A 57016-nucleotide genomic window follows, 5' to 3' on the forward strand; every position below is an offset into this window, starting at 1 on the left:
ATTCTGCCATAGCCCTTTTTTAGACCATCGATTAAAGCGGTTATAAGCGGTTTTCCATGAACCTAGTTCGGTAGGTATGTCTCGCCATGGAGCACCTGTTCTTAGTTTCCAAAGTATGGCTTCCATTACGGTGCGGTCATTCTTCCATTGATGGCAACCGTGAGCCTTCATTGTTGTTTGTAGTTGTTCCCATATGTTGTCAGTTATTACTGTTCTCGCCATGGCTTGAGTTTCCCTATATTTTGTTGATATATAGGATTAAAATAAGGCTTTACTGTATTTTTCAAATTAGGGACACGCCCTAAAAGTACTTGCTAGAAAAACTTACTAGCTTGTTTAAAAAAGAACTATGGCTTAGGAATACGAAGTACTTGACCTGGATAGATTTTATCTGGGCTAGTCAGCATTGGCTTGTTCGCTTCAAAAATCTTGTTGTACTCATTGGCTGAGCCATAAACTTCCTGAGCAATCTTAGATAAAGAATCGCCAGATTTTACAGTGTACATCGTTGACTCAGGGGCATCTTGTTTAATATCGATATTATCGATAACTTTCGCCACATGTTGGACATTACCAACAGCGATAATTGCTTTTTCACGGTCGGCTTGAGTTTCAGCATTACCACTAATTTCTGCTGTATCTGTGGTCGCATTATACTTAACTTTTAGATTAGAAATGTTAAGGTTCTGCTGTTGAATACGCTTTAATAAAAGGTTAGCTACTGACTGTGCCGATGGCTCGCCTGCTGCTGGTGCTTTATTAGCATCTGCCTGTGATTCTGTTTCTTTTTTTGCATCATCGCGATGAAAGATCTTGTCGCCGATATCCTTTGCAAAACTAAAAATTCCCATGAATTTCTCCTTTATATTATTGTTGATATATAAGTCACATAACATTTTAAGACCAACTATTATTATTAAAAGTAGCTCTTACCAAGTCTTATGGTTTACTTTGGTAATAGACTTAATAAGTAGCCCAAAGCGTGACTTATAATTGTGTCTTTCACCTTTTTAGTATACTGATTACCCAAGTTATTTGTTACTAGGCAAATGTAGATAATTGTTAAGTTTTATTGCTTTGGTAAATTAGTAAAAACTCTCACTAACCGCTAATGCTTTAAATAAAAAAAGACCATAAATTAATTTATGGTCTTCTTTAAAATAAGCAAATTTAACACAAATTAAATCTTAAGACTCAAGTTTTGACTTGATGTAATCTACCGCTTTTTGTACTGTCGTTAACTCATTTGAGTCATCATCAGGAATTGTAATATCAAAATCATTTTCGAAAGTCATTACTAGCTCTACAACGTCTAAAGAGTCAGCACCTAAGTCATTGATGAATGAAGAATCATTGTTAATATCATCAATATCAACGTCTAGTTGCTCAGCAACTGCCGATTTTACTTTTAATTCAATTTCTTCGCTCATAGGAATCTCCATCCTTATTTTTAGTTTAAAAACGGTTTATTTAGTTTAAAACAACTTTGTAGTATTAAAATCTAAAGTAGTATTAAAATCTAAAATTAAAGCCTAAAACATGGTTACATCAGTCTCAATATAATTTCTACACTGACACAAGCGTTGACCAGTTTTCTGTATTCATTGGATAGGCTCAACAATCTATCCATTACCTTAATTGAACTTAAGTTGTGTGTACATCTGTTTTCTGTATCTGCTGTGTATAATAGCAAAAGCCATGGCCTAATTCTATTAAATTAGCCTCTTACATGTACATACCACCATTCACAGGGATTACCGCACCAGTCACATAGCTGGCCTCATCACTGGCTAGGTATGAGACGGCAGCGGCCACATCTTCTGGCTGCCCTAAACGGCCCACAGGCACTGCATCAAGCATAGAGTTAAGCAAGCGCTCATCCAGCTCATCAGTCATGTCTGTCTCAATAAGACCAGGGGCCACGCAATTAACCGTCACTTGTCTTGAGCCAATTTCACGGGCCAAAGTACGGCTAAAGCCCTCTACCCCCGCTTTGGTAGCAGCATAGTTAGCCTGACCGGCATTACCCATTTCAGCCACTACAGAGGTAATATTAATGATGCGCCCTTTACGAGCCTTCATCATGCCTCTCATAGCGCGTTTACTCATGCGATAAATGGCGGTTAAGTTGGTATCTACCACCTTATCCCAATCTTCATCTTTCATGCGAATCAATAAGCCGTCTTGAGAGATGCCGGCATTATTTACCAGTACTTGAACGCTACCATAAACGCTTTCAATCTCTTCGAACAGCTTTTCAATATGCTCTTGGTTGGTCACATCCAAAACACGACCAATACCCCCTGCATCATGCAGATACTCATCGATTGACTGCGCGCCTTGAGCTGTGGTTGCGGTTCCAATGACGAAATGACCTTGTTTAGCAAAGCGTTTGGCAATGGCTTTACCAATACCACGACTGGCCCCTGTCACTAAAGTAATTGTACGACTCATGGCTATTCCTCATTCAACTTCTCAAAAAGTTTCGCGAGACGCTCCGGCTTATCAGTAGGATAGGTGATTATTGGGGTCTCTTGCCTTTTTGCCAAGTTACTCAATACCGTTCCTGCGCCACACTCAATAATCATATTGATATGCTTGTCAGCAAACTTCTGCATAGTATGAGTCCATAATACAGGATTACTTAGCTGTTCAGTCAATGCTTTTTTAATGGCAGCGATTGTTTTTTCTTCAGTAGCATGCCTATTTTGGATTACAGGAACTTCAGGCAATTGAAACTCACACTGTGCCAGCTTCTCAGCCAAAGCATCAGTAGCAGGTTGCATTAAGGCGCAATGTGAAGGCACGCTTACCTTCAAGGGCACCATTTTCTTGCCCATACATTGAATGTGTTGACTAAAAATGTCAACGCCTTCTGTGTTACCTGCTACCACTACTTGACCTGGGCTATTGAAATTGGCTGCACTAACAATCGCCCCATCATTGTTGCTTTCCACTTGCTCACAAACACTAATAACTTGGCTATTTTCTAGACCAAGTACTGCCGCCATTTTAGTATCCACCCCTATCACAGCTTGCTGCATATAGTGACCACGATCATGAACCAACTTAATAGCATCTGCAAACTTGATACAACCAGCAGCACAAAGAGCACTGTACTCACCTAATGAGTGGCCTGCAAAATATAAAGGCTCGAATTCTACATTTTCTTTCAGAATACGCCAGATAGCCATACTGGCAGCTAACAAGGCAGGCTGAGTATTTTCAGTTTTTGCCAGCTCCTCTTCATCCTGACATACTGCCCATAAATCAAATCCTAACGCTTCACTGGCTTCACTAAAAGTTTGCTTCACGATAGGATATTCTTCGCTCAGCTCATTTAGCATACCTACAGTTTGTGAACCTTGGCCAGGAAATACAACCGCGATACGAAGTGGCATATCTGGTTGACCTTGTTTTCTAACTGCTTGCGACGATTTAAATGACATTTTCAGCCTTCTTGTGCCTAAACATACTCATAAAAAAAGAGCCAAGCGCCACTAATGATATAGAGGTCATTAGTAAGGCTTAGCTCTTGTATTAAACCACAATCATTATAAATGATTGTAACTTAGTCTTCTTGGCTCGCTTTAAACAACTGACGGCCACGGTAGAAACCATCTTTAGTCATATGATGACGGCGATGTTTTTCACCAGTAGTAGCGTCAATGCTTAGCTCAGCAACTTCCATATGGTGGTGTGAACGACGCATATCACGGCGTGAGCGGCTTTTACGACTTTTTTGAACAGCCATGGGTCTTGCTCCTATTCTAAAATATGCTGTATTGGTGAGGGGCCTGTATTTTATATAAACTTGGTTATAAAATACAATATGCTCACTTAGCAAAATGAGTTCTCTATTGACCTCAATAAGAGCAACTCTTATTAAAAATCAAATAGGTTTAAAATCTGGGAATAATAAACGAGGGATTATACCCGCTTTAGACAATAAAATAAAGGGGTAATACTTTACCATGTTTAATTCGCCTAATAAATCGTTATAAAAGCCAGATTAAAGGCTCAGTTATAACTTTCCTTTTAAAGCTTCTAAAGCGGCGAATGGATTTTCAGGCTCTTGCTCGATAATCTCACCTACTTGTTCAACCGCCATTTCACAGTCATCATGTTTAGCAGAAAGCGGGATATCCAGTAAAAGCTCGTCTTCCACTAGCTTCTTTAAGGGTAGCAGTCTATCGCCTTTTTTGTTCTCTGGCTGATCGGCCAACAACTCTTCTAATAAAAGATAGTCATCCGACTCATCAACCAAACCTAGCTGATCCTCATATTGTAGCAATATCAGCTCAGCATCATGAGTGACATCGATACTCATAGGAGTCAAGCAACGTTGACAGGTTACCCAGATATCGCCAGTAAACTGCATTAATAAGGTCAATAGCTGACCTTGCTTTGTAAGTTCACATCTTAATTCGATAGGATTATCTTGATACTTCTCAGGAACGGTATCAAGCAATCTGCTCAGCATGCGCGGCGTGATAGTACCCGACCAAACATAACCGGCATCTTCCCACTTCTCTAAGTTAACATGGTTGGGTAACTGTTGGGCGCTTTTTTCTGTATTAATATTGGTTGTAGGGTTACTCAATTTAGAATCCGTCAGGTTAGTGGAGATATTATCCTGGTTGTATTTTGTCATACTTCTCTCTCATTTAAAACTGATATCAGTGTGGTAGATAAGCCATAAAGATATCAACGACTCCCAACCGCCATTTGCCATACCAAACCTGCTCTACTTGGCTTATTGTGGATTGGTTCTTTATTTATGACAATAACTGACGATAAATGTTATAAGGTTGTCAGTAGCAAATTAATTGATAGAATGGCATACCACTTAATCTATTATCTGAGGGCTTGAGGAGACGATTACCACCCCAATGCCCTTTTCTCTGATATTTACCTAGGAATATTTCATATTCTATGTCTGTTATTCATTTCTCTAAGCTGCCCATCCACAAGCTAGCTGATTATCTAACCCAGCAAGCTGTAGCGCCTTCATCGCTATCACTGTCCTCTACCGCTAGTACTACCGCCGGTAACACTGCCCATCTTGATAAAAAGGCGTTTAGACAGCAGTGGCAACGCTTGCAACAGCTGGCCACCAATGAATCAATATCTCCTTCTGCTGAATCAGTAGAGAAACTTCAAGTGGATTGGTTGATACAGTTATTTAATACAGTGTTTTCGGCCAAGAACGTTAAGTTAGTGCGCGGAGAAAGTGAGCCTGAATACTTTCCAGCCACTGAGACCGCTCCTGCTCGTATTGAATTTGCGCATGGCTTTTTTCAAAGTGCCTTGCATGAAATAAGCCATTGGAGCTTGGCAGGTAAACATCGCCGCACCTTGCCAGATTTCGGCTACTGGTACGCTCCTGATGGTCGAACAGAGGCTCAACAAAAAGCTTTTGAACAAGTCGAAATTAAGCCTCAGGCTATTGAATGCTTATTTAGTCTAATGTGTGGTAGAAGCTTTAGGGTCTCTCAAGATAATTTGCATGCTGACTTCGATACCAGTCAGAGCACTTTTGAAATAGACGTTTACAATCAAGCCAAACTCTATATCGATGTCCCACAAAACTTACCCACTGATGCACAAACACTGTTAACAGTTCTAGCTTTTGTATGTCATGATACTATAGACAGTTAAAGCTATAGCAGATGGCTAGGCAGATAGAAAGCTCAAACTATTACAATAGACAGTTAGCTAGGCAAAGGATCGGTTTGACCCAATAACTGATTGCTAACCACAAATAACTTTTGAACCTACGCAAAAGCAATTAATCACCGTTAATAGCCGCTAACAATAGAAACTATCTAATAATAAAACCATTTATAGAACACTGATAAAAATAGCAACAGGGAGGCATCTTATGCAAACTTTATATATTCACCCAGAGAACCCACAACCCAGACTAATTAACCAGGTTGTAGACGCTCTAAATAATGATCAGCTCATTGTTTATCCAACCGACACCAGTTATGCCTTCGGCTGTAAAATTGGCTCAAAGAATGCCATTGAGAAGCTAAGACTGATAAGACAACTCGATGACAAGCATCAGTTCACTCTTTTGTGCCGCGACTTAAGCGAGATTGCCACTTATGCCACAGTAGATAATCAGCAGTTTAAACTGTTAAAAGCGGTTACCCCAGCCCCTATCACCTTTATCCTAGATGCCACTAAGGATGTACCAAAAAAGCTATCGCATCCTAAGAAAAAAACCATAGGTATTAGAGTGCCCTCCAACCCCATCTCGCAAATGATACTTGAGGGCATGGGTGAGCCGATTCTAACCAGCTCTTTAATTCTACCAGATATGCAGTTGGCTTTAGATGACCCTTTTGATATCGAAGACAAGCTGAGCAATAATATTGACATCATGATTAATGCTGGGGTATTGACCACCAAATTAACCACCATTGTGGATATGACCGTATTCCCACCAGAGCTGATCCGTCAAGGCGCTGGCTATGTCAGTCAGCTAATTGACTAGTGAAATATCACTATCTAGTATCTAGCTATATAGCGCTAAAGGTATAAATATAGCCCAATATAAATGGCGGATTAATCACATTAATCCGCCATTTAAGCATTTATTGTAGCCATAAATTTTTATATTAGACATAACAAAACCTCAGCAACTGTATAAATCATGAAATACAAAATTTATACCGCTACTGAGGTTTGTTTTTACTGACTACTGATAGCAGCAGCAGTAAAAAATAACTAATGAAAATTAGTCACGGTCTACTAGTTCAACATAGGCCATTGGTGCATTATCACCATCACGATTGCCACATTTGATGATACGGATGTATCCACCTGGGCGCTCTTGATAACGTGGTGCTAGTGTACCAAATAACTTACCAACCATATCTTTGTTGCGCATACGGCTGAATGCTAAACGGCGGTTAGCAACTGAATCTTCTTTTGCTAAGGTAATTAAAGGCTCAGCTACACGGCGAAGCTCTTTAGCTTTAGGTAATGTTGTTTTGATCAGTTCATGCTCAAACAGAGAGTTTGTCATGTTCTGGAACATTGCCTTACGATGGCTGCCGGTGCGACCCAGCTTAACTCCACTCTTACGATGTCGCATGGTCAAATATCCTTAATAGTTTAACGGCTACGGTAAGAAAAACGGTCATCAACACGTAGATCCGCTGGCGGCCAGTTTTCTAGGCGCATATCCAGTTCAAGACCTTTAGACGCTAATACGTCTTTAATTTCGGTTAATGATTTCTTACCAAGGTTTGGTGTTTTAAGCAGTTCAGTTTCTGAACGCTGAACCAAATCGCCGATATAGTAAATGTTTTCAGCTTTTAAACAGTTGGCTGAGCGAACCGTTAGTTCAAGGTCATCTACTGGGCGTAATAGCACAGGATCAACCTCTTCTTTTTCTTTCACAGGCTCTGGCGCTTCTTCTGCTTCTAAATCTACAAAAATAGAGATTTGTTGCTGCAAAATAGTTGCTGCTTTGCGAATTGCTTCTTCAGGATCGATCGTACCATTGGTTTCTAATTCAATGATTAGACGGTCTAAATCCGTACGCTGTTCAACACGAGCGTTTTCAACTTGGTAAGCCACACGTGAAACAGGGCTAAAGCTAGCATCCAATTTCAAGCGACCAATGGCCTTCGTGTCACCATCTTCACGGCGAAGGTTAGCAGGCTCATAACCACGACCCATAACCACACGTAAGCGCATTTTTAGATGACCACGATCACCTAGCGTACCTAGAACCAAATCAGGGTTAACAATTTCAACGTTATGTGGCAGTTCGATATCTGCCGCAGTGATAATGCCAGGACCTTTTTTGTCTAGTGTCAAAAACACTTCATTTTGATCGTGCATAGTAATCGCAAGACCTTTTAGATTTAACAATAAATCTAGAACGTCTTCTTGCAGACCTTCAAGAGTTGAATATTCGTGATCCACCCCTTCAATTTCTGCTTCAATTACCGCTGCACCAGGTAACGAAGATAAAAGAATGCGACGAAGGGCATTACCTAGGGTATGCCCAAAGCCGCGTTCTAACGGCTCGAGCGTGACTTTTGCGTTGGTTTCATCAACCGCATCCACATTAATGGCATTAGGGGTCAGAAACTCAGTAGCATTTAGCATCATATTGTCACCTCGATTAGTTAATCAAATTATTGTTAGCGATTATTTAGAATACAATTCAACGATTAAGCTTTCGGTGATTTCTGCAGGTAGATCAATACGATCTGGAGCTTGCTTAAATGTACCTTGCATTTTGCTATGATCAACGTCTAACCACTCAGGGATACCGCGTTGGGTAGCAAGTTCAATAGCATTCTTAATACGTAACTGTTCTTTCGCTTTTTCATGAATAGCGATTACATCGCCATCTTGAACTTGGATAGATGGAATGTTCACACGAACAAACTCATCACGACCAGCTTTCTTAAGCATAACCGCACGGTGGCTTACTAACTGACGTGCTTCTGCACGAGTTGAGCCAAAGCCCATACGATATACTACGTTATCTAAACGACGCTCTAGCATTTGCAATAGGTGTTCACCAGTTGCGCCACGAGCACGGGCAGATTCTTTATAGTAGTTAGCGAACTGACGCTCTAAAACGCCATACATACGCTTAACTTTTTGCTTCTCACGCAACTGTAGCGAGTATTCAGAAGCTTTATTACGGGTGTTGCCATGTTGGCCAGGTACGCGACCTGCTTTTTTAGTTTTAACGTCATAAGGCTTCACACCTGATTTTAATTGTAAATCAGTACCTTCACGACGCGACAACTTTAATTTTGGACCTATATAACGGGCCATGCTTGTGTCTCCTTGAGTTACGTCTTAATAGTAACTTGTAACGGTAATTTCGTCTTAATACACACACCGTATAATTTGCTATAAATAAAGCAAAAAATACGGTAACAATAGTTTATACGCGACGCTTTTTAGGCGGACGGCAACCGTTGTGTGGGATTGGGGTTACATCAGATATGCTGTTAATTTTATAACCTAATGCACCTAAAGCTCTTACCGCAGACTCACGACCCGGTCCTGGACCTTTAACCAGAACATCGACATTTTTCACACCATAGCTTTCTTGAGCTGCTTTACCAGCAACTTCAGCTGCAACCTGAGCTGCAAATGGTGTAGATTTACGTGAACCACGGAAGCCTTGTCCACCTGAGGTGGCCCAAGCCAATGCATTACCTTGACGATCAGTAATCGTTACAATGGTGTTATTAAAAGACGCATGAATGTGGGCTACGCCCTCGGATACCGAACGACGTGCCGTTTTTTTACGACCACGGGTGTCTTTTGCCATCTTTTAGCTTCCTAAGTTAATTATCTTTTAATTGAACGAATCGGACCCTTACGAGTACGAGCGTTATTCTTCGTGTTTTGACCTCTTACAGGTAAGTTACGACGATGGCGGATGCCACGGTAACAACCTAAGTCGACCAAACGCTTGATATTCATTGAAACTTCACGACGTAGGTCACCCTCTGTCATGTAGTTACCAACTTCTGCACGGATAGCATCAAGCTGTGCGTCATCTAATTGACTTACTTTTGTAGTAGGTTCGATACCAACTGCTTCTAAGATCTTCTGAGCGGTAGTACGACCAATACCAAAGATATAAGTCAATGAAATCACTGCATGCTTGTTATCCGGGATGTTGACGCCGGCAATACGAGCCATTGATTTCTCTCCAGTTATGAAAAATGAGTCTTTATAATATAAAAATTATTTGCAGACTTATGTTTCAGATTTTGCCATTTACTTTATCTTGTGTTTGATAGTTTGGTTTAATACCAAAAATAACAAATAAAAGTAAGTAAACGACGGCAAGTGGCGGATGATAGCTCATCCGCCCTAAATTTTCAAGTTTAATTCGTTATCTGTATGATAAATTACTCTAAAATACAAAAAATAACAATTAACCTTGACGCTGTTTATGACGTGGTTCAGCTTTACAGATAACGTGTACTTTACCTTTACGGCGAACTACTTTACAGCTACCACAAATTTTCTTAACAGATGCTTGAACTTTCATAATTTTTCTCCTATTGAACAGACCTATTCAAACGCTTTAAATACAAGTTAAAACTATCTGATTAGGGTCTGATCATGATACTGATGTGTCATTAAGTGAGCCTGTAGCTGTGAAATGAAATCCATAACCACGACTACCATAATTAAAAGTGATGTACCACCTAGGTGGAATGGTATGCCAAATGAAGACTGTAGTAGCATCGGCATTAAACAGATCACAGTCATATATATCGCCCCAATAAAGGTTAGACGGTTTAACACATGATCTAGATAACGTTGAGTCTGTAAACCAGGTCTGATACCTGGGATATAAGCACCACTACGCTTCAAGTTCTCTGCCACTTCTCTTGGACTAAATACTAGCGCAGTATAGAAGTAACAGAAGAAAATAATCATTGCACCAAATAAAACCAAATATAATGGCTGACCCGGTGCCAGAACCAATGACAGGGTTTGTAAAAATTGCTGCCATGCACTAGGATCGGCAGAGTTGCCTACCCATTGTCCTAAACTTGCAGGGAACATCAACAAAGCACTGGCGAAAATAGCTGGGATAACCCCGGCCATGTTAATTTTCAGCGGTAAGTGAGATTGTTGATTTGCATAAATTTTACGACCTAGTTGTTGCTTTTGGGCATAGTTTACAGGGATACGGCGTTGTGCTCTTTCAATAAACACAATACCTGCTGTCACTGCAATACCTAATACCGCAAATACCAACAGTACAATCAAGCTTTGAGGATCGTTTTTTACCATCTCAAAGGACTGACCTAACATACTAGGTACACTGGCCACAATGCTTGCAAAAATAAGCATTGAAATACCATTGCCCACACCGCGTTCTGTAATTTGCTCACCAAGCCACATCAAGAACATGGCGCCTGCTACAAGGGAGCTTACAGCAGGTATATAAAATGTTAATCCTGAAGACAATGTCAGGTTTTGACTGATTAATCCAGTGCACATAAAGATGGCTTGAATTGATGCCAAAAAGAGAGTCCCCTGCCGCGTATATTTATTCAATTTACGACGACCGGACTCTCCTTCTTTCTTCAAAGCTTCTAATGACGGCAATACAGCCGACATCATTTGTACAATAATAGAAGCTGAGATATATGGCATGATTCCTAAAGCCATAATTGACATTCTCTCTAAAGCACCACCTGAGAACATGTTAAACATGCTTAAGATGGTGTTTTCGTTGCGAGAGAATAAATCTGCTAGGCTAACTGGATTAATACCAGGAACTGGAATATGTGAACCTAAACGGTAAACAACCAGCGCCCCCATCAAAAACAACAAGCGACTCCATAGCTCATCATACTTACGAATAAAGACAAGCGGATTCATCGGAATTGCAGAGGTAGGCACAGATTGCTTCGCCATTTAAATTACTCCTGAGTTTCCTCAACTGTGCCACCAGCAGCTTCAATAGCAGCTTTAGCACCTTTGGTCACTTTAACACCTTTAAATGTATAAGCTTTAGTAATCTCGCCAGATAAAATGATACGCGCACGTTTCATATCACGACGGATAATATTTGCTTCTTTTAAAGTTTCAACGCTTACTACATCGCCATCAATCTTATTAAGTTCAGAAAGACGTACTTCTGCAGTAGTTAGTCCCATTTGACTGGTAAAACCAAACTTAGGAACACGGCGGTATAAAGGCATTTGACCGCCTTCGAAACCAGCACTGATGCTTGAGCCTGAACGTGACTTTTGACCTTTAACACCACGGCCACCAGTTTTGCCTAGGCCAGAACCGATACCACGACCTTTACGGTGTGCAGTTTTTTTGGCGCCTACGGCTGGCGATAATTCGTTTAATTTAAGTCCCATTACGCTTCCTCCACTTTAACCATGTAATTGATGCGATTCACCATTCCACGGGTTGAAGGCGTGTCTTCAACTTCAACTGTATGTCCAATACGGCGTAAACCAAGGCCCATAAGACAAGCTTTATGGCTCTTGAGGCGATGGGCACCAGATTTAATTTGAGTAACTTTCATTTTTTTCATCGTAACTCACCTACTTTTATATCTAAATAATGGTTAGCCCAAGATTTCGTCTACAGATTTACCACGTTTTGCAGCCGCCTTTTCAGGAGACGACATATCACGTAAACCATTGAATGTTGCACGTACTACGTTTGTTGGGTTCGTTGAACCGTAACACTTAGTTAATACGTCTTCTACACCAGCAGATTCTAGTACGGCACGAACTGCACCACCGGCAATTACACCAGTACCTTCGTTAGCTGGCTGCATGTATACTTTACTTGCACCATGACGGGCAACAATAGGATGCTGTAAAGTAACGCCGTCTAGATCAACAGTGATCATATTGCGTTTAGCAGCTTCAAGTGCTTTTTGGATAGCAGCTGGAACTTCGCGAGCTTTACCACGTCCAAAACCTACACGGCCGTTACCATCACCAACAACAGTTAATGCTGTGAATGAGAAAATACGACCACCTTTTACAACTTTAGATACACGATCAACAGAAACTAATTTTTCTACTAAACCGTCATTTTGCTCTACTTTAGCCATGATTAAAACTCCAATCCATTTTCACGAGCGGCGTCAGCTAATGCTTTAACTCGACCGTGGTATTTGAAACCACTACGGTCGAAGGCAACTTTAGTGATACCAGCAGATTTTCCACGTTCAGCGATAAGTTTACCAACAGCTGTAGCTGCTTCAACGTTACCAGTAGCGCCAGAGCGTAAAGTGCTATCAAGCGTAGACGCTTGAGCCAATACTTCTCCGCCAGTTGGAGAAATGATCTGAGCATAAATATGGCGTGGGGTACGGTTAACAACTAAACGATGCACACCTAAATGACGGATGTGGGCACGTGTTTTCTTAGCTCGACGTAAGCGAGCAGCTCTTTTATCAAACATGTCATTTCACCTTATTTTTTCTTAGCTTCTTTACGAACCACATGCTCGTCACTATAACGGATACCTTTACCTTTATATGGCTCAGGCGGACGATAACCGCGGATTTTCGCAGCAGCTTGACCTAGTGCCTGCTTATCGTTTGATTTTAAAACGATTTCAGTTTGGCTTGGGGTTTCAGCAGTAACACCTTCTGGAAGGGTGTATTCGACTGGGTGAGAGTAACCTACGTGTAGAGTTACTTTGTTACCTGCTACTTGAGCACGGTAACCAACACCAATCAACTGAAGTTTTCTTTCAAAACCTTCAGAAACACCTAGCACCAAGTTGTTCACTAATGAACGCATAGTACCAGTGTACATCCAACCTTCTTTAGAGTCAGAAACAGGTGATAAGATCAGTTGATCATCTTCTTGTTTTAGCTCGACCAAATCATGCAGGTGTAAAGACATAGTACCTTTACTGCCTTTAACTTCAACCTGCTGACCGTTCAAAGTAACACTTACGCCCTTAGGCAGTGCTACTGGGGCTTTAGCCACACGAGACATAGGAATATTCCTTAATAACAGATAAATAACGAATGATTATGAAAAAATTAACAGGCACTAGGCCTGTTAATTTAAACAATCAGCTCTATATTACTTAAGCTTTCAACTATTATGAGTAACTAGGTGCTTAAATAAAGGCGCCCATTATACCCTATTAATAGAATTTAAAAAAGTTAAATAATATAAAATATGATTTAAGCAACGAATGCGATGATTTCACCACCGATGCCAGCGGCACGAGCAGCACGATCGCTCATAATACCTTGGCTGGTTGAAACAATCGCTACACCTAAACCTTGCTGAACCGATGGGATTGCGTCTTTACCACGGTACTGACGTAAACCTGGACGGCTATAGCGTTTAATTACTTCGATAACAGGCTTGCCTTCGAAGTATTTTAATTCAATGTTAAGTGTTGCTTTGCCATTGCCTTCGTCGGTTACTTCAGCAGATGCAATGTAACCTTCATCAACTAGTAGGTCAGCAATTGACTTACGTAGTTTTGAGCTTGGCATAGCAACAGAAACTTTACGTGCCATTTGTGCGTTACGGATACGGGTTAGCATATCAGCAACTGTATCTTGCATACTCATAGTATTACTCCCTTACCAACTAGCTTTACGAACGCCTGGAACATCACCTTGCATTACGCGCTCGCGTAAAATGTTACGTGATAAACCAAACTTACGGAAGTAACCATGAGGACGGCCAGTTACACCACAACGGTTACGTAGTCTAACTGGAGACGAGTTACGTGGAAGTGACTGAAGCTCAAGAATGGCGTCCATTCTTTCTTCATCACTTGCGTTTATGTCACTAATGATTGCTTTAAGCTTTGCACGCTTCTCAGCATACTTAGCAACCATTTTCTCGCGTTTTAATTCGCGATTAATCATGCTCTTTTTTGCCATAATGCTTTATTCCTATTTGAATGGGAAGCCGAATGCTTTAAGCAGTGCGCGACCCTGCTCGTCATCCTGAGCAGATGTCGTGATAGTGATATCAAGCCCACGAAGGCGATCAATTTTATCATAATCAACTTCTGGGAAAACGATTTGCTCTTTAATACCTAACGAGTAGTTACCACGACCATCGAAAGCTTTTGGTGAAAAGCCACGGAAGTCACGGATACGTGGGATAGCAATAGCAATGAGACGATCTAAAAACTCATACATTTGCTCGCCACGAAGTGTCACTTTACAGCCAATTGGCCATTCTTCACGAATTTTAAAGCCAGCGACAGATTTACGAGCTTTAGTGATTACCGGCTTTTGACCTGCAATTGCAGTCATGTCCGCTACGGCACCTTCTAAAAGCTTCTTGTCTTGTGAAGCACCGCCAACACCCATGTTAAGAGTAATTTTGGTGATCTTTGGTACTTGCATGACGTTTTCCAAGCCTAGTTCGTCTTTGAGCTGTTGCTTGTACTGGTCATTGTATAGTGATTTTAATCTAGCCATTGCTATTACACCCTTAGTGTTTTACGCAGTCGCCACTACTTCACCGTTTGAACGATAGACGCGTTGTTTTTTGCCGTCTTCGTCAAACTGATAAGTAATACGATCAGCTTTTTGGGTTTGCGCATTATAAATTGCGACGTTAGAAATATGTAAAAATGCTTCTTGCTTAACGATACCACCTTCAGCACCAGTTGCCGCATTTGGCTTTTGGTGTTTGGTGACTATGTTAATGCCTTCTACTTTAATGCGGTCATTTTTTACCGCTAGCACAGTGCCTTGTTTGCCTTTATCTTTCCCAGCAATAACAATAACACTGTCGCCTTTACGTAATTTAGCCATGGGTTACCTCTACAGTACTTCTGGTGCTAGTGATACAATCTTCATGAATTGATCACCACGTAGTTCACGAGTTACCGGCCCAAAGATACGAGTGGCAATCGGGGCTTTGTTCTGGTTAAGCAATACTGCAGCGTTGTCATCAAAACGTAGTACTGAACCATCTGGACGACGTACACCTTTTTTGGTACGTACAACCACAGCATTCATTACATCGCCTTTCTTAACACGACCACGTGGAATTGCTTCTTTAACAGATACTTTAATGATGTCGCCTACAGAGGCATAACGACGATGTGAACCGCCTAGTACCTTAATACACTGTACACGTCGTGCACCACTATTATCTGCAACTTCCAGAATTGTTTCAGTCTGAATCATCGCGTTACTCCAATAATATACAACAGGCAATAACAATACTGGTGAATGACTTCATGTCATTACAAGAATCACATGAAGCATTCACTAATCTGGTATGTCGCCATAAAGGGGACGTATTTTACCAGTAATTATTACCAATTGCAATTTGCTTATATTTTTTCCGCTGTTTCCACAACGTCAACTAGTTTCCAGGACTTAGTCTTAGAGATTGGACGTGTTTCAATAATACGAACCACATCACCTTCTTTACAGACATTATTTTCGTCGTGGGCTTTAATTTTTGTAGAACGACGGATCTGTTTGCCATATAGTGGGTGACGAACTTTACGCTCGATTAGCACTGTAATTGACTTATCCATCTTGTTACTGACAACCTTACCAGTAACAATACCTACACCTTCGGTTTGTTGAATATCGTTACTCATTAGGCGCCTCTTTGTTTCTCATTAATCAAAGTCTTAATTTGGGCAATCGCACGGCGATTTGCTTTGACTTCGTGTGTGCTACCTAGTTGACCGGTGGCTTTCGCCATACGAAGACGGAAAGCATCAAGTTGCTTCTCATCTAGTAATCCAGTCAGCTCTTCTACTGATTTGTCTCGTAATTCACTGATCTTCATTACATTATCGTCCGCTTAACAATGGTAGTTTTGAAGGGAAGCTTAGCCGCTGCTAGCGTGAACGCTTCGCGAGCTAATTCTTCTGAAACCCCTTCGATCTCATATAGCATTTTACCTGGTTTGATTTCGCATACCCAGTACTCTACAGGACCTTTACCTTTACCCATACGAACTTCTAATGGTTTGTTGGTAATTGGTTTGTCTGGGAATACACGAATCCAGATTTTACCACCACGCTTAACCTTACGAGTAATAGTACGACGTGCGGCTTCAATTTGACGAGCAGTCATACGACCACGGCCAACTGATTTTAAGCCAAACTGACCAAATGCAACAGTGCTACCACGATGTGCTAAACCCGTGTTACGCCCTTTATGCATTTTACGAAATTTGGTACGTTTTGGTTGTAACATAGCTTAACCTCTATCTGTGTTTGCTCTGTCTGAATTGCGACGGTTTCCACGGCCGCGGCGTTTTGGCGCACGAGTCTTATCTTCTTTAGGAGGATTATAAACGCTATCCATACCATCTAGAATTTCACCACGGAAAATCCATACTTTAACACCGATGGTTCCGTAAGTAGTCTCTGCACGAACTGATGCATAATCGATATCTGCACGTAGAGTGTGTAAAGGTACACGACCTTCACGATACCACTCAGTACGAGCGATCTCAGCACCGCCTAAACGACCAGACAGTTCAACTTTAATACCTTGAGCGCCAGAACGCATGCTGTTTTGTACTGCGCGCTTCATAGCACGACGGAACATAACACGGCGTTCTAGTTGGCTAGCGATACCTTCAGCAACTAGACGAGCATCTAAATCTGGAGAAGTAATTTCTTCGATATTAACCTGAGCTGGTACGCCCATCATTTTGGTTAATTCTTTTTGTAACTTCTCAATATCTTCGCCTTTCTTACCAATAACGATACCTGGACGAGCCGTTGAAATTGTGATTTTAGCAGCGCCAGTAGGACGCTCAATCATAATATGGCTAACCATAGCATTGTCTAACTTCTTACGAAGATAGTCACGTACTTGTAAATCGTTAAGTAGGTATTCAGAATATTGTTTTGGGTCTGCATACCAGTTAGCGTTGTGTTTTTTTACAACACCAAGACGAATTCCGATTGGATGTACTTTTTGTCCCATGAATTATTCTCCTACCTTAACAGTAATGTGACAGGTACGTTTACTGATACGATCAGCACGACCCTTTGCACGTGGTAGGATACGCTTTAGCGTGATGCCTTCATCCACATAGATAGTTGATACTTTAAGCGTATCGATATCTAAACCGTGGTTGTGTTCAGCATTAGCGATAGCAGACTCAAGACATTTCTTAACGAATACTGCGCCTTTTTTATTGCTGAACGCAAGGATATCCAAAGCACGCTCAATAGACTTACCACGAACTTCATCTGCGACAAGTCGAACTTTCTGTGCCGAAATGGCGGCACCGCGTAATTTTGCAGTTACTTCCATAGTGAGCACCTTATTTTTTTGCTTTCTTGTCAAAGCCATGACCGCGATATGTGCGAGTCGGGGCAAATTCACCTAGTTTATGGCCAACCATTTGCTCACTAATGATAACCGGTACGTGTGTACGACCATTATGAACAGAAATTGTTAGACCAACCATTTGTGGCAGAATCATCGAGCGACGTGACCAAGTTTTGATTGGCTTGCGTGAGTTAGACTCAACAGCTTTTTCTACTTTGGCAAACAGATGCGCATCAATGAATGGACCTTTTTTCAATGAACGAGGCATGAAATTTTCCTTTATTTCTTCTTGGCGCGACGGCGACGGATGATCATACTGTCAGTACGCTTATTGTGACGCGTTTTAAGACCTTTGGTCTTCTGACCCCATGGCGTAGTTGGATGTTTACCCATTGTGCGACCTTCACCACCACCGTGTGGGTGATCAATCGGGTTCATCGCAGTACCACGTGTCTGTGGACGAACGCCACGCCAACGTGCTGCACCTGCTTTACCAAGTGATTTTAGGTTATTTTCAGAGTTAGAGTTTTCACCAATAACTGCACGGCAATTTACGTGTACGCGGCGAGTTTCACCAGAACGTAAACGGATAATTGCATAAATACCATCTTTACCTAGTAGCTGAACTGAAGCACCAGCTGAGCGGGCTAGTTGCGCGCCTTTACCGATTTTTAGTTCAATACTACTAATAGTAGTACCTACAGGAATATTTTTTAGTGGTAAGCAGTTACCTGGACGAATTGGTGATGACTCACCTGACATTACGGTATCGCCAACTTTAAGTTTCTTAGGAGCGATGATATAACGACGCTCACCGTCTGCATACTTAAGTAAAGCAATATGAGCAGTACGGTTTGGATCGTATTCGATACGCTCTACCGTTGCTGGGATATTGTCTTTCGTACGCTTGAAGTCGATGATACGATAGTGTTGCTTATGTCCACCACCAATATGACGTGACGTAATACGACCATTGTTATTACGACCACCTGATCTACCTTGTGCTTCAACCAGTGGGGCATACGGACGACCTTTGTAAAGGTGTGGATGCACCACTTTTTCAACAAAACGGCGACCTGGTGATGTTGGCTTTGCTTTTACGATAGGCATGATTTGTATCCTTATTCGTTGTTCGCTGTTTCGCTAGTAGAAGCTGCATTGTCTGCAATCTCTTCACCAGCATCAGCCATTTGTACATCTTGACCAGCTTTTAAAGTCACATAGGCTTTTTTATAGTCATTACGACGACCTACAGTGCGACCAAAGCGCTTTGTCTTACCTTTAACATTTAAGGTGTTTACCTTAGTAACTTCCACACCTTCAAACATTAACTCGACTGCTTTTTTGATTTCACGCTTAGTGGCATTGTTATCAACTTTGAAAACCTGCACGCCTAGCGAGTCACCTAACAGCTGAGATTTCTCTGAGAACACAGGCCCTTTTAAGACCTGATAAAGTCTTGCGTTATTCATGCTAGTGCTTCCTCAAATTGTTTCGCTGCGTCAACAGACATGATGACTTTATCAAACGCAATCAAGCTAACAGGATCCACTTCGTTAGTACCAAGTACATTCACATGTGGAATGTTGCGGGCAGCTAAGTATAGATTCTCATCAACTTCATTGGTCACGATTAATGCACGTGGTGCATTAAGTTCTTCCAATTTGCTAATTAGTTCTTTTGTCTTTGGAGCTGAAACAGTGATGTCTTCAACTAAAATTAGACGATCTTGGCGAACTAGTTCGGCTAAGATACACTGCATCGCACCGCGATACATTTTACGGTTCACTTTCTGTGACCAGTCTTGTGGCTTAGCAGCGAATGCTCGACCACCACTGCGCCAGATAGGGCTACGAATTGAGCCTGCACGAGCACGTCCAGTACCTTTTTGACGCCATGGCTTTTTACCACCGCCAGAAACTTCAGCACGAGTCTTTTGTGCGCGGGTACCTTGACGTGCGCCTGCTAAATAAGCAGTGACGACTTGGTGAACGAGGGCTTCGTTGAATTCACGACCAAATGCCGTGTCAGACAGCTCAACCGCTGCGCCTGTAACAGTTTTTAAATTCACGTTAATCCCCTTGCTTAGGCTTTGATTGACGGACGTACGATGACATCGCCACCATTGGCACCTGGAATGGCACCTTTAATGACTAGAAGACCTTTTTCAGCGTCTACTGACACGATTTCAAGTCCTTGAACGGTAACACGTTTGTTACCCATTTGCCCTGGCATTTTCTTACCTTTGAAAACTTTACCTGGGCTTTGGTTCTGACCTGTAGAACCCAATACGCGGTGCGATACTGAGTTACCGTGAGTAGCATCTTGCATACTAAAGTTATGACGTTTTACGCCACCTTGGAAGCCTTTACCTTTACTTTGACCTGTAACATCCACAAGTTGCCCTGCTTCAAATAGGTCAGCAGCAATTTCGCTACCCGCTTCACGTCCTTCAAGTTCTTCTTCTGTAACACGGAATTCCCATGTACCACGGCCAGCTTTAACGCCAGCTTTAGCAAAGTGACCTTTTTGTGCTGCAGTTACGCGGCTGTCACGACGCTCACCAGTGGTTACTTGGATGGCTTGATAGCCGTCAGTGTCATTGGTTTTAATTTGAGTAATGCGGTTTGCATCGACCTCAACAACCGTTACAGGGATAGAAGCGCCTGTTTCAGTGAAGACACGGGTCATGCCGCATTTCTTACCGACTAAACCGATCGCCATGTTAAACCTCTTTATATCTTCAATTAATAGTTTGGGGTAATATCTAAAAGTCGCGTTTTATTAATCATTACGCTTAAATATACGCGCTTTTGATTAACCCAATGCGATTTGAACGTCTACACCAGCAGCCAAGTCCAATTTCATCAATGCGTCAACTGTTTTATCAGTTGGTTGCACGATGTCAAGCATACGCTTGTGAGTACGAATCTCGTACTGATCTCGCGCGTCTTTGTTGACGTGTGGCGAGGTTAGGACGTTGAAACGCTCGATGCGAGTAGGCAACGGTACAGGACCACAAACTTGCGCACCAGTGCGCTTTGCGGTATCGACAATCTCTTGTGCCGACTGATCGATCAATCTATGATCAAAAGACTTTAGTCGGATACGGATTCTCTGGTTAGCCATGCCAGCAAGCTCCTAATAAGTGGGTTTATCATCGTTGCTACCCTAATGGTAGGTCTTGAATGATAAATAGCCGTTATATAAATGATTCATTTTTTGGTTAAATTGGGATGTTAATCACAACCAACAATTCAAAAAACAAAATAAGTTTAATCCTTGCCCACCATTTCCATATAGGAAGGTAGCAAAGAAAGAATGAAATTAGTGCCGAAAACGATGCTTCAGCTGTATTAACGTCAAGCTTTACAAGTGATTGCAGTTCAATACGCTGCCGTATTTGACCTCACTAACTTGAAACGCTCATATAAATTCAGTGGGTTGTATTATACACAGTTGATAATCGATTGCAAGGGTATTTGTAACTTTTAATGGCCTGTAAGAGGAGATAAGCGATCGATTTTACATTTTAATAACACTTACTCCCCCTTAGCGACTTTGCCTAAATCATCAATCCAAAACAATATCGTATTGCTCTTGAGTATAAAGATTTTCCACCTCAAAAGTAATTACCCTACCCAGTAAATACTCTAGGTCAGCGACGGTATCTGCTTCAGACGACAGCAGTAAATCAATCACAGAAGCATGCGCCACTACCGTAAATTTCTTCGGCGAGTTATAGGTACGAGCACAGCGCATTATCTCGCGGAAAATCTCAAAGCAGACAGTTTCAGCGGTTTTGATAAAGCCTTTACCCTCACAAGTCTTACAGGGCTCACAAAGTTGCTGCTCTAGCGATTCACGGGTGCGTTTGCGGGTCATTTCGACCAGACCAAGCTCACTGACCTGAGTAATCTTAGTCTTGGCATAATCTTGGGATAACTGCTGCTGTAAACTCTCTAACACATCATCTTTATGCTCTTGCTCTAGCATATCGATAAAATCAAGAATGATGATCCCGCCTAGATTACGCAATCTAAGCTGTCTAGCAATGGCGTGAGTGGCCTCCAAGTTGGTTTTGTATACCGTGTCCTCAAGTGAGCGACCACCGACAAATGAGCCGGTATTCACATCAATAGTGGTCATCGCTTCGGTTTGATCAATAATCAGATAACCGCCTGACTTTAAATCTACTCGGCGTTTCAGCGCATCTCTTAAGTCCTCCTCTACCCGATGCACGTCGAATAAAGGCTGCTCTCCCATATACGGTATAATGCGCGGATAAATAAACGGCACAAACTCTTTAGCAAACTGACGCACTTCGTTATACATTCCTTCATGGTCAACGATGACTTTTTCGGTATCTGGGTGCACCAGATCTCGAATCGAGCGCAGCGGTAGAGACAGCTCTTGATAAATCAGCACTGCTGTTTGACCACTGCCCGCTGAGGCTTCTTTGCGCGCCTGAATAGTTCGCCACAGCTGTACTAAGTAATAAATATCCTCTTCGAGCTTAGCCACAGGCACGCGCTCTGCTGCAGTACGGGCAATAAGACCACCGGTTAAATTCACCGTTTGCATCAACTGGGCCAGCTCAGTCTTTAAGCGGTGACGCTCCTCTTCATTATCAATACGCTGAGAGATACCAATATGCTCGCTAGAAGGCAGATAAACCAAATAGCGAGATGGCAATGAGATGTTAGTAGTTAAGCGTGCGCCTTTGGTCCCCAACTGATCCTTCGTTACCTGCACCAAGATTTTTTGGCCTTCGTGCAGACGGTACTGGATCAATTCATGACGGGGTGGCTCAATGATTTGGCGTTCTTTAACCACCGTAGGGGGTGTTTCTACTTGAGTAATCGCATTACCTACTTTATCCGGCGAATCATCGTCTAATAAAGAATTGTCATGCAAATCACTTTGTAAATTTTCCGTTTCATCAGCCAAGGCAGATTGCTTTTCTCTAAGACTGCTCGGCTCCATCTCTACTTTTGAGGAGCTGGTCAATCCAGTCTCGAGTGCAGAGGTTTCAGCCTCTGTCCCAGAGGTGTTTTCGGCAATATGCTCAGAGCGGTCAACCGGTATACTGGTTAAAACTGTAGGCTCTTGTCGACTAGGGGGACGGGTTGCCGAAGTTTTCTCTTCTACTACCGTTGGTCGAGGCAAACGGCGCATATCATTGACATGCAGGAAGGCAGTACGAGACTGTCCAATCTCCACAAATGCCGCTTGCATGCCGGGTAGAACACGTACCACAGTGCCCAAATAAATGTTGCCCACCAAGCCAAGCTTATTATGCCGCTCAATATAAACCTCACTGACGACACCATTATCTAAAACAGCAACTCGAGATTCCATTGGGCTAACATTAATGAGTAGCTCTTCTGACATAGCAGACCTTTTATCTTATTATTGGTTAAATATGTTTTAGTAAAGACAAGTAATTATAGCGAGATATTTTGCTTTTATAGCAATTTTGTGTTTAAAGTTATTTTGCTTTTTAGACAGTCACTTTGCTTATTAAACAGTCATTTTGCCTTTAAAATAAATGACGAAAATATCTTTTTATAAACTCCAGTGTACCATTGACTCTGAAAAATTGTTATCCAGTCTACTGTAAGCCAGCTACTTGTTTCTCAATATTTTTAATCGCCGCCAAGGTCTGTGACAAAGGAAGACCCACTACATTGGAATAGCTGCCGTTTATACGCTCTACCCAAGCTGCGCCTCTACCTTGAATAGCATAGCCACCCGCTTTATCAGCAGGTTCACCACTGGCCCAATAAGCTTCCATGGCAGGCTCGTCTAATTCAACAAAAGTAACCTCAGTCTTCTCTAAAATATTTTCACTACAAAGACGATTGGCTTGATTATCAAAAACAGTTAACTGTACAGCCGTCCAAACCGCATGCTGTGTATTAGACATCTTTTGCCACATAGCAAAGGCATCCGCCTTGTCTTTTGGTTTTACCAAAATAGACAGCCCATCTGCAAGCACCCCAATGGTATCAGAAGTGATGACCAAATAATGACTCTCCCCTGCCTCGTATAATCCAGTTAGGTTCTGCCCAGCAGCAGTGGCTTTAGCCTGCACCATTCGTACAATATAATCCTGCGGTGTCTCACCAGGTAGCACACTTTCATCGACTTCAACCGCTTGGGTAACAAAATCAATATCCGCCAAAGCTAATAATTGTTGACGACGTGGAGAGGTTGAAGCCAGAATAATTTTCATTATATGCTCAGAATTATCAGGGGGTTAATAAGGTTTTATTCAAATACAGGCGCGGCTATATAGACCAAGATAGTTGGGATTGCTTTAGTGGTTTTTGAATTTAGTATTTTTTTATAAAATAATTTAGCGACAGATAAACCAAGGGCCAAGTAACAATACTCACTAGCAAGCTAAACAGGGCACTGGTAAAAAATATATTCTGGGTGAGGTATTGTACCGCCCATAAAGTTAACTGAAAAACTATCAAGGCAACGCTAGCCACTGCCCAAGCAATAGATAAATTCAACTGCTTAATATACTGCCCCATAAATCTAACAGAAAATGCCATCACTACGGCTGCGAAGGCTTGTTGGCCCAAGCGCGTGTCCAATAATAAATCTGAGAGGATACCAATGGCAAAGGCGGTCACTACTCCTACATAATTTGGCTTATACATTAACCAAAAAATAAGCACCATAATAAGGGCCATAGGACGCAGCAAAGAGGCTTCTAAACTCATTGGATAGATATTGATAACAGAAGCTACCACAAAGCTTGCAATAACTACCATTAAAGACTGGAAAGGGCTTAAAGGAGTTTTCATCATAATAGCAGCAGCGCCTTTTAAGAAGCCTCAATAGATAAGCTTAGGCAGTGACTATTCATGAGGGTCATTAGGGTTATTTGGGCTATGGCAGATCTAGAAGCAGTAAAGTGACCGACAAGCCTGTTATGCCTAACTGACAATCTAGGCCATAAAGCTCGGCGGTGTAAATTGTACTTTAATGGCAGACTCAGCAACATGACTGTGTCACTCACTTAGACTCAATAGAGCGACTAGGTGGCACATAAGGAATCTGAGTGAGTTCTAAAGACCCTGCAAATCTATCATCTCTAAAGTTTGGCGCATGCTCACTGTCCTGCATAATTAATACATAGGAGCTGTTCACAAAATCTGCTGCAGGGGTCACATCAATATTCATGAAGTTTTCGTTTTGATCAGGACTAATATACTCCACACGGCCTACACGGTAGCCGGCTGGAAAGCGGCCCCCTAGACCTGAGGATATTAGCTCATCCCCTACCCGAATGTCTGAGGTTTTGAAAATATAATCCAGTTTCAAAGTGCTTGGCGTTCCTTCACCGGTAACAATCGCGCGCTGCCCTGTTCTTCTGACCGTAACTGAGACAGATTGCAGCTCATCAGTAATCAACAACAAGCGGCTGGTATTAGGATAGACATTAATGATTTGGCCAAGGATACCGTTTTCGTCAATGGCGGTCTGTCCCACTTGTACTCCGTCTTTACTGCCTTTATTGAGTACTACAATTTGCTTTAAGGGGTTGGTATCAGTACCAATTACCTGCGCCAAATTTAACTCATATTGATCCGGCTTAGTGCTGGATAAGATACCCTGCAAGCGCGCATTTTGGGCCAACACATAGTCTTGCTGTTGCAGCTTAGCCTGCGCATGTAATAACTGGGCATGCAGCTGTACATTTTCACGACGCAAGGCTTCTTTACTCATTAAGGTCCCGTCTGCCCAATGACTAACAAAAGTTGGCAACACCGACATTTGATAAATGGGCTGCATCGCTGAATGGCTAGCATCGCGTATGGGGTTAAACCAGTCAGGATTTTTGCTGTCTAGCAACATCAAAACCATAGCGACCAATAATACGGCCGCTGTTTTTCTTAAGGTAAGATTATACTGAGCAAAAAGGGTCGTTGGCATAGTGATCTTACAAACTTATAGATTATACAAAAATCATATTTAAACTTTTGTTATGAATAAAATCTAAGGCAGCACCACCACCACGACTGACACAGGTTAGCGGATCTTCAGCTACAGTAACCGGAAGACCGGTCTCTTTTGATAATAATTTATCAAAGTTACGTAGTAAGGCACCACCACCAGTCAACACAATACCACGCTCGGCGATATCTGATGATAATTCAGGAGGCGTTTGCTCAAGAGCCGTTTTAACCGCACTAACAATACCCGTTAACGAATCACTTAAAGCTTTTTGGATTTCTTCAGAAGTCACAGTTAGAGTTTTTGGTACCCCTTCTGCCATGCTACGACCACGAACTTCAACTTCAAGCTGTGCATCTTCATCGATAGCAGACCCTACGCTTTGCTTAATACGCTCAGCTGTAGTTTCCCCAATCACGCAGCCATGGTTACGGCGCACATGGGTAATAATCGCTTCATCAAAGATGTCACCGCCGATACGGATTGAGTCCGCATAGACACAACCTGATAATGAAATAACCGCAATCTCTGTAGTGCCACCGCCGATATCCACCACCATTGACCCGCTGGCTTCATGCACTGGCAAATCTGCACCAATAGCTGCAGCCATAGGCTCTTCTAATAAGAAAACCTTATTGGCGCCCGCTGACGATACTGCTTCACGAATAGCACGACGCTCAACTAAGGTTGATTTGCATGGCACACAAACCACAACGTTTGGCTGAGCCAAAAAGCGTCTGGCTTTTACTTTACTGATGAAGTGCTTCAGCATTTTTTGAGTGACCTCAAAATCTGCAATGACTCCATCTTTTAAAGGACGAATTGCGGTAATGTTATCGGGAGTACGACCCAGCATTTGCTTTGCATCAATGCCGACAGCAGCCACAGTTGGGTTCTGAGTACGATTACTACGCAGAGCCACTACGGTAGGCTCATCGAGAACCACACCCTTTCCAGGCGCATAAATCAATGTATTGGCAGTACCAAGGTCAATGGCGATATTGTTAGATAGAAATCCAAACGGGTTCATGTATCGTGTTCCAGCGTATTGCGAGTTAAAGAGTAGCGTCATCATCCCATGCATTTAATAAGCAGAGACTGGCTCTCAAAAAAAAGAGTTTAATATTTTAAAAAATATTTTAAGATTTTGTCGAATAGAAATGACACACTTTAACCAAAGTAAAGCATGTCGACAAGAATAAACCTTGAAAATTCACTCAAATATTCAGGTGGTGCAAATTATAGCGGTTAATTATAGATAAATCATGTAAATATCATATTTTTCATATAACAATAGCGCATTAAATTGCAACATCTCATGTCAAAGTCATTATTTAACCAAGAATGGCACCCAATTGATAGGGCTTATGCTGTTATTGTGACTTATTTTAGAAACCAATGTGACCAATATTTACAATTTTAATAACCGATCGCATATTAAGGTAACCACTGAAAATAAGTGCCAGTTGCATTATAATAGCCCGATACCACAAAACAGTTTGCTAAACTTCTTATTGCACTGATTTTTTTGCTAACTTTTTTATTTACTGTATTTACTCATTTTTTTATTAATCGATTTCAAAAAGGATGCTTTGTCTCATGACTACCAATAGCACACCAAATTCGCAGACGCCTATCAGCGATATTCGCGACAATCAAATCTGTACCACTGATATTTTGGAAGTAGCCAAGCTTTCTCGCCTTGCAGTAGATGAAGAGGCGGCACAAACCTTCGCTGAGGACATCGCTAAAATCTTAGACATGATGCAAACCCTTTCAAGCGTAGATACTGATAATGTAGCGCCCCTATCTAATGTGCACGAAGCAGCTCAAGAATTACGTGCGGATATCCCAAATGCCGATATTGACCGTGAGTTGAACCAATCTGTGGCTCCAGCAGTAGAACAAGGCTTATATCTGGTACCGCAAGTTATTGACTAATCCTAGTCTATTGCGTTGCAGTGCTTTTGGCTTTGCAAAAATTATCTTTGGCTTTGTCTAAAACTAAAATAGACCAAGCTAACTTAAAACTAGGCATGGCTAATTACAAATACTGGCTAAAAGCGAAAACTTATAATAATGCTTATAAAGCCGCAGCTAACGATAATAATGGCCAATAGACTTTATTTTCTGCTTTATTTTCAATTAACAACCTTACTTTAAATAACCTTTACCTTTAATAACAATGGACACCCAATATGTCTGACCTACATCACCTATCTGTTGCTCAGCTTGCTGATGGTCTAAAAAACCAGCAGTTTAGCAGTGTGGAACTGACCGATCATTTTCTAAAACGTATCAATAAGCTCGATGACAAAATCAACAGCTTTATCACTGTTGATGAAGAAGGTGCACGCCAAGCTGCCAAAGCTGCGGATGAAAAGCGCAGTGCAGGCGATACTTCAGCGCTACTAGGCCTGCCTATGGCGCATAAAGACCTGTTTTGTACCAAAGGCTTGCTCACTACCTCTGGCTCAAAAATGCTACATAACTTTGTGTCACCCTATGATGCCACTATCGTCTCAAACATTCGTGAAGCCGGCGCTGTGTGCTTAGGGAAGCTAAACATGGATGAGTTCGCTATGGGCTCAGACAACGAAAGCTCTTACTATGGTGCTGTACACAACCCATGGGACACCAGTCGTGTTCCTGGTGGCTCATCTGGCGGATCTGCGGCAGCTGTGGCGGCCGGTTTTGTCCCATTTGCTACAGGTAGTGACACTGGGGGCTCAATTCGCCAGCCTGCCTCATTCTGCGGCTTAACGGGAATGAAGCCTACTTACGGTAGCGTATCTCGCTTCGGTATGATTGCTTATGCCTCAAGTTTAGATCAAGCCGGTACTTTTGGTCGCTCAGCAGAAGACTGCGCTTACTTGCTACAGCCTATGACTGGTCACGACCCTCGTGATGCTACCTCCATCAAACGCGAAGTACCTGATTACATCGCCGATATGCACAGCGCTGTTAAAGATGCCGATGCTAACAAACCATTTGCTGGTCTACGTATTGGTGTGGCAAAAGAATACTTTGGCACAGGCTTAGACGCTGAAGTAGATAGCAACGTTCGCCATGCGCTTAAGCAATACGAAGAGTTAGGTGCCACTATTGTTGAAGTCAACATTACCGACCCTGCTATCACTCTAGCGACTTATTATATGCTAGCTCCTGCAGAAGCTTCTTCCAACTTATCTCGCTTTGACGGGGTACGTTTTGGCTATCGCTGTGAAGAGCCAAAAGACTTAGCAGATCTATATACCCGTTCACGTTCGGAAGGATTTGGTGATGAAGTACAACGCCGTATCTTGATGGGAACTTATGCTCTATCTGCCGGCTACTACGATGCTTACTACACTAAGGCTCAAAAAGTACGCCGCTTAATCTTAGAAGACTTCAAAAAAGCTTTTGAGAAGTGTGATGTGATTGCTAGTCCCACTGCCCCCACCGCCGCCTATAAACTAGAGACTGCTTTGGATCCGGTCACTATGTATCTAGGTGACGTTTACACTATCGGGGTTAACCTAGCGGGTCTACCTGCCATCAGTATGCCTGCCGGCTTCACCGAATCAGGTCTGCCTGTGGGTCTACAATTAATTGGCAACCACTGGGATGACAGCAAGCTACTATCGACCGCTCATATCTTCCAGCAACACACTGACTATCACACTAAGCTATCTGCTACTGCACAGGAGAGCATCTAATGACTGCTATCACTGAAAGTAACACCACCCACCAGCCCGTTCGCAAAGAATTATTGATTGACGGCTATGAAGTGGTCATTGGTATTGAAATTCACTGCCAGTTAAATACCGAAAGTAAAATCTTCTCAAGCTCATCTACCAAATTTGGTAATGAGCCAAATACTCAAGCCAGTATCGTTGACTTAGGCTTACCTGGAGTGCTTCCTGTATTAAACGCAGGCTTGATTGAACGTGCGTTAAAGTTCGGTATCGGGGTCAATGCAGAGCTAGGTATGCTAAATACCTTTGATCGTAAAAACTACTTCTACCCTGACCTACCAAAGGGCTATCAAATTACCCAGATGGAAAACCCCATCGTTGGTAAAGGCTATATTGATATTATCGTCAATGAAGGCGAGAAAAATGAATATAGCAAGCGCATTGGTATTACCCGCGGTCACTTAGAGGAAGACGCTGGTAAATCGGTGCATGATGCGGTGCCTGGCATGACCGGGATTGATTTAAACCGTGCGGGCACGCCACTAATTGAGATTGTGTCTGAACCAGACATGCGCTCCTCAAAAGAAGCGGTGGCTTATATCAAAGCCATTCACCAGTTGGTCACTTGGCTAGATATCTCTGATGCCATCATGGCAGAAGGCTCATTCCGCTGTGACTGTAACGTCTCTGTGCGTCAGCCAGGCGAAGAGTTTGGTACTCGTACTGAGCTTAAGAACCTAAACTCTTTCCGTAATATCGAAAACGCCATCAACCGTGAGATTGAGCGTCAAATCGATATCATCGAAGACGGTGGCAAAGTGGTCCAAGCTACTATGCTTTATGATCCAGAGGCGGATGAAACTCGTATCATGCGTACCAAAGAAGATGCGGATGATTACCGCTACTTCCCAGACCCAGATCTATTGCCAGTGCGCCTAGAGCAAGAAACTGTTGATGCCATTCGTGCCAGCATGCCAGAGCTGCCTGTGGTACGCCGTGAGCGTTTCGGTACTGAGCTTGGTTTATCAGAATATGATGCCCGTGTCTTGACTGGTAGCCGTGAGTTGGCTGACTACTTTGAAACCGTACTTGAAGCAGTGGGTAAAGAGCACGCCAAATTGACCGCCAACTGGATTATGGGTGACTTACTTGGTGCCTTAAATAAAGAAGACAAAACCATCACCGACTCCCCTATCAGTGAAGTGCAGTTAGCTGGCTTGTTAAAGCGCTTAAATGACAACACCTTGTCAGGTAAGTTAGCAAAGCAAGTATTTACTGCCTTATATGACGGTGAAGGTGGTGATGATGCAGACGCTGCAGATAAGATTATCGAGGCCAAAGGTCTGAAGCAAGAAACCGATACGGGCGCTATTAAAGCCATGGTGGAAGAAGTTATCGCCAATAACCAAGCTATGGTTGATGAGTACAAAGGCGGTAAAGAAAAAGCCTTTAACGGTCTGGTTGGCCAAGTTATGAAAGCCAGCCGTGGTAAAGCCAACCCGCAGCAAGTAAACCAGATCTTGAAAGAGATTTTGGGTTAAATATTGGTCTAGGACTTGCATTAATTATTTATATGAGTAAAATAGTTTGTCCATCGGGGCGTAGCGCAGTCTGGTAGCGCACTACACTGGGGGTGTAGGGGTCGCAGGTTCAAATCCTGCCGTTCCGACCAAACATTGAAAAGACCTGTCATATTAAATATGGCAGGTCTTTTTTTGTGCGTATAACTCTTTGATTTAACTCTTATTTTAGTAAATTTAAGTATGTTACCTATTCCGCATTAATTAAAAAACTAAGAGTCACTTTTTCAAATTACGGTATATTTGTTGGTATAAATGTTGGTATTGCAAAAGAAGATAAATAGAGAATAGTGCAATATTTTTATTAGGGTTAATACCCTGTGCTTGCTACTACTATTTTGATTCTAGATTTAATCTACAGCCTTGATATAATTAATATATATTCTATCTTTTTATAATTTGACTATCGATTATAGGGTGGGTGTTATGAATAAGGTTGTAATGAGTGCACTTTGTCTATCTTTAATATCAGCTAGCTTACCGGCACACGCGGCTAAAGTTAAATGCTCTGATTTTAAGTCTCAAAAAGAAGCTCAGGCTTATTTTGATGCAAAAAAACCAGGATATAAGGGGCTTGATCGAGATAAAGATGGTATCGCCTGTGAGGCACTCAAATAAAAGACTTCTCGTCTCGATATCCTTCAATACATAAACCAACAACCCACTCACTGAAGTGGGTTATTTATTTATCTATGTTTGAATAAATCTGTTAATCAATTGATTTATTATCAACTCTACCTTTGTCGGTAACTGCTATAATAGTCACTAATAGCAAATATCTTTAATATGCTCCATACTTTTGCAACTACTTTTTAGGACAGGCTGGCAGTCAATGATTGTCTGGCCTGCTTTTTTTCATCTTATTATTTAGTGAGTTATTCATGTCAAAAGATACCAAAAACCCTGTTACTACCCCTGCCATTGATACCGCTACCTTGCTTATAAGATGCCGAGATCAAGCCGGTATCGTTCAAGCCGTTTCTGAATTTATTCATCGCTATGGTGCGAATATCATTACTCTAGACCAATACTCAACCGCTCCTGAGGGTGGTCAGTATTTTATGCGTTTAGAATTTGCATTGGCGGGTTTTAGCGAGATTATTGATAATTTTGAAGCCAGCTTTGAGCATACTGTTGCTAAGCGTTATGAAATGGACTGGCGTTTACACAACAATGCGATTAAAACCAAAGTGGGCATTTTGGTTTCTAAATTTGATCATGCCTTACTCGACTTATTATGGCGTCATCAACGTGGCTTATTAGACTGTGATATCACCTGTGTCGTGAGCAACCATAACGATCTTCGTCAAGCGGTAGAAAACTTTGGCATCCCTTTTCATCATGTTCCTGTTACTAAAGATACTAAGGCAGAAGCTGAGGAAAAAATCCATCAAATTATGGCCGGCAATGATCTTTTAGTATTGGCTCGTTATATGCAAATCTTATCAGAAGACTTTGTCAGTCGTTGGCCAATGAAAATTATTAACATCCACCATTCATTCTTGCCTGCATTCGTTGGTGCTGACCCCTACCGTCAGGCTTTCGATAAAGGGGTTAAACTAATCGGTGCCACGGCTCACTACGTGACTGCTGACTTAGACCAAGGCCCTATCATTGAGCAAGATGTGCATCGTGTGACTCACCGTCAAGGGGTGACTGAGCTACGCGCTATTGGCCGTGATGTTGAACGCAATGTCTTGGCACGCGCCGTCAATTGGCATGTACAAAACCGTGTTATTGTGGCGGGCAATAAGACCGTTGTATTTAACTAATATAAATAAAAGAATAGCTAAAAAAGAGGGTAGCGTTGTATAACGCCACCCTCTTTTTTATTGCTTATTTTATCGTCTAATTTTATTACGTATATTACTTAAGTACAAAACGACTGCCTTCAGCCGGCTCAATTAATAGCCTTACGCCCATTTCGGAGATTTCACAGACATAAACTCCTTCACCAACGACTCCTATGGCTCGTTGCTGGGTCTTTTGCATAATATAATTAGAGAAAGCTTGGTCTAGTAGCTCGGCCACTTTGGACTTAGCGTCTGAGGCTGATAGCTCAGGATTTAACGCTAGCATAGAGGCGGTTACTAATTGCGATAGTTTAGCGCCAGACTTCTCTAACTGCTCATTTGAGGGCATGGTGTAAATTAACGTTTCTAGCACGCCAGACTCGTTAACTTCGCCAGTAAGACTAATGTGATGCGGATAATCTATAATAAAGGCGTCACCAGAGTCTCCCTCTACCACATTTGTCAAAGTCATAGTGGCAAATTCAGTATTGGCTAGTAACTCATTAACTTTATTACCGTAATCCTCCGCCATGATATCAAAGTTTGGTTTTTTCATTAGCTTGGCGGTCTGTCCATGATTAGGGGACTGGGTATGACCAATAGGCGCCACATCTTCTGTATTAGTTACAGCCGCTTTAGGTTCAGCTTGTTCTGACTCTGTGTTACAGCCTGCTGTTAAAAGTAGGCAGGCAGATAGGGTGCTGAGCATTATCTTTTTCATGGCTTACCCCAATTATCATATTTCATGTATTTAAATATCTATTTTAATCATTATAGACTAAATTTATTGTTCAAAAAAAAGCCCATAAATCACAAAGATCTATGGGCTTTAATCAGCTTAAAATGTTGTCTTAACGAACCGCATTGCCCCAAGTAGGCACAACCATTTGCATTAATGGTTTTAGTAGCTTGACGTTACAAGCAAAGATAGAGCCCGTTTGCATCGAATTATGCGCCCCATGATGATCCACAACCACACCGCGTGCTTCATTAACGATTAGCTCACCAGCGGCGATATCCCAAGGCTTAAGCTTCATTTCAAAATAGCCATCAAAGCGACCTGCAGCTACGTAAGCTAAGTCTAAAGCTGCTGATCCTAAACGACGAACTTGACCGCCTTCTTCAGCAATTTTTTGGAGCGCAGCAAAGTGCTCTTTGGCATAAGAGACAACTTTATCGCCTTCTTGACGCTCAACAGGATGACCGGTAGTAAATAACCCGCCTTCAATTGTTTTACGTTGGCTAACTTGTAAGCGGCGCTGATTTAAACGAGCACCTTTACCACGGCTGGCAGAGAACATCTCATCACGAACAGGATCATAAATCACACCATGCTGAGTAACCCCGTTATGCTGTACTGCGATAGAGATACAAAAGTGTGGAACACCGTGCACAAAGTTGTGTGTACCGTCTAAGGGGTCAATAATCCAGCACCACTCTGAGTCACTGCCCTGCCCTTCTTGCAGGCCAAATTCTTCCCCTAAAAAAGAGTGATTTGGATAGTTGTACTTCAATGTTTCGATGGTCAACTCTTCACTAAAGCGGTCAATCTTAGTGACAAGACCTTCAAGGCCTTTTGATTCGGTATCGAATTCAATTTTGTGACGGTTGTGATGCGCTTTTAATAATTCCGCACCTACTTTTTCAGCAGCACGTGCTGCTATTACGACCATTGGTTCCATAATTTTCCTATTTGCTCTATTAAAGCGGTTGAAAACTTAGCTGAAATTCTCAGCCAAGGTTAATTGATATATCGATATAAGTGTTATCACTTAAAATATTGATTTATTGTGCTGCAAATAAGCTACGCAATTGTGAGGTAACACCAGCCACATCTAAGCCACAATCTGCTAACTGCTCATCGTGACTACCATGAGCAATAAACTCATCGGCAATACCAATGTTTTTGATATTAAGTTTCTGCTTAATACCTGAGGCATGGTTTAATAAATACTCATTGACGCCGCTGCCTGCGCCGCCCATCACCACATGCTCTTCAAGAGTGACAATATGAGTGTAACCCTTCGCAATTAACTCATCGATAAGCTGGGTATCCAGTGGTTTTACCCAGCGCATATTGACCACACTAATCTCTACTGGACCCTCAAGATTAGGCTCTATCATCAGTGCTTTTGCGGCGGCATCTGCAGTAGCAACTATGGGGCCAAAGGCCAGAAGAGCCAATTTATAACTGTTACTACTTGAGGCGGCGTCTTGTGCTTGATAAACCGCTTCTATCACAGCTCTACCTACCGCATAGCTTTGTGCAGGCTTGGTGATTTCCGCACCAGGACCTGTGCCACGAGGATAGCGTACCGCTGTCGGGCCATTATATTCATAACAAGTGTTTAATAAGTGATAGCACTCATTTTCATCTTTAGGTGTGGCAATTACTAAATTTGGTATACAGCGCATATAAGCTAAGTCAAATACGCCAGCATGTGTCGCCCCATCTTCACCAACCAGACCTGCCCTATCGATCCCGAACGTTACATCCAAGTTTTGTAAAGCAACGTCATGAATCAGCTGGTCATAACCACGCTGTAGGAAGGTTGAATAAATGGCAACAATAGGCTTCACATCTAGTGTGGCCATGCCAGCCGCGAGTGTCACTGCATGCTGCTCGGCAATCGCCACATCATAGAACTGCTCAGGATACTGCTGGGCAAACTTTGTCATGCCTGACCCCTCTTCCATCGCAGGGGTAATCGCAATTAACTTATTATCGACAGCCGCTTTGTCACAAAGAAACTCACCAAATACTTGCGAATATTTTTTCTTGGCGGCAAGAGGCTTGACAGCAGCAATAGACTCATTCTGCTGCGCTTTTGACGGTTGAGGCAGCTTACTAATGGCATGATAGGTGACTGGGTCACCCTCAGCAGGAATAAAGCCTTTACCTTTGGTGGTATATACGTGGACCAGTACTGGCCCAGAGACGTTTTTGGCACGCTCTAGTACTCTTAGTAGCTCTGGTAAGTCATGGCCATCAAAGGGACCAAAATAACTAAAGCCAATGGCTCTAAATAGGTTGTCTGCTACTTTTGGAATATCGCGTAAAGCACTATGACGGGCACGGCGCTCAGACAAAGGCATCTCAGGTCTATGCTTCAGCTTAGGCTTACCCTTAGCTGTAATATCTACCTGATAACCAGATTCCCACAGCATTGCTAGGTGACGCGAAAAGCCTCCAATTGAGCATGAAATTGACATGTCATTGTCGTTAAGCACCACCAGCAAATCAGCATCTTGTTGCACCGCATCATTTAGGGCTTCAAAGGCCATGCCTCCGGTCATAGCACCATCGCCAATGACACAGGCCACTTTGGCATCTGATTTTAGATGACGTAAAGCTAAGCTCATGCCAAGACCGGCAGAGATAGAAGTTGAAGAGTGTCCCACCCCAAACGTGTCGTATTCTGATTCTTGACGCTCAGGAAAGGCGGTAAGACCTTGTTTAGAGCGTATGCTTGACAAACGGTCACGACGACCGGTCAATACTTTATGGGCATAGGCTTGATGACCCACGTCCCAAACCAGCTTGTCTTTGGGAGTGTCTAATAAGTAATGTAAGGCTACAGTTAGCTCAACCACCCCTAAGTTGGCCCCAAAATGTCCACCACTTTGGCCGGCAGAATAAAGCAGGTACTCACGCAGCTCATCAGCTAGGGTCAACAATTGCTCCTGGCTTAATGGCTTTAAATCTGCAGGTGAATCTATCGTGTCTAATAACGGAGTAGTAGGGCGTGAGGTAGGGATTTCACTAAAAATACGCATGGCTGTTGGCTTATTAGCCACAGCCTCAGAAGTCGCCGCATCAGCACTGCTATTTATCGAAGGTGAATCCATTTGATGCGAAGGCGCAGGCTTGGGCTTAGTTGAATTAGAATATTGCTGCATAGACCTTAAAAAACCTACTAATCTTAGTATATAGACGCTGTGTATCAAGTCAGTAGCACTGACCACTGACTTAATATCACCATTTGCTCATATTAAGGTAAAGCTTTACCAAAACCATAAGCGAAGCATCAGTATGGGTGAATATGGGTAAAAATAATGTGTCCATCTTTTGACAATTGTCCAGAGTAACTGCTGAACATTGCTAAGATATCAGACCTATGCATCTTCTGCACAGATTAAACCCGTTCCAGTATTCTTTATTGCAGCAGTCATACATATGCTTTAGTGACAATTGAGTATTTGTTCGCCCTAAGGCTACTAGCTACTTTCTTTTGCCACTTGATATTTAGTGAACTGCCGTCATTTACTTCCCTATGATAAGTTATAATGGCCATGTTACGCCATACTGTCTTAATCAAAGAATTATATTATAGTGAACGCTAAGGCCATTTATGCAAGGATATCCTATGTCAGATACCTAAGCGCAGGTCAAGCAAACACTGTATCGGGATTAAGAGTATGGCATAATACCATTTTTTTTCATTTAACGCTTTATTCATCGGACCCGCTATGTGAAATTTCTATGTAATTCACTAAGGTCTGTGAAGTATAGCAGGCTAAAAGCTGGCCACAACGCATAGTTTATATTGATATACCAACCTAAACTCTACCCTTATTCACGAATATGACTCCTTAGGTCTGTAATGTCTCAACAATTTTCAGAAACCAAAACACACTCTCCTTATAAGTTTGTTAGTAAGGCAAAACTTCCCACAGTTCATGGAGAGTTTGACATCCATGTCTTTGAAAACGAGGAAAATCAAGAGCACGTGATGCTGACTTGTGGTCTGCCTTTAGATCCTAATGCCCAAAAAACAGCCGCGCAAACAGCCCCGTTAGTCCGCATCCATTCAGAATGCCTAACCGGTGACGCTTTTTCTTCATTGAAGTGTGATTGCGGGCCACAGCTCAATGCAACGATGCAAGCCATACAACAAGAAGGCTGTGGCGCCATCTTGTATTTGCGCCAAGAAGGTCGAGGAATTGGTCTGACCAATAAAATCCGTGCTTACGCCTTACAAGACCAAGGGCATGATACTCTAGATGCCAACCTAATTTTGGGGCTACCGGCGGATGCCCGCACTTACGAGATGTGCAAACCCATGTTAGATCATGTGGGGATTAGCAAGCTGCGCCTGTTGACCAATAATCCTGATAAACTAAGTTATCTAGAGGACTTAGGCTTCAAGGTGGTAGAGCGTGTTCCTTTGGTTGTTGGCCTAAATCCTTATAACATGGATTACTTAGCTACCAAACGTGAGCGTATGGGACATCACTTGGCCAGTGACCTTGCTTCTTTAGCATTTAAACCCACCTCAGACCAATAACTTTGTCCCTCCCCTATTTTTACCCACTGAACTGAATCGTTTAACGGAGTACTGCATGACTATTTCTTCTATCGGAACCCCTGATTTCTCACATAATACTTCTGATAAAAGCAGCACCCCTACTGCACATGACATTCAGCGAGTACGTGACTTTTTGGTTCAATTACAAGCAGACATTTGCCAAGCCTTAGAGCAGCAAGAAGCTGAAGGGGGCGGTACAGCAACCTTTACCCCCGATGACTGGAAGCGTCCTGAAGGGGGCGGCGGCCGCTCATGTGTTATGGCCGATGGTAAAGTTATCGAAAAAGCTGGGGTAATGTTTAGCCACATTCACATCAGTAACTTGCCTGCGACTGCCACAGCCCGTCACCCTGATATTGCGGGTCGTAAAGCTCAAGCCTTGGGGGTGTCTTTGGTGGTACACCCGCGTAACCCCAATGTACCGACCAGCCATGCCAACGTTCGTTTGTTTGTGGCTGAAAAAGAAGGTGAAGATCCAATTTGGTGGTTTGGCGGTGGCTTTGACTTGACTCCGTTTTATCCGGTATTAGAAGACTGTGTGCACTGGCATCAGGTTTGTCATGACCTATCCGCTCCGTTTGGGGATGAGGTTTATCGTGAATTCAAAAAATGGTGTGACGATTATTTTTATTTACGCCACCGTGATGAACAACGTGGGGTTGGCGGTCTATTTTATGATGATGTGAACACCTCAAGTCGTGGCTGGGACTTTGAGACCTGCTTTAAACACATGCAAGCGGTCGGTGAGGGCTATCTACAAGCGGTATTACCTATCTTTAATAAACGCAAAGACCTGCCTTACACCGAACAGCAACGAGAATTCCAACTGTATCGCCGTGGCCGTTATGTAGAATATAACCTAGTTTATGATCGCGGTACTTTGTTTGGTTTACAAAGTAATGGCCGTATCGAGTCCATCTTGGTCAGCCTGCCTCCATTAACCGGTTGGCATTATCGCTACGAACCTGAACCAGGCACTCCTGAATATGAGTTAACCGATTTTTATCTAAAACCACGCGACTGGCTTAATCTAGAAACTCCTTAATAATAAGGATAATCATTCTGAGTAATAACAAGATAGCCACATTACTATTGTGACATTTAAAATATTTTTGGTAATATGACCCAATAACCTAGGTGGTACTAAAAATATATACCCGCTTTTTAACCATTTTGATCTTTGTATCATTTTAACCTAGTAATTTTTTAACCTACTAATTTGACCTACTAATTTTTGATAAGTATAAAAGTAAGGAAACTGCTATGAAAATTAAATCACTCCTTTTAACAGCTGCTCTTCCCCTAACCTTGACTTTAGCGGCTTGTTCAGGAGGCGCAAACCCAGATGTTAGTGCTCGCCAAGACGTTATGAAGGACTGGAAAGATGCCATGGGCGTTATGGGGGGAATGGCAGAAGCGCCAGATACTTTTGATTTGGCTAAGTTTCAAGAAAACGCTCAGTTCTTAGCTGAATCTGCTAATAAGCCATGGGCTCATTTTAGTGATAAAAATGAATTGGGTGGTGCTACTGATGCTATTTGGTCAAATCCCGACGAGTTCAAAGCGGAAACTGAAAACTTTCAGAAAGTTACTGCTGAATTAAATACAGTTGCCCAAAACGCCACTACTCTAGATGAAATCCTACCTGCTTTAAAGCCTGTTGGTGACAGCTGTCAGTCTTGTCATGAAGACTTCAAAAAACCAAATGACTAATTAATTTTGTGATAGCTACCAAACAAATATGACAGCTACCAAACAAAGAAGCCCTGATATTTTCAGGGCTTCTTGCTGTTAGCAGTTTATATTGCCTTTACTATTTATGCTGTGGTACTTAGTTATGCGGCTCTATTGGATTTGACTTAGCTGAAGGCTTAAGCTGAGATTGATTTTCAAAGTTAGACACAGACGACTTATCCTGACTTTGTAAAGTAAAGATATGATTGGCTAAAGCTTTGACGGATGCATCACTAAAATCCAAAGTACGTATTGGGAAGGGAATATTAATACCTGCAGCATCTAAATGTGATTTTATTTGTACAATGACTTCGTGAATCGAGGCGACCTTATTGGCCTGCGTCCCATCATCAATATACCAACGCACTTTTAAATCAATACTAGAACCCCCAAATTCAGTAGCCACAACCGAGGGTTCGGCAAGTTTAGAAACAGTGTCAGACTGCTTTAGTGCCTCGAGTATTTCTGTTTTGGCTTCATTAATATCAGCCTCATAACTAATGCCGACAGTTAGCTCTAATCGGCGACGCTTATAAGCAGTATTTACCGTTAATGCACTGGTATACAGTTGCGAGTTGGGAATCACCACTTGCCGGCCATCATAAGTGCGAATAGTGGTCGCACGCACCTTAATGTCCTCAACAGTCCCTTCATATTCCCCTGAGATAATCTGATCACCGATACGAAACGGCTCAGACAGCAACAATAAAATCCCAGATAATAGGTTCTGAAAAATATCTTTAAACGCAAAGCCTATGGCTACCGAACCAATACCCAGCGCGCCTACTAATTTAGTGGGCGTAAATCCAGGTATGGCTATTACCATGGCCACCATTAACCCCACGAAGATAATCAGTGCACCGCCAATACGTTGAAATACCCGTATCAAGTTTCGGTGGGTATGAGTTTTGGATACCAGCTTAGTAACTAGCTTTTTAAATAAAAGAGACAGCAGCCAAAACAACAATAGTACCGATAAAGCAACCATAAAATAAGGCAACCGCACCATAAAATCATTCATCATCTGATTGGCCGCAGAGGCTATGGTCTGGTATTCATTAATCTTATCACTGACACTATCGACATTAAGCTGTGGCATGGTACTCCTATTTGTCTATTTAAAAAATATTCTAATTGTAGCTTTATTCTTTAGGCTGTTTTTAGTTCTTTTTTAGGTTTTTGGTTAATTTTACATTGAAAAAAGCTGGCTCTACTTTTAGTAGAGCCAGCTTTAGTATCACCTCTTAAATAAGCAGTGACTGCTTTAACTGTTTTAACTGCTTTTACTGTTTCATTAGGCCATCAAATCAGCTTGTACTACTTCAATCCAGTAGCCATCAACATCTTTGATAAATACCACATTTTTCATTTTGCCTTCATCAGGGCGCTTTTTGAACTCTACGTTGTTTTTATCAAACCACTCTACCGCCGCTTGTAAATCAGGAACGCTAAAACAAATATGACCAAAACCTTGAGGTTCAGCATTACCATCATGATAAATGCGACCCTCTTGATCTTCTGTGCCATAGTTGTGAGTCAGCTCTAAAATACCACGCTGACGGAAGGTATAAATGGCTAGGTCTTCATCTGCTGGCAAGTTGGCACGCTCTTCTTCTGTTAACTTGGCCAAGAAATAAAGATCAAACTCCATTTCAGGGAATTTTTTTATGGTCAATAAAGTCATGCCCAACACACCGGTATAAAAAGCCAAAGACTCTTTGGGGTCTTTCACTCGTAACATAGTATGGTTGAAGGTATAACCCGTAGTGGCTGAGGCAATCGGCTGAACGCCTTCTACTTGCGCAGAGTTTTTGGGTTGATCAGTATAAGTAACAGACATTATTATTTCCTTTGATTATTAAGTATCACAAGAACAAAAAAGCTATTTTAAATAAGAGCTAGCAGTAAATCGGAACACTTTCTAAATGACGCTTTCTGAATATAAGAACGCCTTCTAAATAGAATATGCTGTCCCTGTTACTACCTTTATGTATGGCTCTTATTTATTACAATTCAACTCTATGATACTTAGGAGCTACATAGTTGACAGCTACATGGGTAGAAACTCTACCTCTCCTGTATCTAAGTTGTACTCTGCTCCTACAATTAGCAATTCACCACTGCGATTCATGTCCTCAAGTAAGCGTGACGCGTGCTTTAACTGACTAACAGACATCCGAACATTGGCACTGATTGAGCTATCAATTAGCTTCTGCTTATCTATTTCACCGCCTTTGGCAGTGGCAAGCTCATGCAAGTTATAGACACTAGGGCGAATACGATCAACAATGGATTGTAAGTTGGTGGTGTAGTTTTGCTCTGGATTAATTAGAGCTTCAACGCAAGCGGTAACCGCACCACAATGTGAGTGACCCAACACCACGACCAGACGCGTACCAAATTTCTCAACCGCAAACTCAATCGAGCCAATCTGAGAAGGGGCTACCACATTGCCTGCAACTCGGATAACGAATAAATCACCTAAGCCTTGATCAAATACAATTTCTACTGGTACCCGTGCATCTGAGCAGCCGAGAATAATAGCGAAAGGGTCTTGCTCTGAAATCAATTCATGACGGGCAGGTACAGGATGTTCAGGATCAGTTAAGCTTTTTACGTAGCGGGCATTGCCCATTTTTAACCACTGTAAAGCCTCTTCCCCTGTCTTAGGTCTATCTCCTGAGTTTCTTGATGGCATAATAACAATCTCATGACAATTAAAAATAATATGGGCCCTAATTTTAACATAGGTCCAGCTATTCTTAGCCAATAATGTCTGCAGCTTTACAGACACTGAACATTGACCTACCTCCTTCATTAAACCGAGGCAGTTGGCGTAACTAGACGCTCAAACCTAACCGAAAATATGATTATGGCATTGATAGCTGTATCTTGTTTGCCCCATACAGCGACGCATTTAGCAGCGACCTAGTTTGTTACAGTTAAGCCAATCCTTAGACAGCATAAAGCCCTCTTGATGAGGGCTTTATTAACAATAAATAATTTTTGGGTTTAACGATTAGACTTCTAAATAATCCAAAATACCTTTAGCCGCTTCACGGCCTTCCCAAATGGCAGTTACCACCAAGTCAGAACCACGAACCATGTCCCCACCGGCGAAAACTTTAGGATTACTGGTTTGGAATTTGAACTTTTGCTCTTCAGCAGCTTGGACACGACCTGATTCATCAGTAGTAATTTCACTAGTCTTAAACCAATCTGCTGGGCTTGGACGGAAACCAAAAGCCATAATCACCACATCACACTCAATAATTTCTTCAGAATTTGGGATAGGCTCAGGGCGCTGACGACCTCGGTTGTCTGGCTTACCAAGCTGAGTAGTGACAACTTTCACCCCAGTGACTTGACCATTTAAACCCACAATTTGAGTCGGCTGACGGTTGAATAAAAATTCAACGCCCTCTTCTTTGGCATTCTTTACTTCACGTAGCGAACCTGGCATATTGGCCTCATCACGGCGATAAGCACACACAACACGCTCTGCTCCTTGACGAATGGCAGTACGGTTACAATCCATCGCCGTATCACCACCACCTAGCACCACTACCTTTTTGTCTTTTAAGTTAATGTACTCTTCTGGGTTTTGTTCCCAATCATTGCAGCGATTGACGTTGGCAATTAAGTAATCTAAGGCATCGTAAACGCCGTGTAGCTCTTCACCTGGGTAGCCGCCGCGCATATAAGTATAAGTACCCATACCCATAAATACCGCGTCGTATTCTTCTAGCAGTTGGTCGATGCTGACATCAGTACCTATTTCAGTATTTAAGCGAAACTCAATACCCATGCCTTCAAACACCGTACGGCGATTGCGCATTACTTGTTTTTCCATCTTAAATTCTGGAATACCAAAGGTCAGTAGCCCGCCAATTTCTGGACGCTTATCAAACACAACTGGCTTCACGCCTGCACGCACTAATATATCAGCACAGCCAAGACCCGCAGGACCGGCACCAATAATGGCCACTTTTTTGTCGGTCCACTGTACATCACTCATGTCTGGACGCCAGCCTAAAGCAAAAGCGGTGTCATTAATGTACTTTTCGACATTACCAATGGTCACCGCGCCAAAACCGTCATTCAAAGTACAGGCACCTTCACACAATCTGTCTTGTGGACAAACACGGCCACATACCTCAGGCAAGGTATTGGTACGGTGACACAGCTCTGCAGCTTGGAAGATTTGACCTTCTGTTGCCATTTTTAGCCAGTTTGGAATGTAATTGTGTACTGGGCATTTCCACTCACAATAAGGGTTACCACATTCTAAGCAGCGATGAGCTTGCTGCGCTGCTTCTTGAGATTCAAAAGGGGTATAAATCTCCACAAATTCAGTTGAGCGGGTAACGATGTCTTTTTTCTCAGGCTCACGACGAGGCACGTCTAAAAACTGAAAATTATTATTAATACGCTTCATTAGGGTTTTGTCTCCTTAAGTTGGTATCACGTTTAGGACAATTAGGGCCGAAATATAGGCTGCTCTTAATCATCTACTAAACGCAAAACCTGCCGCACGAAGGGTTGATTACCTTCATTTGGACAAAATATACTGGGTAAAAGTTAAACAGTTACCGGTTAAGTGGCCATGGCCTCAAATTATCGAGGCCACAGCGTCTGGCTTGACGTAGACTTATTGTGGGTCAGCAGTGGTACTATGTAGCAATGACGCCATATTGGCAGCCTTAGGTTTCACCAAGAAGACTTTGCGCACATAGTGCTCGAAATCGGCTAGGATTTGACGACCCCAGGCACTGCCTGTTTTTTCCACATGGGTTTCAATGATCTGTTTTAGATAGATGCGATGCTCTTCGGTTTGCTCGCTTGAGATGCGATGCAAGTCGATAAGCTCGTGGTTACAACGATCAAAGAAGGTATTATCCAAGTCTAGAACGAAAGCAAAACCACCGGTCATACCCGCACCGAAGTTTAACCCTGTTTTACCCAGTACCGTCACTACGCCGCCGGTCATATATTCACAGCAGTGGTCACCTACTCCCTCTACTACCGCATGGGCCCCTGAGTTACGAACCGCAAAACGCTCGCCTGCAGTGCCTGAGGCGTATAGCTTGCCGCCAGTTGCCCCATAAAGACAAGTGTTACCGATAATGGCGGTATTTTGCGAAGCAAAAGTTGACCCTTTTGGCGGATAAATAACAATCTCCCCACCAGCCATACCTTTACCCACATAGTCGTTGGCATCGCCTTCAAGCTCGATATTTAAGCCGCCAGCGTTCCATACGCCCAAGCTTTGACCTGCTGTCCCTGCCAGATGTAGTTTAATAGGACTGTCTGACATACCTAGGTTACCCCAGACCTGAGCTATCTCGCCTGAGATACGGGCGCCAATAGAGCGGTCACAGTTGCCCACTTGATAGCTAAAAGTGCCACCCTGACCTTGGCGAATAGGGACAATCATGTCCTCAATCATTTTTTCAGCCAATAGCCCTTTATCAAACGGCTCGTTACGCTCTACCTGGCAAGTTTGCGGCTTACCTTCTGCCGCAGGATGGCTATGCAATAACGGTGATAAATCTAGATTACGCTGCTTTTGGGTAGTACCTTCAAGCACTTCTAATAAGTCAGTACGACCCACCAACTCCTCCATAGAGCGCACCCCTAAGAAAGCAAGCCATTCACGGGTTTCAGTTGCCACAAACTTAAAGAAGTTGATCAACATCTCAGCTTCACCGATGAAGTGCTCATCACGTAGACGCGCTTGCTGCGTAGCAACCCCTGTCGGACAGTTGTTTAGGTGACAGATACGCAGGTACTTACAGCCCACAGCAATCATAGGCGTGGTACCAAAGCCGAAGCTTTCCGCTCCTAAAATGGCCGCTTTTACCACATCCAGACCTGTTTTTAGGCCCCCATCGGTTTGCATACGCACTTTATCACGCAAGCCATTTACACGTAATGATTGATGTGCTTCTGCTAAGCCTAATTCCCAAGGCGATCCAGCATGGTGAATAGAGGACAGTGGTGAGGCTGCAGTACCGCCATCATAGCCGGAGATAGTAATTAAGTCGGCGTACGCTTTGGCAACCCCAGTGGCAATGGTGCCCACGCCAGGACGTGACACCAACTTCACCGACACTAACGCATCCGGATTCACTTGCTTTAAATCAAAAATAAGCTGCGCCAAATCTTCAATCGAATAAATGTCATGATGCGGTGGTGGTGAAATTAAGGTCACCCCAGGTACCGAGTAACGTAAGCGAGCAATCAATGAGTTTACTTTACCCCCAGGCAGCTGTCCTCCCTCACCCGGTTTTGCACCCTGTGCCACTTTAATCTGTAAAACTTGGGCAGAGCGTAGATAGGCAGGCGTTACCCCAAATCGGCCCGAGGCAATCTGTTTGATCTTTGAGTTACGCATTGTGCCATAACGCACTGGGTCTTCACCGCCCTCACCGGAATTTGAACGGCCGCCAATGGTATTCATCGCCATTGCAATCGCTTCATGAGCCTCAGGAGATAAAGCGCCTAAAGACATACCCGCCGAGTCAAATCTAGGTAGGATATGCTCAATATCTTCTACCTCATCTACTGGGATGCTATTACCCGATTTTAACTGCAATAAATCACGTAACGTGGCCACAGGGCGTGTGTTGACAAGATCAGCATACTCCCGATAGTTTTCATAATCACCAGTACGAACTGCCTGATGCAAGGTGTTAATCACGTCGGGATTAAACGCATGATACTCTTTGTTAAACACAAACTTGAGCATACCACCTTGATCCAGTGGCGTACGGCGACTAAAGGCATTCTTGGCCAGTAATGCTTGGTCTAAAGCTAAGTCCTCAAAGGTTGCGCCCTTAATTCGGCTTTGCACCCCTTTGAAGCACAACTCTACAATCTCATCAGATAAGCCAACGGCTTCAAACAGCTGAGCACCACGATAAGAGACAATGGTTGAAATGCCCATTTTTGATAAGATTTTTAGTAAACCCTTGTCTAAGCCTTTGCGGAAATTGGCTCGGGCTTGTAACGGATCGCCTAACAGCTCGCCTGAAGACACTAAGTCTGAAATGACATCATAAGCCAAATAAGGATAAACGCAGGTCGCACCAAAGCCAATTAAGACTGCTACTTGATGTGAGTCACGAGCAATACCTGTCTCAATAATTAAGTTGGCATCGGTACGCAGGCCTTTTTCAATTAGATAATGATGCACAGCCCCAGTTACTAAAATAGCGTTGGCTGGTAGTTTGCCTTTTTCAATCCCTTTATCTGACAAGATAATAAGTGTTTTATTATCTAAAACAGCTTGCTCTACTTGCTCACAAATCTGCTTAATAGCCACATCTAAGCTTAATGATTCATCGTAATTAATATCGATGCGCTGGCTGATGAAGTCGGGATCATCTAGAGCTTCGATTTGCTGCATCTTGCTAGGTGACAACACAGGTGACGACAAGATAATACGGTGGGCATCACGTGGGGTTGGGTTAAAGATATTAGTCTCGGCCCCTAAGCAGGTCTGCAGGGACATCACGATGGACTCTCGTAAAGGGTCAATCGGTGGATTGGTTACCTGAGCAAACTGCTGACGGAAAAAGTCGGCCACATTACGTACTTGCTTCGACAGCACTGCCATAGGGGTATCATCGCCCATTGAACCCACAGGCTCTTGGCCATTTTCGGCATTGGGACGAATGATCTCAGTGCGCTCTTCATTAGTGATATTAAACATCTTTTGTAGCGCTTTAAGCGGCTCACCACGCACACCCTGCTCAAGCAATTTCTCTTCTATTTGCTCATTTTCACGAATGCGAGTGGCTTCTTCACGTAGCCATTTGCGATAAGGATGTGCTTTTTTCAAGCGATTACTAATCACCTGATCATCTAGCACCTCACCGTTTAAAGTATCAATAACTAGCATTTGACCGGGTCCTACACGGCCTTTGGCAATCACATCATCAGGATCATAATCCCATACGCCAATCTCTGAAGCGACGGTAATATAGCCATTTTTGGTGGTGACCCAACGTGACGGACGTAGGCCGTTGCGATCTAGCATACATACCGCATAACGACCATCTTGAATAACCAAACCGGCCGGACCATCCCAAGGCTCCATGTGCTGCGAGTAAAACTCATAAAAAGCACGCAAGTCCATATCCATACTGTCTACGTTTTGCCAAGCTGGTGGCACTAGAATTGACATGGCGTGGAATAAAGTCATGCCGCCTGAGATAAGCACTTCAAGCATATTATCTAAGCTCGAAGAGTCAGAGCCAGTACGGTTTACTAAAGGATGTAGCTGAGTAATTTCAGGTAATTTCGGTGTTTCAAGTTTTGGGGTGCGCGCCACAGACCAGTTACGATTGGCGGTAATGGTATTCAGCTCACCGTTGTGCGCCAAATAGCGGAACGGTTGAGCCAGTGGCCAGCGTGGTAAAGTGTTGGTTGAGAAGCGCTGATGGAACACCACAATGTGTGAATGCAGACGGCTGTCTTGCAAATCACTATAGAAAGCTGGCAAGTCTGATGGCATCACCAGGCCTTTATAAATGACCGTCTCACAGTTAAGCGAAGTCACATAAAACAGCTCATCTTCAGTCAGTGCTAGCTCTGCTTTTTTGCGAGCAACATACAACTTACGATTGAAATCTTCGGCACTTAAGTCGCTTGGAGCGTTGACGAAAATTTGTTTGAACTGAGGCAGGGTCTCACGCGCGATTTCACCCACTATGGATAAATCTACAGGCACGTCACGCCAACCTGCTACGGTCAGGCCTTGAGCCGCTACTTCTTTATCGAGCACTTGTTGACTGTGCGCTGCAAGCTCTTCATCAAGGTTTAAAAATACCATCCCCACAGCGAAGTTTTCAGTGAGCTCAAGCCCAATCTCCGCTGCTACAGTATGAAAAAAATCAACCGGCTTAGCCAGTAATAAACCACAGCCATCCCCTGTCTTACCATCAGCAGCAACGCCACCGCGGTGAGTCATACAACTTAAGCTATGGATTGCTGTTTTTACTAAATGATGGCTGGGCTTGCCTTCAATGTGAGCTACTAGGCCGAAACCACAGTTGTCTTTGAAGTCATCAGGAGAGGCTAAATAGGAGGAGTTGTCTTGAGTGGAAGGTTCTGAAGAGAATTGAGTGGACTGGGACTGGCTATCGGGGTTATTTTGGGCGGCACAATGGGCTATAAATTTCTGTGTCATGGCATGTCCTTTAATCATGTGATGAATTATTCTCATCACCTATGAATGTTCGAGATAGGCACAGCTATAGGGATAGATAGAATAGCTGTGTTAGGAAGTGAGCCAAAAAATAGAGAGTTCGAATAGACATCTTACTTTGTATATTAATGACTATGACGCTTTGTGAGTTCAATGTTCAACAACAATATATCGTTTAAACATTAATACCCTACCTAATAATACAGACAAAGCTGGGATAATATTTAACACTTTATCGGCCGTACAAGGTAACTATTCATCATCTAATAAAGCGTCGTAAATAATGATTGAATGATGACTGCAGCAATGCAAAAACAGCTAAAAATATCCATATTAGCTAGCAGTAAGTAAAACCTCTGCGATAGCATTGCCAAACGTCATATAAACCATATTAGAGAAACATGGTTGTAAAATCCAGTGAAATTTAATGACTGTTTTCATTTTTTCGTGACATTTTATTTTTGTACAAACCCTTATTAACCAATAGATTTTTGAATTTTCAATATTTAGAAAAACTATTTCACCAATTTAGATTGTGTTATTTTTCTATCCATATTGCGACCAAAAAAAGTTTTCATGCCTTACTATTAAAGGGCGAGAAAAGATAATAAGTCAATAAAGATCTTCTAAAATAGCTACTTACTTAGCGCGTGTAGTGGTCATAAAAAAAAGACACTCCATTGGAATGTCTTTTTTTAAATATCAAAAATCCGTAGTCAATTAATTATTCAGATTTTTGTTCAATAAGCTGTTTAATGCTATCACCTTCCGCGCTATTGGCAGGTTTTTGATTACTTTTATTAGCTTCTGCTGATTTTTTCTCTTGTTTTTCTTGCGGCTTAGTTGGCTCAGCAGATGACTGTGGCTTACTAGGCTCCGTTTTTGGTTTGGTAGGCTCTTTAGGCTGAGCTGGTGCTGCATTTCCAGAGTTCGAGCCTGGCGCAACTACCTTACGATCCTCTTGCACTGATAGCGTGTCGCTAGTATCGCTTGAATCTCTGATTGGAGTATTAGCAGCTTGTGACTGGTTTGATTGAGACGAGCTACCATTGCCTTGATTATCAGGGCTATTGTTATTTGATTGAATTGACTGTGAGTTACTATCACGGCGACGAGGAGCCAATTCATTCTTAGTTGGCTGTAATTTGACTTGTCGGGTTCTATTTCTAGATAAGTCTTTTACCGGGCCTGTTAATTCATAGTTCTCAATGATATCTAAATAATCTGAAATCTCTTCAGGAATGACTTTAACATTGGCCGGCAAGCCAAAATCAACACTATCGGCCGCATTTGTCGCTTGCTGCTTATTACCCATGACATCATACATCAACAGATAGCGGGGCTGATTATTGGAGTCACGATAGCGGAAATAGGCAAATTTCTCTCGGTCATCTCTTGAGTCTAGATAATCTGCAATAATCTCATGCTCAGACACATCCATAACCTGAACGGTCCATTTACCCTTGTTTTTTTTCAGATACTTAGAGTCTTTAAATTCATCAGGATAATCACGCAAATCTCTAATCAAGGCATCGAATGATATGGGCTTAACATCGCCACTTAACTCATTGAGTTGGTCAATATGCTTTACTTGATCAATATTGGAAGCCAATACTTCTGCAGGTGCCTCTTTTTCAGCTTCTGTCTCTTCCTCAAAGATAGGTGCTGAACTAAACATCCACAAAGCTAGAGCTGCTGCACCCGTTAATAAAGCCATGATAAGCCAAGCGCTGGCTACCAAGCGCCCTTTATTCTTTGGCGACTTATCAAGATGATTAGTAGAAGAGCCTTGAGTGATTGCCATAGAGCAAATCCAGTAAATAGAGAGTTATTAAAAAAGAGGATTATTAAAAATTAAAACAATTAATCAAGCTACACAATACGAAACTATTATAATGTCTCAGTAAGGACCGCCTCAAGCAGTGCCTGATCAAAGTCAGCTGTAACTACCGCATCACCCACTGATTTTAACAAAATCAATCGAATTTGTCCTGACTTAACTTTCTTATCATGCTGCATTAAATCTAAAGCAACTTGGGTATCAATAGCTGGTGGCTTAATCGGCAGTTGCGCTGCTTGCAGAACCTTACTAATACGCTGAACGTCTGTCTCGCTAATCCAGCCCATTTTCTGTGACAGTTGCGCCGCTTGTACCATGCCAACTGCTACCGCCTCACCATGTAGCCACTTGCCGTAACCTTCATGAGTCTCAATCACATGACCGAAGGTATGACCAAAGTTTAATAACGCTCTTTTACCTGACTCACGCTCATCTTGAGCCACAATGTCTGCTTTATACTGACAGCACCTAGCGACGGCTTCAGCCAAAGCTACTTTGTCCAAAGACATGAGCGCCGACATATTGTCTTCCAGCCAGGTTAAGAAGTCGGCATCCATGATCAACGCATATTTGATAACTTCTGCCATACCCGCTGACAGTTCACGCTGTGGCAAGGTAGTTAAAGTGTGCATATCAGCTAGGACCATTTGTGGCTGCCAAAAAGCCCCAATCATATTTTTACCTTTGGGGTGGTTAATGCCTGTTTTGCCGCCCACACTAGAGTCCACTTGTGACAATAAGGTGGTTGGGATTTGAATAAAATTCACTCCGCGCATAAAGGATGCAGCAGCAAAACCGGTCATATCGCCGACGACCCCACCACCAAGAGCAATCAAGGTAACATCACGGCTACAATGATTGTCCATTAAAGCATCATAAATCTGATCGATATATTGCTGAGTCTTGTATTGTTCGCCATCTGGCAATACCACAGTAAATACTTCAAAGTCGGCTTTTAATCCTTCAACCAAAGCTTGCAGATACAGCTTTTCTACCGTGGTGTTGGTAACTACCATCACCTGCTTGCCTTTAATATAAGGGGCTACCTCTTTTGCCAAATCACACTGACTGGTAATAATGATCGGATAATCATGACTTTGGGTATGTACGGTTAAATTAGCTTTCATCTCTCTTCCCTATATACTATTAGCTATACTGGCCACTGTTGGCGATTACAAGGCTTAAAGGGGATCTCTCATTTGCGGTAACGACGTGTGGCCCGTGCGACTCTTATGAAAAGTGCTCAGGATACTTCTCTTTTAAAGCTTCCATGATTTTTTTGAGCATATATCTGGGATAACCCTCCCCAGTTTCTACCACAACATCTGCAACCTCAAGATATAAAGGGTCACGGACTTCAAATAAAGACTGCAGTACCGCTCGAGGATTAGGATTATTTAATAACGGGCGCGACTTATCTTTAGAAGTCCTTTTTAATTGCACATCGACATTGGCTCTTAGATAAATAGTGATGCCTTGCTTCTTTAAGTTTTCACGATTTTGTGGCTGAGTCACGACCCCACCACCCGTCGCTAATACTATATTAGGCAACTCAGTCAGCTCAGCAATAGCTTTTGCTTCACGCTCTCTAAAACCTGCCTCACCTTCCTTTTCAAAAATCCAAGGAATGTCGGCGCCAGTTTGTTCGCAAATATAATAATCACTGTCTATAAAAGTGCGTCCTAAGTGCTTTGCTAACAACTTCCCAATCGTAGTCTTCCCTGCTCCCATAGGGCCCACAATAAATAATGACGGCAATGTCGATTGCATTATTATCTCTCACATAAATTCACAGATTATACAGGCATTTTTGTCGTTAGTCCTGCTTAGGTGAACAATCCCATCAAACTAAAAACAGTCAATGAGTATATATAGTTTTTTAAACTTCTGATTAATTAGCTTATTAAAGCTATTTTTAAAAACTAGGGACCAATTATAATGAATAACCAATAAATGTGATAATAGCAACCCTATTTAGGCATAACTAGAGAGTTTTATGGCTGCGACAAACCTATCTGCACCTAGAGCTTGCAACTTGTTTTGTCCTATCGTTTAATGGGTCAAAGCTTTCTCTGTAATCAATGTAGGGGTAACAAAAATTAGCAACTCCTGCTTATCATTGCGGCGCATGTCCTTTTTAAACAATCGGCCCAGATAAGGTAAATCACCAAAGAACGGCACCTTCTCAACATTATTAAAGATCTGATTGCGATAGATACCGCCCAAAACTATGGTTTCTCCATCAGCAACATTCACCTGAGTACTCAGTCTATCGGTATCAATAAGAATAACCCCATCCCCTACTGGATTTGGGCGACCATTTTCGATATTCAGCTGTAGCGATATCCTACCCTCCGGAGTAATATTGGGAGTTACCTCTAAGCTTAGTAAGGCTTCCTCAAATTGGGTAGTCGTTCCACCCCCTTCTGATTCACTTTGATACGGGATTTTTGTCCCGGAAGAGACCCGAGCGGTTTGCTTGTCCAGCGTTAGTATTTTTGGGGTTGAAATAACTTCACCTCGACCCTCAGCTTGCATTGCGGATAGCTCTAAGTCAATCATCAAATCTGACATACTTAATATACCAAGCGCCAGGCTACCGGCAGGGTTTGCAATTCCCAAATCTACATTGAGGTTATCAGGTCGGCTGACGCCATAATCAGGATAACTCACTGGCTTCCCTTTAAAGGTGGTATCGCGCAAGCTAAATTTCTTTAAGTCGGCCAAAGTTTGATCGCTACCACCCACCAACAAAGTATCATTATTGGCCACACCTTTTGATAGCATGCCCCACTTAACCCCTAGCTCTTTACTAAAGTTGTCTGTGGCACTGACTATTCTCACCTCAATCATCACTTGTTGCACTGCAATATCAATCTTTGCAATTAAGGCTCTAATATTATCAATGCTGGTCGCAGTATCTTTGACAATCAAGGTGTTGGTCCGGGTATCGACTGCCATTACCCCACGGCTCGATAGTAAAGTGGTAGCCAGGGTATTATTGATCAGGACTTGCTGCTGACTGTCAGCATCACTATTAATACGCTTATTGTTAACAGTCGTCTGACGACTGGTGTTTTCGATTAAAGCATAAACCTCACTGACCTTGGCATAATTAAGCCGAATATACTCATTGCGTAATGGCATCAATGCCACTTTTTGTTGTTGTGCTTGTAATAAGGTGTGTTGCTGCTTAGCTAGTTCAGCTAAGGGCGCGACTAAAATAACATTCCCATTTATCTGCTTACCGAGATGCTTACTGGTCAAAATGATATCTAAAGCCTGATCTACCGGAACATTAATTAAATTCAACATTAGGGTGCCAGTGACTGCATCACTAGCGACAATATTAATATTCATAAACTGCGACAGTAAATGAAGCACACTACGAACTTCAATATTTTGAAAGTCGATAGAAATAGGGACGCCACTATACTGATTAATAGGCACACTAAGTTGGGTTAAGCCTTTAGCCGGTTGCAAATTTAGCGTTATTTTATTCCCCACCTGATAGCTTTGATATTCGAAATCCTGGCTTAACTCAATACTCACCCAACCATATTTGCCCTTATTTTCACTATAAATAGACCGAAGTAGCCGCTCAGAGGAGTTCTGCTTGTATATTAGACCTGGCTCAACTTGAGTCTTTGACAGCTTCAAAACAATTTTATTGCCTTGCCGCTCAATAGCCACCTTTTGATCTGCGCTATCCAAAACAACTTCGACCTTTTCAGTCCTATTGCTCAGAGGCTGATAATCAATGGCATCACGACGCAAATAGCTTTTAGTTTCCCCTTTATTATTGGCAGTTATATCCGCAGTCACCGCTGATATGTCAATCAACCCTTCTGAATAGTGGAGGTTGGCATAAGCTATATTGCTTAAAGTTATCAGCACCGATAGCAAAGTGCTTACAATGATAGGATAAGGCGCTCGCCTGCAATTATTTGTGGTAGGCATTGCCCCTAACCAGATCCGCCTCAAAGCGGAAACACTAAATATCATAGGCCATTCCTAAAGGGTGATATAGGAGCTATCAAAGCCCACCTATTTTCTGACTTCCCTGTTTTAGAGTTCTCAATTTGTTCGGTAAAATTAATCTGAGTGGGGGTAATTTCTATTACCTTGATATTGTCTTGTCCCAATGTCTGGCCTACTTGAACCCGCCTAACTATCCCATCAGCACCTTGAATTAAACCATAAGTACCGCCTATTCCACTTATCCTACCCCGATATTGGAAGCTACTTAGGGGATGTTGCCACTGCTCATTGGGCTGTGTAGACAGAGCATCACTACGATTACTGTCCGGCTTCGCAGCTGAAGCTAATTGGGGAGTTATAAAATTAGGTAAGCTAAATGGACTGCGTTGGACTTTGGGCTGATAGGGGTTGTCATTTGTCTCGGCAACGTCTGCCTCTAGCGCTTCAGGAATAAAAAAAGCAGATACGCCCTCTGCGTTTTGCGTTTTATCAAAGACGTCAGGCTGTAAGCGATAGGTTTTGGTTTGTAGAGTTAGATCCAATATTGGGGATTTTGCTTGTTGTAAGTTATTGGCTGCTAAAGCTTTTACTGATAAATTATGCCAGGTAATCAACTGCGGTAAAGCAGCTAAGCTGCCCAAGAACTTTCCTATTTGATGATAATTACCCGACACTATCAGAGTCAGCGACTGTTCATTATAAAAGTCTAGTTCCTGCTCTGCTGAAAGCTGTAAATCTTCAATGACTACTCCGCTACTAAACCCTAGCTCGTTTAATTGCTGTGTCAAAGACACACCTTCTATACTGGGCATTAGAGACGACAGCGTGTCAAGCTGTAGCTGGGTATCCTCACCTTGCTCAAGCTCAGTAACTAACTGATTCGCCTGAGCCTGACTGCTGAGGTACTTCTCTGTTAATACTTGCTGCTTATTCTCTTCTGCTTCAATCTGCTGTAATTGATTGCTAATAGGTAATAAATAACAGGCTAAAGCGACCAGCAGTACCATCACTAATATTGAAAATCCCTTTACTGCAAAAGGCCAGCTACCATAATTTTGGCTATCTAAGCTTTGTAACTCATAATACCAATGCCGTAAATCCAAGCGCTTGGTTTTCGTCACAGTTTGTTGCTGAGACAACTGTTGAGGGATCATAGTCCACCCTCTTTGCTGGCTGTCGCTGCTTCGTTGATAGAGGTGCTTAGTGCAGAGTCACTATTTTTAGCTTCCCTCTCAAACAAAACAGCCACCACTTCGAAGTCGAAATGGTGGCTAGCAGTCATTGAGTCCATGATAGTTGCTTCCACCTGATGATCAACAGCACTTTGATTGTGTCTATTGCTATAAGGCGTAACTTGTGCCGCCGACTGTGGTTTTTTTATATATTTAACTTGTGCCTGTTGTATGGCTGGATTTTGCTGTAAGTAAGCCACAAGCTTGGTAACGGCACTAGGCTGCCTACTCCTTCCGCGCAACACCAGCGAGCCTTGTTGACTCTCAATACTTGTCAGATACATCGTTGTCGGAATCACTGCAGTAAGTTCTGACCACAGCTGAACCAAACTATTGCGATGATGGGCTATGCGCTCTACTTCTGCAAGTTGTACTACCGTTGTCTCTCGATGTTGTTTTATTGATTGATTTTTATTTTTGGCCACCTCTAATAATGAATTTTTCTCAATCAATAGATTATTGGCTACTATAAGGGTGTGCTTTATTTGCCGTAAATAGCCCCAAACAGCTGCTGCTACCAATAAGGTAATGGTTAAACTTAAAACCACAGCTATTATGAATTGCTTGTTTTTTTGTTGTCGATGTTGCTCACGCCAAGGCAACAAATTAAGTTGGGGCATCAGTAGCCAACCGTTCGACAACGCATGCCTAAGCCGCAGGCTGTCATTAGCTGGGGCGCATCTTTTAACAGCTGTTTAGTGTCAATAGCAGCCGATATACTCATAGAGTTGAAAGGATTGGCTAAAGTAACCGGTAAAGACAGCTGATGTTGTAACTTACTGCTTAATTGAGGCAATACACTCCCTTTACCGCATAATATAACCTGATCAATCTCATCACTTGTCTCAGTTGCTGCATACTGCTCAAAGGCCACAGTCA

The 57016-nt window shown here is 42.5% G+C and carries 64 protein-coding genes, 1 tRNA gene and 1 pseudogene (1 of these 66 cut by a window edge); 11 read left to right on the forward strand and 55 right to left on the reverse strand.

What is annotated here, in order from left to right; all coding sequences use genetic code 11:
* The 7 genes from G561_RS0102970 to G561_RS0103000 all read right to left on the reverse strand — a co-directional run.
* Window positions 1-222: IS5 family transposase (locus G561_RS0102970; protein ID WP_028858225.1), on the reverse strand; the 222-nt coding region annotated here is incomplete at its 3' end.
* A 125-nt stretch (window positions 223-347) separates the two neighbouring features.
* Window positions 348-851 (reverse strand): peptidoglycan-binding protein LysM, encoded by a 504-nt coding sequence (lysM, locus tag G561_RS0102975; protein WP_028858226.1) that lies wholly within the window; start codon window positions 849-851, stop codon window positions 348-350.
* Between the two features lie 336 nt (window positions 852-1187).
* A complete protein-coding gene (gene acpP / locus G561_RS0102980) occupies window positions 1188-1430 on the reverse strand; it encodes an acyl carrier protein (RefSeq protein WP_037031550.1) in 243 nt (80 codons plus the stop codon).
* Window positions 1431-1725: 295 nt separating this feature from the next.
* Window positions 1726-2460, reverse strand: a complete 735-nt coding sequence (gene fabG, locus G561_RS0102985) for a 3-oxoacyl-ACP reductase FabG (RefSeq protein ID WP_201586255.1) — start codon at window positions 2458-2460, stop codon at window positions 1726-1728.
* Window positions 2457-3449 carry an ACP S-malonyltransferase gene (gene fabD, locus G561_RS0102990; RefSeq protein WP_051584343.1) on the reverse strand — a complete coding sequence of 331 codons (993 nt, stop codon included), beginning with the start codon at window positions 3447-3449 and terminating at the stop codon, window positions 2457-2459. Before fabD ends, fabG begins: the two co-directional genes overlap by 4 nt.
* A gap of 122 nt (window positions 3450-3571) precedes the next feature.
* Window positions 3572-3754, reverse strand: a complete 183-nt coding sequence (gene rpmF / locus G561_RS0102995; protein ID WP_011959737.1) for a 50S ribosomal protein L32 — start codon at window positions 3752-3754, stop codon at window positions 3572-3574.
* A gap of 270 nt (window positions 3755-4024) precedes the next feature.
* Window positions 4025-4654: a YceD family protein gene (locus G561_RS0103000; protein WP_051584344.1), complete on the reverse strand. Its 630-nt coding sequence runs from the start codon at window positions 4652-4654 to the stop codon at window positions 4025-4027.
* Window positions 4655-4935: 281 nt separating this feature from the next.
* Between G561_RS0103000 and G561_RS0103005 the strand changes: the two genes are divergently transcribed.
* Both G561_RS0103005 and G561_RS0103010 read left to right on the forward strand, forming a co-directional pair.
* Window positions 4936-5661: an elongation factor P hydroxylase gene (locus G561_RS0103005; protein WP_037031553.1), complete on the forward strand. Its 726-nt coding sequence runs from the start codon at window positions 4936-4938 to the stop codon at window positions 5659-5661.
* Window positions 5662-5884: 223 nt separating this feature from the next.
* Entirely contained in the window at window positions 5885-6505 is a 621-nt protein-coding gene (locus G561_RS0103010; RefSeq protein WP_028858231.1) for an L-threonylcarbamoyladenylate synthase, read from the forward strand.
* Window positions 6506-6748: 243 nt separating this feature from the next.
* Here G561_RS0103010 and rplQ read toward each other — a convergent pair whose 3' ends face one another.
* The 33 genes and pseudogenes from rplQ to G561_RS0103175 all read right to left on the reverse strand — a co-directional run bounded on the left by rplQ (window position 6749) and on the right by G561_RS0103175 (window position 26807).
* Window positions 6749-7108, reverse strand: a complete 360-nt coding sequence (rplQ, locus tag G561_RS0103015; protein ID WP_028858232.1) for a 50S ribosomal protein L17 — start codon at window positions 7106-7108, stop codon at window positions 6749-6751.
* A gap of 20 nt (window positions 7109-7128) precedes the next feature.
* Window positions 7129-8136: a DNA-directed RNA polymerase subunit alpha gene (locus G561_RS0103020; RefSeq protein WP_028858233.1), complete on the reverse strand. Its 1008-nt coding sequence runs from the start codon at window positions 8134-8136 to the stop codon at window positions 7129-7131.
* Window positions 8137-8175: 39 nt separating this feature from the next.
* Window positions 8176-8817 carry a 30S ribosomal protein S4 gene (rpsD, locus tag G561_RS0103025; RefSeq protein WP_028858234.1) on the reverse strand — a complete coding sequence of 214 codons (642 nt, stop codon included), beginning with the start codon at window positions 8815-8817 and terminating at the stop codon, window positions 8176-8178.
* A 112-nt stretch (window positions 8818-8929) separates the two neighbouring features.
* Window positions 8930-9322, reverse strand: coding sequence for a 30S ribosomal protein S11 (rpsK, locus tag G561_RS0103030; RefSeq protein WP_028858235.1), 393 nt, complete (start codon window positions 9320-9322; stop codon window positions 8930-8932).
* Window positions 9323-9342: 20 nt separating this feature from the next.
* Window positions 9343-9699 carry a 30S ribosomal protein S13 gene (rpsM, locus tag G561_RS0103035; protein ID WP_028858236.1) on the reverse strand — a complete coding sequence of 119 codons (357 nt, stop codon included), beginning with the start codon at window positions 9697-9699 and terminating at the stop codon, window positions 9343-9345.
* 238 nt (window positions 9700-9937) lie between these two features.
* Complete coding sequence (gene rpmJ / locus G561_RS0103040; protein ID WP_007394227.1) at window positions 9938-10054, reverse strand: 50S ribosomal protein L36; 117 nt, start codon at window positions 10052-10054, stop codon at window positions 9938-9940.
* Window positions 10055-10107: 53 nt separating this feature from the next.
* The gene (secY, locus tag G561_RS0103045) at window positions 10108-11439 is read right to left on the reverse strand and encodes a preprotein translocase subunit SecY (RefSeq protein WP_028858237.1); all 1332 of its coding nucleotides are present in this window, start codon (window positions 11437-11439) and stop codon (window positions 10108-10110) included.
* A gap of 5 nt (window positions 11440-11444) precedes the next feature.
* On the reverse strand, window positions 11445-11894 hold the full coding sequence (gene rplO / locus G561_RS0103050) for a 50S ribosomal protein L15 (RefSeq protein WP_028858238.1): 450 nt from the start codon (window positions 11892-11894) through the stop codon (window positions 11445-11447).
* On the reverse strand, window positions 11894-12073 hold the full coding sequence (rpmD, locus tag G561_RS0103055) for a 50S ribosomal protein L30 (RefSeq protein ID WP_007394230.1): 180 nt from the start codon (window positions 12071-12073) through the stop codon (window positions 11894-11896). Before rpmD ends, rplO begins: the two co-directional genes overlap by 1 nt.
* Window positions 12074-12106: 33 nt before the next feature.
* Complete coding sequence (gene rpsE / locus G561_RS0103060) at window positions 12107-12604, reverse strand: 30S ribosomal protein S5 (RefSeq protein WP_019671650.1); 498 nt, start codon at window positions 12602-12604, stop codon at window positions 12107-12109.
* Between the two features lie 2 nt (window positions 12605-12606).
* Entirely contained in the window at window positions 12607-12957 is a 351-nt protein-coding gene (gene rplR, locus G561_RS0103065) for a 50S ribosomal protein L18 (protein WP_028858239.1), read from the reverse strand.
* An 11-nt stretch (window positions 12958-12968) separates the two neighbouring features.
* A complete protein-coding gene (gene rplF / locus G561_RS0103070; RefSeq protein ID WP_028858240.1) occupies window positions 12969-13502 on the reverse strand; it encodes a 50S ribosomal protein L6 in 534 nt (177 codons plus the stop codon).
* A 194-nt stretch (window positions 13503-13696) separates the two neighbouring features.
* Window positions 13697-14095, reverse strand: a complete 399-nt coding sequence (rpsH, locus tag G561_RS0103075) for a 30S ribosomal protein S8 (RefSeq protein WP_028858241.1) — start codon at window positions 14093-14095, stop codon at window positions 13697-13699.
* 12 nt (window positions 14096-14107) lie between these two features.
* Window positions 14108-14413: a 30S ribosomal protein S14 gene (gene rpsN, locus G561_RS0103080; RefSeq protein WP_019671646.1), complete on the reverse strand. Its 306-nt coding sequence runs from the start codon at window positions 14411-14413 to the stop codon at window positions 14108-14110.
* 12 nt (window positions 14414-14425) lie between these two features.
* Window positions 14426-14962, reverse strand: coding sequence for a 50S ribosomal protein L5 (gene rplE / locus G561_RS0103085; protein ID WP_028858242.1), 537 nt, complete (start codon window positions 14960-14962; stop codon window positions 14426-14428).
* 21 nt (window positions 14963-14983) lie between these two features.
* Window positions 14984-15301 carry a 50S ribosomal protein L24 gene (rplX, locus tag G561_RS0103090; protein ID WP_028858243.1) on the reverse strand — a complete coding sequence of 106 codons (318 nt, stop codon included), beginning with the start codon at window positions 15299-15301 and terminating at the stop codon, window positions 14984-14986.
* 9 nt (window positions 15302-15310) lie between these two features.
* Window positions 15311-15679 carry a 50S ribosomal protein L14 gene (gene rplN, locus G561_RS0103095; protein WP_007394238.1) on the reverse strand — a complete coding sequence of 123 codons (369 nt, stop codon included), beginning with the start codon at window positions 15677-15679 and terminating at the stop codon, window positions 15311-15313.
* Between the two features lie 149 nt (window positions 15680-15828).
* A complete protein-coding gene (gene rpsQ, locus G561_RS0103100; protein WP_037031557.1) occupies window positions 15829-16104 on the reverse strand; it encodes a 30S ribosomal protein S17 in 276 nt (91 codons plus the stop codon).
* Window positions 16104-16298, reverse strand: coding sequence for a 50S ribosomal protein L29 (gene rpmC / locus G561_RS0103105; protein WP_028858245.1), 195 nt, complete (start codon window positions 16296-16298; stop codon window positions 16104-16106). Before rpmC ends, rpsQ begins: the two co-directional genes overlap by 1 nt.
* Window positions 16298-16711, reverse strand: a complete 414-nt coding sequence (gene rplP, locus G561_RS0103110; RefSeq protein ID WP_011959719.1) for a 50S ribosomal protein L16 — start codon at window positions 16709-16711, stop codon at window positions 16298-16300. Before rplP ends, rpmC begins: the two co-directional genes overlap by 1 nt.
* Window positions 16651-17452, reverse strand: a pseudogene (gene rpsC, locus G561_RS0103115) (30S ribosomal protein S3). Before rpsC ends, rplP begins: the two are co-directional and overlap by 61 nt.
* 3 nt (window positions 17453-17455) lie before the next feature.
* Window positions 17456-17785, reverse strand: coding sequence for a 50S ribosomal protein L22 (rplV, locus tag G561_RS0103120; RefSeq protein ID WP_011959717.1), 330 nt, complete (start codon window positions 17783-17785; stop codon window positions 17456-17458).
* Between the two features lie 10 nt (window positions 17786-17795).
* Window positions 17796-18071: a 30S ribosomal protein S19 gene (gene rpsS, locus G561_RS0103125; RefSeq protein WP_007394243.1), complete on the reverse strand. Its 276-nt coding sequence runs from the start codon at window positions 18069-18071 to the stop codon at window positions 17796-17798.
* Between the two features lie 11 nt (window positions 18072-18082).
* On the reverse strand, window positions 18083-18913 hold the full coding sequence (gene rplB, locus G561_RS0103130) for a 50S ribosomal protein L2 (protein WP_028858247.1): 831 nt from the start codon (window positions 18911-18913) through the stop codon (window positions 18083-18085).
* An 11-nt stretch (window positions 18914-18924) separates the two neighbouring features.
* Window positions 18925-19275: a 50S ribosomal protein L23 gene (gene rplW / locus G561_RS0103135; protein ID WP_011959715.1), complete on the reverse strand. Its 351-nt coding sequence runs from the start codon at window positions 19273-19275 to the stop codon at window positions 18925-18927.
* A complete protein-coding gene (gene rplD, locus G561_RS0103140; RefSeq protein ID WP_028858248.1) occupies window positions 19272-19874 on the reverse strand; it encodes a 50S ribosomal protein L4 in 603 nt (200 codons plus the stop codon). Before rplD ends, rplW begins: the two co-directional genes overlap by 4 nt.
* A gap of 14 nt (window positions 19875-19888) precedes the next feature.
* On the reverse strand, window positions 19889-20527 hold the full coding sequence (gene rplC / locus G561_RS0103145; protein ID WP_007394247.1) for a 50S ribosomal protein L3: 639 nt from the start codon (window positions 20525-20527) through the stop codon (window positions 19889-19891).
* 93 nt (window positions 20528-20620) lie between these two features.
* Window positions 20621-20932 (reverse strand): 30S ribosomal protein S10, encoded by a 312-nt coding sequence (rpsJ, locus tag G561_RS0103150; RefSeq protein WP_007394248.1) that lies wholly within the window; start codon window positions 20930-20932, stop codon window positions 20621-20623.
* Between the two features lie 444 nt (window positions 20933-21376).
* Window positions 21377-23197 carry an Rne/Rng family ribonuclease gene (locus G561_RS0103155; protein ID WP_028858249.1) on the reverse strand — a complete coding sequence of 607 codons (1821 nt, stop codon included), beginning with the start codon at window positions 23195-23197 and terminating at the stop codon, window positions 21377-21379.
* A gap of 220 nt (window positions 23198-23417) precedes the next feature.
* The gene (locus tag G561_RS0103160; protein ID WP_028858250.1) at window positions 23418-24041 is read right to left on the reverse strand and encodes a Maf family protein; all 624 of its coding nucleotides are present in this window, start codon (window positions 24039-24041) and stop codon (window positions 23418-23420) included.
* A 100-nt stretch (window positions 24042-24141) separates the two neighbouring features.
* Complete coding sequence (gene mreD / locus G561_RS0103165) at window positions 24142-24627, reverse strand: rod shape-determining protein MreD (RefSeq protein WP_028858251.1); 486 nt, start codon at window positions 24625-24627, stop codon at window positions 24142-24144.
* Between the two features lie 208 nt (window positions 24628-24835).
* On the reverse strand, window positions 24836-25756 hold the full coding sequence (gene mreC / locus G561_RS0103170; RefSeq protein ID WP_028858252.1) for a rod shape-determining protein MreC: 921 nt from the start codon (window positions 25754-25756) through the stop codon (window positions 24836-24838).
* A 22-nt stretch (window positions 25757-25778) separates the two neighbouring features.
* On the reverse strand, window positions 25779-26807 hold the full coding sequence (locus tag G561_RS0103175; protein ID WP_028858253.1) for a rod shape-determining protein: 1029 nt from the start codon (window positions 26805-26807) through the stop codon (window positions 25779-25781).
* 569 nt (window positions 26808-27376) lie between these two features.
* Here G561_RS0103175 and gatC point away from each other — a divergent pair.
* The 6 genes from gatC (at window position 27377) to purU (ending at window position 32806) form a co-directional block, all read left to right on the forward strand.
* Window positions 27377-27718 carry an Asp-tRNA(Asn)/Glu-tRNA(Gln) amidotransferase subunit GatC gene (gatC, locus tag G561_RS0103180; protein WP_037031560.1) on the forward strand — a complete coding sequence of 114 codons (342 nt, stop codon included), beginning with the start codon at window positions 27377-27379 and terminating at the stop codon, window positions 27716-27718.
* A 257-nt stretch (window positions 27719-27975) separates the two neighbouring features.
* Window positions 27976-29475: an Asp-tRNA(Asn)/Glu-tRNA(Gln) amidotransferase subunit GatA gene (gatA, locus tag G561_RS0103190; RefSeq protein ID WP_028858255.1), complete on the forward strand. Its 1500-nt coding sequence runs from the start codon at window positions 27976-27978 to the stop codon at window positions 29473-29475.
* Window positions 29475-30995, forward strand: a complete 1521-nt coding sequence (gatB, locus tag G561_RS0103195) for an Asp-tRNA(Asn)/Glu-tRNA(Gln) amidotransferase subunit GatB (protein WP_037031562.1) — start codon at window positions 29475-29477, stop codon at window positions 30993-30995. The genes gatA and gatB overlap by 1 nt, the downstream gene beginning before the upstream one ends.
* A gap of 54 nt (window positions 30996-31049) precedes the next feature.
* Window positions 31050-31126 (forward strand) — tRNA-Pro (locus G561_RS0103200).
* A gap of 334 nt (window positions 31127-31460) precedes the next feature.
* Complete coding sequence (locus tag G561_RS0103205) at window positions 31461-31652, forward strand: excalibur calcium-binding domain-containing protein (protein WP_028858257.1); 192 nt, start codon at window positions 31461-31463, stop codon at window positions 31650-31652.
* A 263-nt stretch (window positions 31653-31915) separates the two neighbouring features.
* Window positions 31916-32806, forward strand: a complete 891-nt coding sequence (gene purU / locus G561_RS0103210; protein ID WP_051584345.1) for a formyltetrahydrofolate deformylase — start codon at window positions 31916-31918, stop codon at window positions 32804-32806.
* A gap of 94 nt (window positions 32807-32900) precedes the next feature.
* Here the strand turns inward: purU and G561_RS0103215 are convergent, their stop codons facing one another.
* The 3 genes from G561_RS0103215 to dxs all read right to left on the reverse strand — a co-directional run bounded on the left by G561_RS0103215 (window position 32901) and on the right by dxs (window position 36676).
* The gene (locus tag G561_RS0103215; RefSeq protein WP_028858259.1) at window positions 32901-33548 is read right to left on the reverse strand and encodes a hypothetical protein; all 648 of its coding nucleotides are present in this window, start codon (window positions 33546-33548) and stop codon (window positions 32901-32903) included.
* Between the two features lie 130 nt (window positions 33549-33678).
* A complete protein-coding gene (locus G561_RS0103220) occupies window positions 33679-34509 on the reverse strand; it encodes an inositol monophosphatase family protein (RefSeq protein ID WP_028858260.1) in 831 nt (276 codons plus the stop codon).
* 103 nt (window positions 34510-34612) lie between these two features.
* Entirely contained in the window at window positions 34613-36676 is a 2064-nt protein-coding gene (gene dxs / locus G561_RS0103225; RefSeq protein WP_373277672.1) for a 1-deoxy-D-xylulose-5-phosphate synthase, read from the reverse strand.
* 755 nt (window positions 36677-37431) lie between these two features.
* On the opposite strand from dxs, the gene ribA reads away from it, so the two are divergent.
* The 3 genes from ribA to G561_RS0103240 all read left to right on the forward strand — a co-directional run bounded on the left by ribA (window position 37432) and on the right by G561_RS0103240 (window position 39849).
* Window positions 37432-38115 (forward strand): GTP cyclohydrolase II, encoded by a 684-nt coding sequence (ribA, locus tag G561_RS0103230; RefSeq protein WP_028858262.1) that lies wholly within the window; start codon window positions 37432-37434, stop codon window positions 38113-38115.
* Window positions 38116-38170: 55 nt separating this feature from the next.
* Window positions 38171-39181, forward strand: coding sequence for an oxygen-dependent coproporphyrinogen oxidase (gene hemF / locus G561_RS0103235; RefSeq protein WP_028858263.1), 1011 nt, complete (start codon window positions 38171-38173; stop codon window positions 39179-39181).
* A gap of 218 nt (window positions 39182-39399) precedes the next feature.
* Window positions 39400-39849, forward strand: coding sequence for a c-type cytochrome (locus G561_RS0103240; RefSeq protein ID WP_028858264.1), 450 nt, complete (start codon window positions 39400-39402; stop codon window positions 39847-39849).
* A 118-nt stretch (window positions 39850-39967) separates the two neighbouring features.
* Here the strand turns inward: G561_RS0103240 and G561_RS13865 are convergent, their stop codons facing one another.
* The 12 genes from G561_RS13865 to pilM all read right to left on the reverse strand — a co-directional run.
* Window positions 39968-40969, reverse strand: a complete 1002-nt coding sequence (locus tag G561_RS13865; RefSeq protein ID WP_081794352.1) for a mechanosensitive ion channel family protein — start codon at window positions 40967-40969, stop codon at window positions 39968-39970.
* Window positions 40970-41164: 195 nt separating this feature from the next.
* The gene (gloA, locus tag G561_RS0103250; RefSeq protein WP_028858265.1) at window positions 41165-41710 is read right to left on the reverse strand and encodes a lactoylglutathione lyase; all 546 of its coding nucleotides are present in this window, start codon (window positions 41708-41710) and stop codon (window positions 41165-41167) included.
* A 210-nt stretch (window positions 41711-41920) separates the two neighbouring features.
* Window positions 41921-42568 (reverse strand): carbonic anhydrase, encoded by a 648-nt coding sequence (locus G561_RS0103255; RefSeq protein WP_028858266.1) that lies wholly within the window; start codon window positions 42566-42568, stop codon window positions 41921-41923.
* A 321-nt stretch (window positions 42569-42889) separates the two neighbouring features.
* Complete coding sequence (locus tag G561_RS0103260) at window positions 42890-44308, reverse strand: glutamate synthase subunit beta (protein WP_028858267.1); 1419 nt, start codon at window positions 44306-44308, stop codon at window positions 42890-42892.
* A 213-nt stretch (window positions 44309-44521) separates the two neighbouring features.
* Window positions 44522-49066, reverse strand: coding sequence for a glutamate synthase large subunit (gltB, locus tag G561_RS0103265; protein WP_028858268.1), 4545 nt, complete (start codon window positions 49064-49066; stop codon window positions 44522-44524).
* A gap of 742 nt (window positions 49067-49808) precedes the next feature.
* The gene (locus G561_RS0103270; protein ID WP_028858269.1) at window positions 49809-50888 is read right to left on the reverse strand and encodes an NADH-quinone oxidoreductase subunit E; all 1080 of its coding nucleotides are present in this window, start codon (window positions 50886-50888) and stop codon (window positions 49809-49811) included.
* Between the two features lie 86 nt (window positions 50889-50974).
* On the reverse strand, window positions 50975-52051 hold the full coding sequence (aroB, locus tag G561_RS0103275) for a 3-dehydroquinate synthase (RefSeq protein WP_028858270.1): 1077 nt from the start codon (window positions 52049-52051) through the stop codon (window positions 50975-50977).
* A gap of 103 nt (window positions 52052-52154) precedes the next feature.
* Window positions 52155-52694 (reverse strand): shikimate kinase, encoded by a 540-nt coding sequence (locus G561_RS0103280; protein ID WP_028858271.1) that lies wholly within the window; start codon window positions 52692-52694, stop codon window positions 52155-52157.
* Between the two features lie 282 nt (window positions 52695-52976).
* Window positions 52977-54929, reverse strand: a complete 1953-nt coding sequence (locus G561_RS0103285) for a type IV pilus secretin PilQ (RefSeq protein WP_227674007.1) — start codon at window positions 54927-54929, stop codon at window positions 52977-52979.
* Window positions 54926-56059 carry a pilus assembly protein PilP gene (locus tag G561_RS0103290; protein WP_028858273.1) on the reverse strand — a complete coding sequence of 378 codons (1134 nt, stop codon included), beginning with the start codon at window positions 56057-56059 and terminating at the stop codon, window positions 54926-54928. Before G561_RS0103290 ends, G561_RS0103285 begins: the two co-directional genes overlap by 4 nt.
* Window positions 56056-56757, reverse strand: a complete 702-nt coding sequence (locus tag G561_RS0103295) for a PilN domain-containing protein (RefSeq protein ID WP_028858274.1) — start codon at window positions 56755-56757, stop codon at window positions 56056-56058. Before G561_RS0103295 ends, G561_RS0103290 begins: the two co-directional genes overlap by 4 nt.
* A protein-coding gene (gene pilM / locus G561_RS0103300; protein ID WP_028858275.1) for a type IV pilus assembly protein PilM crosses the window boundary here: on the reverse strand, window positions 56757-57016 show its final stretch. The gene runs 805 nt beyond the window's last position; 260 of the gene's 1065 nt are visible here — the last part of the coding sequence; its start codon lies beyond the right edge, outside the window — the gene reads right to left on this strand; the stop codon is at window positions 56757-56759. The genes G561_RS0103295 and pilM overlap by 1 nt, the downstream gene beginning before the upstream one ends.

It is taken from the genome of Psychrobacter phenylpyruvicus DSM 7000 = NBRC 102152, from assembly GCF_000685805.1.
Taxonomy (GTDB): domain Bacteria; phylum Pseudomonadota; class Gammaproteobacteria; order Pseudomonadales; family Moraxellaceae; genus Psychrobacter; species Psychrobacter phenylpyruvicus.

Excerpts from the sequence above, each read along its gene's own strand:
- lysM (WP_028858226.1), bottom strand. The coding sequence starts at position 851 with ATGGGAATTTTTAGTTTTGCAAAGGATATCGGCGACAAGATCTTTCAT.
- acpP (WP_037031550.1), bottom strand. The coding sequence starts at position 1,430 with ATGAGCGAAGAAATTGAATTAAAAGTAAAATCGGCAGTTGCTGAGCAA.
- fabD (WP_051584343.1), bottom strand. The coding sequence starts at position 3,449 with ATGTCATTTAAATCGTCGCAAGCAGTTAGAAAACAAGGTCAACCAGAT.
- rpmF (WP_011959737.1), bottom strand. The coding sequence starts at position 3,754 with ATGGCTGTTCAAAAAAGTCGTAAAAGCCGCTCACGCCGTGATATGCGT.
- G561_RS0103000 (WP_051584344.1), bottom strand. The coding sequence starts at position 4,654 with ATGACAAAATACAACCAGGATAATATCTCCACTAACCTGACGGATTCT.
- G561_RS0103005 (WP_037031553.1), top strand. The coding sequence starts at position 4,936 with ATGTCTGTTATTCATTTCTCTAAGCTGCCCATCCACAAGCTAGCTGAT.
- G561_RS0103010 (WP_028858231.1), top strand. The coding sequence starts at position 5,885 with ATGCAAACTTTATATATTCACCCAGAGAACCCACAACCCAGACTAATT.
- rplQ (WP_028858232.1), bottom strand. The coding sequence starts at position 7,108 with ATGCGACATCGTAAGAGTGGAGTTAAGCTGGGTCGCACCGGCAGCCAT.
- G561_RS0103020 (WP_028858233.1), bottom strand. The coding sequence starts at position 8,136 with ATGATGCTAAATGCTACTGAGTTTCTGACCCCTAATGCCATTAATGTG.
- rpsD (WP_028858234.1), bottom strand. The coding sequence starts at position 8,817 with ATGGCCCGTTATATAGGTCCAAAATTAAAGTTGTCGCGTCGTGAAGGT.
- rpsK (WP_028858235.1), bottom strand. The coding sequence starts at position 9,322 with ATGGCAAAAGACACCCGTGGTCGTAAAAAAACGGCACGTCGTTCGGTA.
- rpsM (WP_028858236.1), bottom strand. The coding sequence starts at position 9,699 with ATGGCTCGTATTGCCGGCGTCAACATCCCGGATAACAAGCATGCAGTG.
- rpmJ (WP_007394227.1), bottom strand. The coding sequence starts at position 10,054 with ATGAAAGTTCAAGCATCTGTTAAGAAAATTTGTGGTAGCTGTAAAGTA.
- secY (WP_028858237.1), bottom strand. The coding sequence starts at position 11,439 with ATGGCGAAGCAATCTGTGCCTACCTCTGCAATTCCGATGAATCCGCTT.
- rplO (WP_028858238.1), bottom strand. The coding sequence starts at position 11,894 with ATGGGACTTAAATTAAACGAATTATCGCCAGCCGTAGGCGCCAAAAAA.
- rpmD (WP_007394230.1), bottom strand. The coding sequence starts at position 12,073 with ATGAAAAAAATGAAAGTTACTCAAATTAAATCTGGTGCCCATCGCCTC.
- rpsE (WP_019671650.1), bottom strand. The coding sequence starts at position 12,604 with ATGGCTAAAGTAGAGCAAAATGACGGTTTAGTAGAAAAATTAGTTTCT.
- rplR (WP_028858239.1), bottom strand. The coding sequence starts at position 12,957 with ATGTTTGATAAAAGAGCTGCTCGCTTACGTCGAGCTAAGAAAACACGT.
- rplF (WP_028858240.1), bottom strand. The coding sequence starts at position 13,502 with ATGTCTCGTGTGGCTAAAGCCCCAGTAGCACTGCCTAAGGGCGTAAGT.
- rpsH (WP_028858241.1), bottom strand. The coding sequence starts at position 14,095 with ATGAGTATGCAAGATACAGTTGCTGATATGCTAACCCGTATCCGTAAC.
- rpsN (WP_019671646.1), bottom strand. The coding sequence starts at position 14,413 with ATGGCAAAAAAGAGCATGATTAATCGCGAATTAAAACGCGAGAAAATG.
- rplE (WP_028858242.1), bottom strand. The coding sequence starts at position 14,962 with ATGGCTAGATTAAAATCACTATACAATGACCAGTACAAGCAACAGCTC.
- rplX (WP_028858243.1), bottom strand. The coding sequence starts at position 15,301 with ATGGCTAAATTACGTAAAGGCGACAGTGTTATTGTTATTGCTGGGAAA.
- rplN (WP_007394238.1), bottom strand. The coding sequence starts at position 15,679 with ATGATTCAGACTGAAACAATTCTGGAAGTTGCAGATAATAGTGGTGCA.
- rpsQ (WP_037031557.1), bottom strand. The coding sequence starts at position 16,104 with ATGAGTAACGATATTCAACAAACCGAAGGTGTAGGTATTGTTACTGGT.
- rpmC (WP_028858245.1), bottom strand. The coding sequence starts at position 16,298 with ATGAAGATCAGTGAATTACGAGACAAATCAGTAGAAGAGCTGACTGGA.
- rplP (WP_011959719.1), bottom strand. The coding sequence starts at position 16,711 with ATGTTACAACCAAAACGTACCAAATTTCGTAAAATGCATAAAGGGCGT.
- rplV (WP_011959717.1), bottom strand. The coding sequence starts at position 17,785 with ATGGAAGTAACTGCAAAATTACGCGGTGCCGCCATTTCGGCACAGAAA.
- rpsS (WP_007394243.1), bottom strand. The coding sequence starts at position 18,071 with ATGCCTCGTTCATTGAAAAAAGGTCCATTCATTGATGCGCATCTGTTT.
- rplB (WP_028858247.1), bottom strand. The coding sequence starts at position 18,913 with ATGCCTATCGTAAAAGCAAAGCCAACATCACCAGGTCGCCGTTTTGTT.
- rplW (WP_011959715.1), bottom strand. The coding sequence starts at position 19,275 with ATGAATAACGCAAGACTTTATCAGGTCTTAAAAGGGCCTGTGTTCTCA.
- rplC (WP_007394247.1), bottom strand. The coding sequence starts at position 20,527 with ATGGCGATCGGTTTAGTCGGTAAGAAATGCGGCATGACCCGTGTCTTC.
- rpsJ (WP_007394248.1), bottom strand. The coding sequence starts at position 20,932 with ATGGCTAACCAGAGAATCCGTATCCGACTAAAGTCTTTTGATCATAGA.
- G561_RS0103155 (WP_028858249.1), bottom strand. The coding sequence starts at position 23,197 with ATGTCAGAAGAGCTACTCATTAATGTTAGCCCAATGGAATCTCGAGTT.
- G561_RS0103160 (WP_028858250.1), bottom strand. The coding sequence starts at position 24,041 with ATGAAAATTATTCTGGCTTCAACCTCTCCACGTCGTCAACAATTATTA.
- mreD (WP_028858251.1), bottom strand. The coding sequence starts at position 24,627 with ATGATGAAAACTCCTTTAAGCCCTTTCCAGTCTTTAATGGTAGTTATT.
- mreC (WP_028858252.1), bottom strand. The coding sequence starts at position 25,756 with ATGCCAACGACCCTTTTTGCTCAGTATAATCTTACCTTAAGAAAAACA.
- G561_RS0103175 (WP_028858253.1), bottom strand. The coding sequence starts at position 26,807 with ATGAACCCGTTTGGATTTCTATCTAACAATATCGCCATTGACCTTGGT.
- gatC (WP_037031560.1), top strand. The coding sequence starts at position 27,377 with ATGACTACCAATAGCACACCAAATTCGCAGACGCCTATCAGCGATATT.
- gatA (WP_028858255.1), top strand. The coding sequence starts at position 27,976 with ATGTCTGACCTACATCACCTATCTGTTGCTCAGCTTGCTGATGGTCTA.
- gatB (WP_037031562.1), top strand. The coding sequence starts at position 29,475 with ATGACTGCTATCACTGAAAGTAACACCACCCACCAGCCCGTTCGCAAA.
- G561_RS0103205 (WP_028858257.1), top strand. The coding sequence starts at position 31,461 with ATGAATAAGGTTGTAATGAGTGCACTTTGTCTATCTTTAATATCAGCT.
- purU (WP_051584345.1), top strand. The coding sequence starts at position 31,916 with ATGTCAAAAGATACCAAAAACCCTGTTACTACCCCTGCCATTGATACC.
- G561_RS0103215 (WP_028858259.1), bottom strand. The coding sequence starts at position 33,548 with ATGAAAAAGATAATGCTCAGCACCCTATCTGCCTGCCTACTTTTAACA.
- G561_RS0103220 (WP_028858260.1), bottom strand. The coding sequence starts at position 34,509 with ATGGAACCAATGGTCGTAATAGCAGCACGTGCTGCTGAAAAAGTAGGT.
- dxs (WP_373277672.1), bottom strand. The coding sequence starts at position 36,676 with ATGGATTCACCTTCGATAAATAGCAGTGCTGATGCGGCGACTTCTGAG.
- ribA (WP_028858262.1), top strand. The coding sequence starts at position 37,432 with ATGTCTCAACAATTTTCAGAAACCAAAACACACTCTCCTTATAAGTTT.
- hemF (WP_028858263.1), top strand. The coding sequence starts at position 38,171 with ATGACTATTTCTTCTATCGGAACCCCTGATTTCTCACATAATACTTCT.
- G561_RS0103240 (WP_028858264.1), top strand. The coding sequence starts at position 39,400 with ATGAAAATTAAATCACTCCTTTTAACAGCTGCTCTTCCCCTAACCTTG.
- G561_RS13865 (WP_081794352.1), bottom strand. The coding sequence starts at position 40,969 with ATGCCACAGCTTAATGTCGATAGTGTCAGTGATAAGATTAATGAATAC.
- gloA (WP_028858265.1), bottom strand. The coding sequence starts at position 41,710 with ATGTCTGTTACTTATACTGATCAACCCAAAAACTCTGCGCAAGTAGAA.
- G561_RS0103255 (WP_028858266.1), bottom strand. The coding sequence starts at position 42,568 with ATGCCATCAAGAAACTCAGGAGATAGACCTAAGACAGGGGAAGAGGCT.
- G561_RS0103260 (WP_028858267.1), bottom strand. The coding sequence starts at position 44,308 with ATGAAGCGTATTAATAATAATTTTCAGTTTTTAGACGTGCCTCGTCGT.
- gltB (WP_028858268.1), bottom strand. The coding sequence starts at position 49,066 with ATGACACAGAAATTTATAGCCCATTGTGCCGCCCAAAATAACCCCGAT.
- G561_RS0103270 (WP_028858269.1), bottom strand. The coding sequence starts at position 50,888 with ATGGCAATCACTCAAGGCTCTTCTACTAATCATCTTGATAAGTCGCCA.
- aroB (WP_028858270.1), bottom strand. The coding sequence starts at position 52,051 with ATGAAAGCTAATTTAACCGTACATACCCAAAGTCATGATTATCCGATC.
- G561_RS0103280 (WP_028858271.1), bottom strand. The coding sequence starts at position 52,694 with ATGCAATCGACATTGCCGTCATTATTTATTGTGGGCCCTATGGGAGCA.
- G561_RS0103285 (WP_227674007.1), bottom strand. The coding sequence starts at position 54,929 with ATGATATTTAGTGTTTCCGCTTTGAGGCGGATCTGGTTAGGGGCAATG.
- G561_RS0103290 (WP_028858273.1), bottom strand. The coding sequence starts at position 56,059 with ATGATCCCTCAACAGTTGTCTCAGCAACAAACTGTGACGAAAACCAAG.
- G561_RS0103295 (WP_028858274.1), bottom strand. The coding sequence starts at position 56,757 with ATGCCCCAACTTAATTTGTTGCCTTGGCGTGAGCAACATCGACAACAA.